The organism is Campylobacter coli LMG 9860 (assembly GCF_000254135.1).
GTDB lineage: Bacteria > Campylobacterota > Campylobacteria > Campylobacterales > Campylobacteraceae > Campylobacter_D > Campylobacter_D coli.
In genome coordinates this window covers 1-45,307 of sequence record NZ_AINS01000027.1, presented here as the reverse complement: position 1 = coordinate 45,307, position 45,307 = coordinate 1, and the positions used below count along the sequence as shown (strand labels likewise).

The 45,307-nt window shown below is 32.6% G+C and carries 39 protein-coding genes and 1 tRNA gene; 13 read left to right on the top strand and 27 right to left on the bottom strand.

Annotated elements, in window-relative coordinates:
- Positions 1-115: 115 nt before the first annotated feature.
- Genes pstB through CCO88_RS03995 form a run of 4 tightly spaced genes read right to left on the bottom strand, consistent with a single transcriptional unit; the run spans position 116 to position 3,857 of the window.
- Complete coding sequence (pstB, locus tag CCO88_RS04010) at positions 116-856, bottom strand: phosphate ABC transporter ATP-binding protein PstB (protein ID WP_002776307.1); 741 nt, start codon at positions 854-856, stop codon at positions 116-118.
- Positions 853-1,941, bottom strand: a complete 1,089-nt coding sequence (gene pstA / locus CCO88_RS04005) for a phosphate ABC transporter permease PstA (protein ID WP_002839501.1) — start codon at positions 1,939-1,941, stop codon at positions 853-855. Before pstA ends, pstB begins: the two co-directional genes overlap by 4 nt.
- A complete protein-coding gene (pstC, locus tag CCO88_RS04000; RefSeq protein WP_002794748.1) occupies positions 1,938-2,852 on the bottom strand; it encodes a phosphate ABC transporter permease subunit PstC in 915 nt (304 codons plus the stop codon). Before pstC ends, pstA begins: the two co-directional genes overlap by 4 nt.
- Positions 2,853-2,861: 9 nt before the next feature.
- Positions 2,862-3,857, bottom strand: coding sequence for a substrate-binding domain-containing protein (locus tag CCO88_RS03995; RefSeq protein WP_002776282.1), 996 nt, complete (start codon positions 3,855-3,857; stop codon positions 2,862-2,864).
- 338 nt (positions 3,858-4,195) lie between these two features.
- On the opposite strand from CCO88_RS03995, the gene CCO88_RS03990 reads away from it, so the two are divergent.
- Genes CCO88_RS03990 through CCO88_RS03975 form a run of 4 tightly spaced genes read left to right on the top strand, consistent with a single transcriptional unit; the run spans position 4,196 to position 8,262 of the window.
- Positions 4,196-4,696, top strand: a complete 501-nt coding sequence (locus tag CCO88_RS03990; protein ID WP_002776281.1) for a ferritin — start codon at positions 4,196-4,198, stop codon at positions 4,694-4,696.
- Positions 4,697-4,745: 49 nt separating this feature from the next.
- Positions 4,746-6,122, top strand: coding sequence for an MBOAT family O-acyltransferase (locus CCO88_RS03985; RefSeq protein WP_002839499.1), 1,377 nt, complete (start codon positions 4,746-4,748; stop codon positions 6,120-6,122).
- Entirely contained in the window at positions 6,123-7,103 is a 981-nt protein-coding gene (locus CCO88_RS03980; protein WP_002780973.1) for an SGNH/GDSL hydrolase family protein, read from the top strand.
- On the top strand, positions 7,093-8,262 hold the full coding sequence (locus CCO88_RS03975; protein ID WP_002839497.1) for a GDSL-type esterase/lipase family protein: 1,170 nt from the start codon (positions 7,093-7,095) through the stop codon (positions 8,260-8,262). Before CCO88_RS03980 ends, CCO88_RS03975 begins: the two co-directional genes overlap by 11 nt.
- A 70-nt stretch (positions 8,263-8,332) precedes the next feature.
- Here the strand turns inward: CCO88_RS03975 and CCO88_RS03970 are convergent, their stop codons facing one another.
- The 5 genes from CCO88_RS03970 to ppk2 all read right to left on the bottom strand — a co-directional run bounded on the left by CCO88_RS03970 (position 8,333) and on the right by ppk2 (position 14,939).
- Positions 8,333-9,697: a TolC family protein gene (locus CCO88_RS03970; RefSeq protein ID WP_002839495.1), complete on the bottom strand. Its 1,365-nt coding sequence runs from the start codon at positions 9,695-9,697 to the stop codon at positions 8,333-8,335.
- Position 9,698: 1 nt separating this feature from the next.
- A complete protein-coding gene (locus CCO88_RS03965) occupies positions 9,699-11,624 on the bottom strand; it encodes an ABC transporter permease (RefSeq protein WP_002839493.1) in 1,926 nt (641 codons plus the stop codon).
- Positions 11,624-12,781 carry an efflux RND transporter periplasmic adaptor subunit gene (locus CCO88_RS03960; protein WP_002780964.1) on the bottom strand — a complete coding sequence of 386 codons (1,158 nt, stop codon included), beginning with the start codon at positions 12,779-12,781 and terminating at the stop codon, positions 11,624-11,626. The genes CCO88_RS03965 and CCO88_RS03960 overlap by 1 nt, the downstream gene beginning before the upstream one ends.
- Positions 12,782-12,862: 81 nt before the next feature.
- Positions 12,863-14,053 (bottom strand): M20 metallopeptidase family protein, encoded by a 1,191-nt coding sequence (locus CCO88_RS03955; RefSeq protein WP_002786056.1) that lies wholly within the window; start codon positions 14,051-14,053, stop codon positions 12,863-12,865.
- Between the two features lie 4 nt (positions 14,054-14,057).
- Positions 14,058-14,939, bottom strand: coding sequence for a polyphosphate kinase 2 (gene ppk2 / locus CCO88_RS03950; protein ID WP_002776266.1), 882 nt, complete (start codon positions 14,937-14,939; stop codon positions 14,058-14,060).
- A gap of 94 nt (positions 14,940-15,033) precedes the next feature.
- On the opposite strand from ppk2, the gene dsbD reads away from it, so the two are divergent.
- The 4 genes from dsbD to CCO88_RS03930 all read left to right on the top strand — a co-directional run bounded on the left by dsbD (position 15,034) and on the right by CCO88_RS03930 (position 20,430).
- Positions 15,034-16,734 carry a protein-disulfide reductase DsbD gene (dsbD, locus tag CCO88_RS03945; protein WP_002839491.1) on the top strand — a complete coding sequence of 567 codons (1,701 nt, stop codon included), beginning with the start codon at positions 15,034-15,036 and terminating at the stop codon, positions 16,732-16,734.
- Entirely contained in the window at positions 16,731-17,399 is a 669-nt protein-coding gene (locus CCO88_RS03940) for an MOSC domain-containing protein (RefSeq protein WP_002800830.1), read from the top strand. Before dsbD ends, CCO88_RS03940 begins: the two co-directional genes overlap by 4 nt.
- A 50-nt stretch (positions 17,400-17,449) precedes the next feature.
- The gene (locus CCO88_RS03935) at positions 17,450-18,793 is read left to right on the top strand and encodes a sodium-dependent transporter (RefSeq protein ID WP_002839489.1); all 1,344 of its coding nucleotides are present in this window, start codon (positions 17,450-17,452) and stop codon (positions 18,791-18,793) included.
- Between the two features lie 281 nt (positions 18,794-19,074).
- Positions 19,075-20,430, top strand: coding sequence for a major outer membrane protein (locus CCO88_RS03930; RefSeq protein WP_002816752.1), 1,356 nt, complete (start codon positions 19,075-19,077; stop codon positions 20,428-20,430).
- Positions 20,431-20,569: 139 nt separating this feature from the next.
- On the opposite strand, the gene dnaJ is transcribed toward CCO88_RS03930, so the two are convergent.
- On the bottom strand, positions 20,570-21,694 hold the full coding sequence (gene dnaJ, locus CCO88_RS03925) for a molecular chaperone DnaJ (protein WP_002803966.1): 1,125 nt from the start codon (positions 21,692-21,694) through the stop codon (positions 20,570-20,572).
- Positions 21,695-21,840: 146 nt separating this feature from the next.
- Between dnaJ and CCO88_RS03920 the strand changes: the two genes are divergently transcribed.
- The 3 genes from CCO88_RS03920 to recR are packed head-to-tail and all read left to right on the top strand — an operon-like array spanning position 21,841 to position 24,324.
- Complete coding sequence (locus CCO88_RS03920; RefSeq protein WP_002776259.1) at positions 21,841-22,512, top strand: response regulator transcription factor; 672 nt, start codon at positions 21,841-21,843, stop codon at positions 22,510-22,512.
- A complete protein-coding gene (locus CCO88_RS03915) occupies positions 22,509-23,759 on the top strand; it encodes an ArsS family sensor histidine kinase (RefSeq protein ID WP_002839486.1) in 1,251 nt (416 codons plus the stop codon). The genes CCO88_RS03920 and CCO88_RS03915 overlap by 4 nt, the downstream gene beginning before the upstream one ends.
- Positions 23,749-24,324, top strand: a complete 576-nt coding sequence (recR, locus tag CCO88_RS03910; RefSeq protein ID WP_002776257.1) for a recombination mediator RecR — start codon at positions 23,749-23,751, stop codon at positions 24,322-24,324. The genes CCO88_RS03915 and recR overlap by 11 nt, the downstream gene beginning before the upstream one ends.
- 1 nt (position 24,325) lies before the next feature.
- On the opposite strand, the gene CCO88_RS03905 is transcribed toward recR, so the two are convergent.
- The 17 genes from CCO88_RS03905 to CCO88_RS03825 form a co-directional block, all read right to left on the bottom strand.
- The gene (locus CCO88_RS03905) at positions 24,326-24,859 is read right to left on the bottom strand and encodes a HyaD/HybD family hydrogenase maturation endopeptidase (RefSeq protein ID WP_002780939.1); all 534 of its coding nucleotides are present in this window, start codon (positions 24,857-24,859) and stop codon (positions 24,326-24,328) included.
- A complete protein-coding gene (cybH, locus tag CCO88_RS03900) occupies positions 24,856-25,548 on the bottom strand; it encodes a Ni/Fe-hydrogenase, b-type cytochrome subunit (RefSeq protein WP_002776254.1) in 693 nt (230 codons plus the stop codon). The genes CCO88_RS03905 and cybH overlap by 4 nt, the downstream gene beginning before the upstream one ends.
- Positions 25,549-25,559: 11 nt before the next feature.
- Positions 25,560-27,275, bottom strand: a complete 1,716-nt coding sequence (locus CCO88_RS03895) for a nickel-dependent hydrogenase large subunit (protein WP_002839483.1) — start codon at positions 27,273-27,275, stop codon at positions 25,560-25,562.
- 5 nt (positions 27,276-27,280) lie between these two features.
- Positions 27,281-28,420, bottom strand: coding sequence for a hydrogenase small subunit (locus tag CCO88_RS03890; RefSeq protein WP_002776249.1), 1,140 nt, complete (start codon positions 28,418-28,420; stop codon positions 27,281-27,283).
- 132 nt (positions 28,421-28,552) lie between these two features.
- Positions 28,553-30,388, bottom strand: coding sequence for a bifunctional tRNA (5-methylaminomethyl-2-thiouridine)(34)-methyltransferase MnmC2/FAD-dependent 5-carboxymethylaminomethyl-2-thiouridine(34) oxidoreductase MnmC1 (gene mnmC / locus CCO88_RS03885; protein ID WP_002780934.1), 1,836 nt, complete (start codon positions 30,386-30,388; stop codon positions 28,553-28,555).
- Entirely contained in the window at positions 30,385-32,355 is a 1,971-nt protein-coding gene (locus CCO88_RS03880) for an N-acetylmuramoyl-L-alanine amidase family protein (protein ID WP_002780925.1), read from the bottom strand. Before CCO88_RS03880 ends, mnmC begins: the two co-directional genes overlap by 4 nt.
- Positions 32,355-33,446 (bottom strand): nitronate monooxygenase, encoded by a 1,092-nt coding sequence (locus tag CCO88_RS03875; RefSeq protein WP_002776244.1) that lies wholly within the window; start codon positions 33,444-33,446, stop codon positions 32,355-32,357. Before CCO88_RS03875 ends, CCO88_RS03880 begins: the two co-directional genes overlap by 1 nt.
- The gene (tyrS, locus tag CCO88_RS03870; protein WP_002780923.1) at positions 33,443-34,648 is read right to left on the bottom strand and encodes a tyrosine--tRNA ligase; all 1,206 of its coding nucleotides are present in this window, start codon (positions 34,646-34,648) and stop codon (positions 33,443-33,445) included. The genes CCO88_RS03875 and tyrS overlap by 4 nt, the downstream gene beginning before the upstream one ends.
- Before the next feature lie 15 nt (positions 34,649-34,663).
- A complete protein-coding gene (locus CCO88_RS03865; RefSeq protein ID WP_004284955.1) occupies positions 34,664-36,859 on the bottom strand; it encodes a RelA/SpoT family protein in 2,196 nt (731 codons plus the stop codon).
- Positions 36,843-37,067 carry a DNA-directed RNA polymerase subunit omega gene (locus tag CCO88_RS03860; RefSeq protein ID WP_002776235.1) on the bottom strand — a complete coding sequence of 75 codons (225 nt, stop codon included), beginning with the start codon at positions 37,065-37,067 and terminating at the stop codon, positions 36,843-36,845. Before CCO88_RS03860 ends, CCO88_RS03865 begins: the two co-directional genes overlap by 17 nt.
- A gap of 13 nt (positions 37,068-37,080) precedes the next feature.
- Positions 37,081-37,797 (bottom strand): UMP kinase, encoded by a 717-nt coding sequence (pyrH, locus tag CCO88_RS03855; RefSeq protein ID WP_002776232.1) that lies wholly within the window; start codon positions 37,795-37,797, stop codon positions 37,081-37,083.
- 51 nt (positions 37,798-37,848) lie between these two features.
- A complete protein-coding gene (locus tag CCO88_RS03850; RefSeq protein WP_002799565.1) occupies positions 37,849-39,051 on the bottom strand; it encodes a murein hydrolase activator EnvC family protein in 1,203 nt (400 codons plus the stop codon).
- Positions 39,048-39,854: an FtsX-like permease family protein gene (locus tag CCO88_RS03845; protein WP_002799567.1), complete on the bottom strand. Its 807-nt coding sequence runs from the start codon at positions 39,852-39,854 to the stop codon at positions 39,048-39,050. Before CCO88_RS03845 ends, CCO88_RS03850 begins: the two co-directional genes overlap by 4 nt.
- Positions 39,841-40,506 (bottom strand): cell division ATP-binding protein FtsE, encoded by a 666-nt coding sequence (locus CCO88_RS03840; RefSeq protein WP_002784315.1) that lies wholly within the window; start codon positions 40,504-40,506, stop codon positions 39,841-39,843. The genes CCO88_RS03845 and CCO88_RS03840 overlap by 14 nt, the downstream gene beginning before the upstream one ends.
- A gap of 48 nt (positions 40,507-40,554) precedes the next feature.
- Positions 40,555-41,751 carry a tRNA (guanosine(46)-N7)-methyltransferase TrmB gene (trmB, locus tag CCO88_RS03835; protein ID WP_002780917.1) on the bottom strand — a complete coding sequence of 399 codons (1,197 nt, stop codon included), beginning with the start codon at positions 41,749-41,751 and terminating at the stop codon, positions 40,555-40,557.
- Positions 41,751-42,983: a fibronectin type III domain-containing protein gene (locus tag CCO88_RS03830; RefSeq protein ID WP_002780915.1), complete on the bottom strand. Its 1,233-nt coding sequence runs from the start codon at positions 42,981-42,983 to the stop codon at positions 41,751-41,753. Before CCO88_RS03830 ends, trmB begins: the two co-directional genes overlap by 1 nt.
- A complete protein-coding gene (locus CCO88_RS03825; RefSeq protein ID WP_002780913.1) occupies positions 42,931-43,896 on the bottom strand; it encodes an RluA family pseudouridine synthase in 966 nt (321 codons plus the stop codon). Before CCO88_RS03825 ends, CCO88_RS03830 begins: the two co-directional genes overlap by 53 nt.
- A 78-nt stretch (positions 43,897-43,974) precedes the next feature.
- Between CCO88_RS03825 and CCO88_RS03820 the strand changes: the two genes are divergently transcribed.
- Both CCO88_RS03820 and CCO88_RS03815 read left to right on the top strand, forming a co-directional pair.
- Positions 43,975-45,075, top strand: a complete 1,101-nt coding sequence (locus CCO88_RS03820) for an FtsW/RodA/SpoVE family cell cycle protein (RefSeq protein ID WP_002780911.1) — start codon at positions 43,975-43,977, stop codon at positions 45,073-45,075.
- 50 nt (positions 45,076-45,125) lie between these two features.
- Positions 45,126-45,202: transfer RNA gene (locus tag CCO88_RS03815), tRNA-Ile, on the top strand.
- Positions 45,203-45,307 lie beyond the last annotated feature (105 nt).

The following is a 45,307-nucleotide window of genomic DNA, read 5'->3' as shown; positions in this document are numbered from 1 at the left end:
TTTAATTCTACATCATCACAAGAATCTATAGAATAAATTTGGTTTATAATCATATTAAACCTTTTTTTTGGAAATTTTTAATTAATTATATCATCAAATTTCCAAAAAATAAATCTTATCCAAAAGCACCGCTTAAGTAAGCCTTGGTTTTTTCTTGTTTTGGATTTTCAAAAAATTCTTTACTTTCACCAAATTCTATAAGCTCGCCTAGATGAAAAAATGCAGTATAATCAGCCACGCGTTTGCCTTGTTGCATGTTGTGCGTTACCATAATCATGGAAAGATTATGACTTAATTCTTTTAAAAGCTCTTCTATAACACCTGAGCTAATAGGATCAAGTGCGGAAGTTGGCTCATCTAAAAGCAAGAGCTTAGGTTTTATTGCTAAAGCCCTTGCGATACAAAGACGTTGTTGTTGTCCACCTGAAAGAGCTAGGGCATTTTGCTTTAATTTATCTTTAACCTCTTCAAAAAGCCCTACTTTTTGTAAACAATCCACCACCAAAGCTTCTTCTTCATCTTTGTTTTTAATCATACCGTGAAGTTTTGGTGCATAAGAGATGTTTTCATAAATGCTTTTTACAAAAACATTAGGTTGTTGAAAAACCATGCCTACATTTTTACGCAAAGCTACTACATCTTGATTTTTAACATCTTTTCCTTCAATTTCCACTAAACCATCGATTTTTGCGATTTTATCATTCATTCTATTAAAACAACGCAAAAAAGTGGATTTACCACATCCTGAAGCACCGATGAGTGCAGTAATTTTGTTTTGCTCTATTTGCATATTGATATCAAATAAAGCTTGTTTTTTTCCATAAAATAAATTTAAATTTGTTGTTTTTGCTATCACTTTAATTTTCCTTGAAAATATTTTCTTAATAATATCGCACTAAGATTTAACACGACTAAAAGTCCTAAAAGCACAATAATACCCGCTGCGGTTCTTTCTAAAAATGCACGCTCTGGCATAGCCGACCATGAGTAAATTTGAGCAGGCAAAACGCTAGTTGGATCAAAAATAGAACTTGCCACATCAGGGATAAAGGCTATCATACCGATAATCATCAAAGGTGCAGTCTCGCCTATAGCCCCTGCTAAAGTCAAAATAGAACCTGTTAAAATCATAGGCATAGCCAAAGGCAACATAATGCCTTTTACCATTTGAACCTTTGTCATACCTAAAGCATAAGCAGCATTTTTCATATTGATATCCACACTTTTTAAAGCTGCCTTAGTTGAAACAATGATAATAGGTAAACTCATGATCGCCAAAGTAAGCCCACCCACTAAAGCACTTGAGCGAGGCATTCCAAAAAGATTGATAAACACTCCAAGTCCTAAAAGTCCAAACAAGATACTTGGAATACTTGCAAGGTTGTTAATACACACTTCTATAAAATGTGTAAGGATATTTTGTGGCGCAAATTCTTCTAAGTAAATTGCCGCTGCAACGCCTATAGGAACACTCACAACCATACAAACAAGCATAACAAGCAAAGTCCCTACAACTGAAGATAAAATTCCTGAATTTTCAGGAGATTTTGAGTCCCCATTTAAAAAGAAATTGCTATTAAATTTAAGCTCTATCTCGCCTTTTTGCATAAGATCATCGACTAAAGTTCTTTGTTTTTCACTAAGGCGATTATATTTTTGCTTCATATATTGATCTACTTCTGAATTTGCCAAAAGCCAAGATTTTTCAGCGATTTGTCCTGTTCTTATTTTTCTTTGTTCTGCGCGAGATAAAAGATCATAAGCAGGAGAATTTCTATTAGCCTCTACAAAAATATAGGTTTGCTTAAAAGCAGGAAATCCAAGATAAGCCACACTTCCTAAAAAGATACAAAGAAAAATTAAATTAATATAAAGCCCCATTTTACAAAGTCTTTTAAAAGACTTTGAGGCTTTTTGTCGTTTTTTGAAAAGCTTTTTCATAAATTTTTCCTTTTGTGAAAGCGGTTGATAAGATAAACGCTAAACATATTGATGATTAAAGTGATGACAAAAAGCACCAAACCTAAAGAAAAGGCGCTTAAAGCTAAAGAACTATCAAAAGCTTGATCTCCACTTAAAGCTTCTACGATTTTTACCGTTACCGTTGTCATATCTTCTAAAAAATTTAAAGTTAAATTTGGACGCAAAGAAGCTGCCATCACCACTATCATAGTTTCGCCTAAGGCTCTTGAAAGTCCTAAAAGACAAGCTGCAACTATACCAGGAATAGCCTCAGGTAAAATCACGGCAAAAACCACTTCTTTTTTTGTCATACCTAAAGCATAAGCGCCATTAATCCTTTTCTCGCTTACTGCTTCAATGCAATCTTGAGATAAAGAAGCCACTATAGGTACTATCATGATCCCCATGATAAAACCTGCACCTAAAGCACTTTGAAAGCTTGCTTGTATGCCAAATAAAGAAAAAAACCACACTATAAAAGGCGCTACAACTATAGCCGCAAAAAATCCAAAAACAACAGTAGGAATCCCTGCAATGATTTCTAAAATAGGTTTTAAGTAATTTTTAGATTTTTTACCGGCAAAAACACCTAAATATATAGCACACATTACCCCCAAAGGTAGAGCTGTTAGCATAGCGATTAAAGAGATATAAAAAGTTCCCCAAAAAAGCGACACTGCACCAAAAACCCCTTGCTTACTCGTGCCATCTGCATTCATAAAAGCTGCATCAGCTGCCCACTGACTTGAGAATAAAAAGGTAACAACGCTTTCTTTTTGAAAGAATTTTAAAGCTTCAATTAAAATTGTAAGCATGATAGCAAAACTTACTATCACGCTTACAAAAGCACATAAAAAAAGTGCGAATTTGATTATTTTTTCTTTTAGCAAAGTTTTTCCTTAAAAAACTTTTCCAGCTTTTACAAGCTCATCATTTAAAATTTTTCTATCTTCTACATGTTTTTGAGAAGCTTTTAATTTATCATCACTTAAAGGAACAAGTCCTATTTTTTCAAGCTCTCCACCACTTTTTGCCAAATCATCACTCATATAAATTTTTGCAAATTCAAAGGCTTCTTTAGGATTTTTCTTTGCATTGATATAGATAAATAAACTTCTTGCAAGATCGTATTTTCCATCAGCAATATTTTTTTCATCTGCTTTTACACCATCAATATCTGCTGCATTGATTTTATCCACATTGCTTACTAAAAATCCATAACCAAAAAGCCCAAAAGCATCTTTATCGATAGTAAGTTTTGAAACGATTAGATTATCATTTTCACCACTTGGAATATAAGCTCCATCTTGGCGTATGGTTTTATACTCGCCTTTGTATTCAGGAATTTTTTTAGAAATATCACTCATTACAAGTTCTTCTACAGTATCTCTTGTGCCTGAGCTTGATGGAGGACCATAAACGCTGATTTTACGATTAGGTAAATTTTTATTGATTTGATTCCAGTTTGTATAAGGATTTGGTATAAGTTTTCCATTTTGTGGAATTTCTTTTGCTAATGCTAAGAAAAGTTCTTTTTTAGTGATATTTAAAGGTGCGTTGGCTTTATTTTGCGCTAAAACTATACCATCATAACCTACCATAATCCCTACTATATCAGTAACTCCCGCTTTTTTGCAAGTTTCAAATTCGCTAAATTTCATCGCTCTTGAAGCATTAGAAATGTCAGTTATGCCCTCGCAAAATACTTTAAATCCACCCCCTGTTCCTAAACTCTCTACAATAGGAGTTTTTGTATTGTGAATCGCTGCATACTCTTCAGCTACAAAAGAAGTAAATGGATACACGGTTGATGAACCTGCGATTTTTAAATCAGCCGCATTTAAAGCACCCGCTAAAGCAAAACTTGCAACACTTAAAGCTAGAATTTTTTTCATTTTTTCTCCTTACTTTTAAAAAAGTAACGGAAGTTTAGAAAAAGTTGGAAACATTTTGGAAACATTTTTTACTTCGCGACGGAAATAAATTCCGTCTTGCGACAAAGGACTTAGTCCTTTTGAAACCTCTAAAGGCACGCCCACCTAAAAATCTTTGCAGATTTTCAGCCTTAAAATAAAATCTATACTCGTAATAAAATATAAAGCTTAATTTCATTTAGAAACATTTTATTTTTATTTTATATATTTTAACTTCAATCCTTTAAAAATTTAGCTTGTTTTAAAAAAATCAATATATCATTTTAAAAACATTCTAAAAATAAAAATAAGGAGATAGAATGCTTTCAAAAAAAGTAGTTGATTTATTAAACGAGCAAATCAACAAAGAAATGTATGCAGCTAATTTATATCTAAGTATGAGTTCTTGGTGCTATGAAAATAGTCTTGATGGAGCTGGGCTCTTTCTTTTTCAACACGCAAGCGAAGAAAGCGAACACGCAAGAAAACTTATAACTTATCTTAATGAAACAGATTCACATGTAGAGCTTAAAGAAGTGAAGCAACCTGAACAAAATTTCAAATCTTTACTTGATGTTTTTGAAAAAACTTACGAGCATGAACAAAGCATTACAAAATCAATCAACGATCTTGTAGAGCACATGCTAGGCAATAAAGATTATTCTACTTTTAATTTTCTTCAATGGTATGTAAGCGAACAGCACGAAGAAGAAGCACTTTTCCGTGGTATAGTAGATAAAATCAAACTCATCAGTGACAATGGAAACGGCTTATATCTAGCTGATCAATATATCAAAAATTTAGCTTTATCTAAAAAATAATATTTTTGCCTTGAAAAAGGCAAAAATATAATTTCATCTTAGGTAGCGTATGACTTATTTTTCTTTAGAATTTAGTATTTTAATGATTGTATTTTTTGCCATATATTGGGCATTTAAAGATAATTATAAAATACAAAATATTTTAATCTTGGCTTTTTCATATCTTATTTATATACTGATTAATCCTTATTTTGCTTTAATTTTATTTATTTACACTTTTTTTATACATTTTTTTGCCTTGCTTATCTTTGTGCGTCGAAAACGATATATTTTTGCTACTTGTATAACTTTTATAATATTAAATTTATGTTTTTTCAAATATTTTCCAAATATCAAAGGAAGTCTTGATCAAGTGCTAAGCTTTTTGGGGCTTGATTTTTTAAATATCGAACTTATCTTGCCTATAGGCATTAGTTTTTACACCTTTGCTTCTATTACTTACCTTGTAGATGTATACAAAAAACATCATTTAGAAAGCTTTTTAAATTTAGCAACCTTTTTATCATTTTTCCCTACCCTACTTGCAGGGCCGATTATGCGTAGTGCGTTTTTTTTCGAACAAGCTTATCAAAAACGCGAATTTAAACATGCAAATTTGATCATCATTTTGCTTATTTTTGGTATAGTAAAAAAAGTTCTTATTGCTAATTACTTAGGAATTTATGCCAAAAATATTTTAGATTTTCCACAATCTTATAATTTTATACAACTTCTAAGTGCAATTTACGCTTATGCGGTGCAAATATATTGCGATTTTAGTGGATATGTAGATCTAGTTTGTGCTTTTGCTTTAATGTTAGGTTTTACCTTGCCACCGAATTTTAATATGCCTTATCTAGCTAAAAATCTTAAAGAATTTTGGGCTAGATGGCACATCAGCCTTTCAACTTTCATAAGAGATTATATCTATATTCCTTTAGGAGGCAACAGAAAAGGAATGCCTCGCACCATAGCCAATATACTCATCGCTTTTATTCTTTCGGGCTTATGGCATGGAAGTACTTTGGCTTTTGGGGTTTGGGGTTTATTACATGGCTTGGGTATTGTATTTATCCATTTACTTGCTTTAAGCAAATTCAGCCTTCAAAAAATTCCAGCTTTAGGAAGATTTTTAACCTTTCAATTTGTATGTTTTACTTGGATTTTCTTTTATTATAATAAAAATTTAGAAGATGCTTTAGAATACTTCAAAGCTTGTTATAATAATTTCTTCCAAATTCCTAGCTATAATGATATTTATATGCTTGTAAGTTTTGGTGTACTTTTTATGATTTATCCTTTATTTATCAATTTTAAAGAATACTGTGTAAAAATTTTAAATCTTACGCCGTTTTTACTCAAGCCGTTTGTAATCACTTTTATTTTGCTTTTAGTGTTTGCTTTTATGCCAAATGGCATTCCTGATTTTATTTATTCGAGTTTTTAAATGAAAATTATTAGATTTTTCTTTATTTTAATTATAGTGTTTATACTTGTTTGCCTTGTGATGAATCAAAGCATTTTTTCTTATATCGAGCAAAAATATCACTTTGCATTTTATCCTAAAAACGATATTTTACAAGAGGCCAATGGTTTTAAAAATAAACTAGAACAAATCCGTGCAATACTAAGTAATGAGCCTCTACCTCAAAATATAGAAGAAAATATCATGGTTCAAGAAGATATGGATGAACTTAATGCAAGTAATGATTTTATCGATAAAAACACCACTATTGAAGATATACAGCAAACAGAAGACGAAAATGTCAGTTTTATTGACAATACCAAATTAGAAGTTCATAAAGGTGATGAATTTTTATTTATAGGCGATTCTTTAATGCAAGGCGTTGCAATTGCACTCAATCGTGATTTAATTGATCTAGGTTTAAAAGCTAATGATCTTAGCAAGCAAAATACAGGACTTTCTTACAAATCTTATTTTGATTGGGCAAAAGCAACCAAAGAAGCTTTTGCAAAAAATCCCAACATTAAATATCTAGTTGTCTTACTAGGGGCAAATGATCCTTGGGATATCAAAAAAGGTGGAATTTATCACCGCTTTGGTTCAGATAGCTGGATTGACATCTACACCTATAGAGTAAATGAAATCATCAATATAGCTAAACAACATCATGCAAAAATTCTTTGGTTTGAAATTCCTCCTGTTAAAAAAAATGAACTCAATGAAAAAATACAAATTCTAAACAAAATTTATAGCGAAGAAATTCTCAAAAATAAACAAATTTTTATCAATACAAAACTATTTTTTAGCGTTAATGATGAATTTTCAACCTATATTAAAAATGAAAACAACAAAAGTATAAAAATGAGAACAGACGATGGAATTCATTTTACCTCAAACGGAGCAAAAGAGATGTCAAAACTCTTGCTTCAACATATAACAATCAAGGAAGAAAATGCAAATTAAGCAATTTAAAGCTATATTATTAATTCTTATATTTTCAATCAATTTATACGCAAATAACACAAACCATACCATAGATGAAATTCTAAGCCAAACCAAAAACAAAAGTGCTTTAAGCAATTATGCTTCCAAAAAAGACTTAAAGCTTTTGGAGCAAAAACTTAAAGAGCATAAAAACATAGGTATTAGAATTTATGGAGATTCTCACACGGCAGCAGATTTTTTTCCGCGTGTTATTAGAGGATATTTGATAAAATCAAATTCCATAGGCTTTGCCTACCCTTTGCAACCCAAATATCAACAAAATTTAAATCTTGATTATTCTTATAAAGATTATGAAATTTTAAATTCAAGAAATACAGACACCGCAGGTATTGATTTTCCTTTAGGTGGGATAATAGCTAAGGCTAAAGAAAAGGGTGCAAAAATCACCCTTGATACTAATTTAGACAAGAAAAATTTTAAAGTAGGTTTTGTCTTTAAAGCTCCAAATAACACCAATGCCTTTAGCATTAAAGACGCTCAAAACAAAAGCTATGAGCTAAGATCAGTAGCCAATAAATGGTCATATAAAGAATACGAACTTGTTTTTCCTTTGCAAATTTCTGCCTTACAAAAAAACGCTCAATTAGGAGGATATTTTATCACCAGCAAAGAGGATAATGCTTATTTAGATACCATAGCGATCAATGGGGCAAAAAGCGATCTTTGGATGTCGTGGAATAAAAAAGTAAGCGAGCAAGAATTAAAACTCCTATCTAATGATTTAATCTTACTTGCTTATGGTTCTAATGACGCACTTTTTAAAGGTTTTGAAAAAAACAAATTTAAAAAGAATTTAAAAAATTGGATTCACACACTCAAAACTTACAATAAAAACGCCCTTATCATGCTTGTTTCTCCTCCTACTGTGGTAAAAAAACAAGGTAAAAAATACACCCTAGCTCCTGATTTTTTTGCTATAAGGCAAGCACTTTATGAGGTAGCCAAAGAAGAAAAAACCCTTCTTTTTGATATGCACCAATTCATGCAAGATAGCGGTGGAAAAAATAAATGGATAGAGCAAAAACTCTCTTTGCAAGATGTACATTTAACCATTAAAGGCTATGAATTAATGGCTAAAAAATTGCTTGATGATTTAAAAAAATATGTGCATTATTGATTTTTAATTTTATCAATATAATTAAAAAAGCCTTATCTACTTGATATTTTAGCAGATAAAGCGATACAAATTAAGGCATTTCCAAATTTCTTTCATCATAGCTTAAAGCTGTGATTTGATAATAAGAATTAATGGTTTTAAGAAGATTAAACCTAGCTCCTAAAAGATCTTGTTTAGCAGAATTTAAAGCATTAGAAGCATCTAAATAGTCTTTTAATTCACTTTTACCTAAATTGTATTTTTCCCAATAAGCTTGAGTGATCAACTCTTGTTTCAAACGAGTATCTTTTAAAATTTGAACTAGCATGGTGTTACTTTGATAGTCTTTATAATTTAAAGCAAATTCATTCATAGCACTTTGCAAACTTTGCTCATAAGCAACAAGCATACTCTCGTAATTAAACTGTGAAATTTTGATATTTTGCTTTACTCTACCATAGTCTAGGAAAGGCAAAGAAATTTTTATATTGCCACTCAAAACTTCAAATTTAAAGCTATCATCAAATTGCTCATCACTGCCATTTAAAGCTCCATTTAGAGAAATGCTCGGCAAGATTGATTTTTGTACCGAAGTATAGTCTTTAAAAGCGGATTTAAGGGTATTGAGTTTAGAGCGCACATCAGGACGATACACAAGAGCTTCTAAAGGAATATTAAAATTAGGATTTAAATTCTTAAAATCAGAAAGAGTTAAAGCTTTAAAATAATCAATATACGCAAAGCCCTCTTGCTTTCCTATCAAATCTTGTAAATTTTTTATAAGTAAATTGCGATTTTGCTCATTGCGTAATAAATCTTGCCTTGCCTTTAATAAATTTTGCTCTATATTAAGCAAATCAAGTTCTTCGATTTTTCCAAGCTCAAATTTATAAGCATAAAGCTCTCTCATTTGTTCTAAATTAGCTAGATACTCTTTAAGTAAATTATCCACATCATTAAAATAAGCAAGTTCAAAAATACCATTTAAAGCCGTATTAATCATACTGATTTTCAAATTTTCAAGATCATAAGCACTAGCCTTTGCACTAAAATCACTCGCACTTGAGCTATCTCTTATCTTTCCATAGATATCAAGCTCATAGCTTAAATTTAAACCGTTGCTAAATTTCTTACTTTGGGCTCCAGAATTTAAATTCTTTTCTCCACTAAGCCCCAAATTTGCACTTAAAGTCGGATAAAAATCATAATCTATCAAATCAGCCCTTGCTAAAGCTGTCAGCAAAGTGCTTCTAGCTATATTTATATCGCTATTATTTAACAAAACAAAATTTAAAAATTCATTCAATTTAGCATTATCATAAGCCTTATACCAATCATAAGTGATATTTAAGTCTTTAAAGCTCTCTTCGCTCATTGTAGGCTCTTTAGGCAAGCTAAGTTTTACACCACAGGCGCTTAAAAAAAATACCAGTAAAATACTCAATAAATTTTTCATTTTATTCCTTTGATAAGGCGCTAATAGGATTTAAATTGGCTGCATTTCTTGCAGGGAAAAATCCAAAAATAACCCCAATTAAAACAGAACTTAATAAACCCAAAAGCACAGAATACGCATTTAAAATCATAGGAAAATCAGTGCTTAGAGTATTAAAACCAAAAATCACAAAAACAGAAAGCAAAACTCCCAAAATCGCACCCATAGAACATATCATCACTGCTTCGATTAAAAACTGCATCATGATATCTTCTCTTCTAGCACCTATTGCCATACGAATTCCTATTTCTCTTGTTCTTTCACTCACCGAAACAAGCATGATATTCATCACGCCTATACCCCCAACAATCAAAGCAATCACCGCCACCGAAGCCGTAAGTATGGTAGTCGTGCGTTTATTTGCTGTGATAGCTTGCTTAAAGGTATCAGAATTAAAAGTGAAAAAATCTCTTTGCCCGCGTTTGATTTCTAGAATTCTAATGATAGCATTTTCAGCCAAAGTAGAACTCACATCATCCTTTACTTTTACTATAATTTCACGCAAATTTCTATCGCCTGTAAGCTTATTCATCAGCGTAGTATAAGGCATATAAAGGCGCACTACATTATCTTCTATAGGTTTTTCTGTATCTTTTTGTAAAACTCCTATAATTTTAAAGGGTTGAGAATTAAAAATCACTACACGCCCTAAAACATCTTCACTCTTTTGGCGAGGGAAAAGATTTTTCTTAGCATTAAAATCAAGCACCGCTACATTAGCATTAGTTTCTATATCTTCATTATTTAAAATTCTACCCACTTGAAGTTTTAAACCCTCTATAGCAAAGTTATTTACCCCCACTCCTTCAGCTCTAGCACTTAAAGAAATGTTTGTATAGGTTGCAATTCCTGAAGTACTTGAATGTGCATCAACAGCATCTAAATATTCTAAAGTTCTAAGCGTCTGTAAATCACTAAAATTTAATCTTGTTCTGCCTGAACGCAAATCTCCAAATCCTCTACCTGGATAAATTTCAATAGTATTTGTTCCAAGCCCTGCAATAGATTCTAAAACCTTAGCTTGAGAACCAAGCCCTAAAGCAACAACGCAAACCACAGAAGCAACGCCTATTATAATACCAAGCATAGTTAAAATAGAACGGAGTTTGTGTGCAAGTATGGAAGAATAAGCTATTTTTAAACATTCAAAGGCTTGATTTTTAAGCAAGGTAAGAGTTTTTTTCTCTTTTGGCATCGCTTTTAAGATGATTTTTGGATTGAAATTTCCATCCTTAGTATCGCTTAAAATTTCACCGTCTTTAATCTCTATAATCCTTTTAGCCTGGGCTGCAATTTTTGGATCGTGAGTTACAAGAATAATAGTATGCCCTTGTGCATTTAATTTTTGCAAAATCTCAAGAACCATAATTCCACTTTTACTATCTAAAGCTCCTGTTGGCTCATCAGCAAGTATCAATTCTCCGCCATTCATCAAAGCTCTTGCTATACAAACGCGTTGTTGCTGTCCGCCACTTAACTCATTTGGTTTGGAATTCAACTTATGAACTAGTTCGAGATTTTCTAAAAGTTCTTTAGCTTTTTGACTTCTTTCGTGTATGCTTTTACCTGCATAAACAGCCGGCAATGAAACGTTTCTATCAGCACTGAGTAAACTCAAAAGATTATATCTTTGAAAGACAAAACCTATTTTTTCACGCCTTAGTCTTGCTTTTTCGTCGCTATTTAGCTTAGTAACTTCATAGTTTTCAAAAATGTAGCTTCCACTACTTGGCATATCCAAGGTCCCTATAATATTTAACAAAGAAGTTTTACCGCTACCACTTTGTCCGATGATAGCGACAAATTCACCCTTTTCTATACTTAAACTTACATTTTTTAAAATGGCATTCTCGCCTATATTTTTACAAATATTTTTTAAAAACAGCATTAAAATCTCAATTTCATCTCTGGTACAAGTCCATCAGCACTTGAACTTATTATCAACTCTTCATTTTCATCAACACCTTCTAAAATTTGAGTATTGATAGAATCTTTAATACCAAATTTTACATATTTTTTTACCGCTTTTTGATTTTGCAAAATTTCAACATAATACCCTTTTGCATCATTTTTGATTGCATAAGTAGGCACAGCAATAACATCTTTAACACTTGCAATAACAATTTCATTTTGTATACTCATGCCAATACGTAAAAAATTATCCTTATTTTGTACATAAAACTTGGCATAATAATAAATAGCATTAGAACTCGAACTTGAAGAACTAGAATAACTAGAACTTGAATCACTTACTTCAGTATCGGCTGGATCGATACTCGCTATACTTGCACGATAGGTTTTTTGCGGATCGTTAAGTAAGGAAAATTCCAACTCTGTGCCTATTTTTATCTTATTCACATCTGCTTCTGCTATTTCCATTTTTATTTCCATTTCATCTAAATTTGCAATGCGAACTATTGTCGGTGTGTTTTGATTAGCATTTACAGTTTGTCCTTCATCAACAGCTACGTTAATTACAACCCCATCAATGGGTGCTGTTATAGTAGTATAATCTAAATCTTTCTTAGCATTTTTAAGAGTAATTTCAAGCTGAATAACTTGAGCATTAAGTTCTGCAACACTTGCTTTCAAAGAATAATAATTATTTTTTTGTATTTCTAAATTTTCAAGTGAACTTGCCTTAGCTGCATAAAGCTTTTGTTCTCTTTGGTATTGTTTGCTTGCGATTTCAAGGGCGACTTTTTTACTTTCTAAATTAGCCTTGGCACTTTCAAGCTGCGCTTTTGTGATATCTAAATCATTTTGCTGTTTATCTTTATCAATTTGCGCGATCAAATCACCCTGTTTTACATGCGAACCCACATCCACATAAAGCTTAATGATTTGCCCACTTACTTGAGCACCCACATCAACTTGATCTTTAGCATAAACCTTCCCCACTGCTTCTATGGTTTGAGAAATATCTATTTTTTTAACCTTTTGGGTAAGATAGGTGATTTTTTCATTATCATTAAAAAATATGAAATAAGCGCCCACTCCAAAAAGTGCTAAAATCACCACAATCAAAACGACCCTATTTTTCATTCTAAACCTTAAATTAAAAAATAAATCTCGCAATTATATCTATGCAAAGTGAATTTTTTGTGAATTTTTAAATTCATATTTTTAAGAATTTAAAAATTCTAAAGCCATCATACTATCGCCTTGCATTAAGACTTTTAAATTTTCATCTTCCCAGCAAAAAGTAGAACTATGGTGCAGGGTAGGATTTTTCAAATCCTTTGAAATACCTACAAAAACATAAGCACCCATTCTTTCACGCGTTAAAAAAGCAAAATCCTCAGCTCCCATATCAGGCTTAGCTACGCTAATGATATTTTGCTCGCCCAATACCTTGCCAAAAGCTTTTCTAGCTATTTTTGCAGCATTTTCATCATTGATTAAAGGAGGATATTCTCTTTTATAATCAAGCTTAAAATCACCCCCAAATTCTAAAGCAACGGCTTTGGCTGTATTTTCTATAGAACTTTGTAAAAGTTTTTGATTTTCATCACTTAAAAAACGCACCGTTCCTTGCAAGATAGCATTTTGTGGGATCACATTAAAGGTTGTCCCTGCATGAAATTTCCCTATGGTGATAACCCCTGCATCCACAGGTCTTAAGCGCCTTGAAATGATACATTGTACATCACTGACAAATTTGCTTGCCATTACTATAGGATCGATAGTCGTATGAGGGTGCGCTCCGTGTCCGCCTTTCCCTATAAATTCAAGATCAAAAACATCAACCCCCGCCATCATCTCACCGCTTACAATTTGAGCAGTATTTTCAAGCAAAGGTCCCCACAAATGACATCCAAAAACCGCATCCACATGAGGATTTTCAAGTATGCCTGCTTCTATCATAGGCTTAGCACCCCCACTTCCTTCTTCAGCAGGTTGAAACATAAATTTAATCGTTCCGCTAAATTCATCTCTTAATTCATTTAAGATCAAAACCGCTCCTAAAAGCCCTGCTGTATGTCCATCGTGACCACATGCATGCATTTTTCCATTGATTTTTGAAGCATAACTAAGATTTGTTTCCTCTTGCACAGGCAAAGCATCCATATCCGCTCTTAAAAGCACGCATTGAGCTTTTTTAGTGCTTGGTTTTTTTCCTTCTATACTTGCTAAAATTCCTGTTTTAGCTATATTTTTTTCATACTTAATGCCATATTCATCTAAAATTTCACATACCAATCTTGCTGTATTTTCCTCTTCAAATTCAAGTTCAGGGTGCATGTGAATTTGATGTCTTAAATTGACAATTTTTTCATAGTATTTATCACTTAAATTTTTAACGCGTTCTAACATAGTTTTAGTCCAAATCCTTTATTTTTTCATCTGCTTTTTTATTGTCTATTTTTTCCAAATTTGCTTCCATTTTACGAATTTCTTCTTCGCCACTTCTTACTAAATCTTGATCAATCTTTGAAAAATCTCCAATTTTTTTATCCGCATAATCCACTTTTGACAATATAAAACGCAATAAATTAAGCCTTGCTTTTTTCTTATCATCTGAAGAAATGATAGTCCATGGACAGGTTGGGGTATTGGATGCTAAAAGCATGGAATACTTTGCTAAGGTGTATTTATCCCATAATTCTTGAGATTTTTGATCCACAGGAGAAAGTTTGTATTGTTTTAAAGGATCAATGCGGCGTTTTTCAAAGCGTTTTTTTTGCTCCTCTTTAGAAACAGAAAAATAAAATTTAAAAAACATCAAATTGCTATTTGATATCATATTTTCAAACAAAGGCACCTCTCTTAAAAAGTCTTTATGTTGCTGTGGAGTACAAAAACCCATTACAGGCTCTACTCCTGCGCGGTTATACCAAGATCTATCAAAGATCACAATCTCACCCGCAGAAGGCAAATGCGTTACATAGCGTTGAAAATACCACTGCGTTTTTTCAACATCGCTAGGTTTTTCAAGAGCTACCACACGACATCCCCTAGGATTTAAATACTCTATCAAACGCTTTATCGCACCGCCCTTGCCTGCTGCATCGCGTCCTTCTATAAGTATAAGCACTTTTAAACCCTTTGCTTTTACATAATTTTGAAATTTCAAAAGCTCGATTTGTAGATTTTTTAAATCTTTTTCATATTCTATAGTGCTTTTTTTCTTTTTAACAGAAACATAAATTTCATCCTTTTTTGTTTCCTCTTGAATCTTTGCTGGAACTTTTTCTTGCATGAGCAACCTTTATAAAATATTTAAAGCAAATTTACCATAACAAACTATAATTCACATTAAAATCACAAATTTTACATTTAAGCCTAGGATGACAATGCGTTTTATTTTTACACTTTTATTCACTTGTTATTTTTTATTTGCCTCTGTTTTATCTTTAAATGAAGCCTTTGAAGTAAAATCGAGTTCTTATGATAGCGCTGTATCAATCGATATCAAATTAGGAAAAGATATTTATCTTTATTCTAATCAACTTAAACTCTATCTCAATCAAAACGATATCAGCTCTTTAATCAATCTCCCACCTAGCACCCAAAGACTCAATGAAAAAGTGTATTATCAAGATTTAAATCTAGCCTTGCCTAACCTACTACTTGAGCGTTTTGTACAAAATCAAAACAATCAAATCAAACTCCAATTCCAAGGCTGCTCCGAACAAGGCTTATGCTACAATCCTCAAACTTGGTATTTTGATCTAAAACACAAAGATAATAAATTTGAAATTTCAGCCCCTTATAAAGAAAAGCAAAAAACCTTGAGTGCAAAATCCGAAGAAAGTATGATTGCAAATTTCTTAGCCACAGATAATCTTTTTTGGATCTTACTAAGCTTTTTAGGCTATGGACTTTTACTTTCACTTACTCCTTGCATTTTGCCGATGATTCCTATATTATCTTCACTCATCGTAGCTAAAAGCGAAACAAAATTTTCTAAAAAGCACAGCTTCTTTTTATCTTTTATTTATGTATTTTTTATGTCTTTAGCCTATGCTATTGCCGGAGTTATAGCGAGTTTTTTAGGAGCAAGCGTTCAAGGACTTTTGCAAAAACCTAGTGTTTTGATCTTTTTTGCGCTAATTTTTGTATTGCTTGCTTTGGCAATGTTTGAAAGCTTTCGCTTTGAACTGCCTTTAAAATTTCAAAATTTTCTCCACAAAAAAAGTGAAAAAGGCAAAGGAGTGCTAGGTATAGCCATCATGGGCTTTTTATCGGCTCTTATCGTAGGTCCTTGTGTAGCTGCTCCTTTAACCGGTGCTTTGATCTACATAGCCAACACAGGCGATGCACTTTTAGGAGCTAGTGCCCTTTTTATCATGAGCTTTGGCATGGGAATTCCTTTGCTTTTCATTGGTTTAGGTCTTGGCTTTTTAAAGGCGGGAGCTTGGATGCAAAAAGTAAAAATTTTCTTTGGCTTTGTTATGCTAGCTATGGCTATTTGGATACTTTCTCGTATCATTGAAACAAGATATATTTTGATCGCTTTTGGAATTTTGGGTGTATTTTTTAGTGTATTTATGGGAATTTTTGAACAAGCTTTTAATGCAGTAGCTAAGATTAAAAAAAGCTTATTGATTTTGGTTTTGGCTTATTCTTTAAGTATATTTTTAGGCGGAATCTTTGGCGCAAAAAATTTCTTAAATCCTTTGAATTTAAATTCAAATATGCCCTTAAATTCTTCAAAATTAAATTATAATTTTATAAACGATCTTGACACTCTTCAAAAAGAGATTAAAACTAGCACCCGCCCTATCATGTTTAACTTTACAGCATCTTGGTGTGAAAATTGCAAACTCTTAGATGAGCTTACTTTTAGCGACGAAAGAATTCAAGAAAAACTCAAAAATTTTCATTTAATCAAAATTGATCTGACTCAAAACAGCGACAAAGACTTAGAAATTATGAAAGAATTTGGTGTTTTTGGCCCACCGGTTTTGATATTTTTTGAAAAAGGCAAAGAAAATCTTAGAATCACTGGTTTTATCAGTGCACATGATTTGTTACAAAAGTTAGAAAAATGAAACTCAAAAGCTTACAGATAGGACATATCAAAGATTATAAAGGCTTTAGAAGTGCTTTTATAAAAGATCTTTATTTAGAAGAAGTAGATATCAATTCTTTAGGTATTCTTAACGATAACATAGCCGATACAAAACATCACGGCGGAAAAAATAAAGCCTTATTTGCAAATTCTTATCATAACTACGCCCTTTGGGAAAATTTTCTTGGAAAAAAACTTGCATGCGGTATGATGGGAGAAAATTTAACCCTTGAAAATTTACACGAACAAAATGTTTGTATAGGCGATATACACCGATTTGAAAATGCTATTTTGCAAGTAAGCGAACCGCGCAAACCTTGTGTTAAAATTTCAAAAGTCCATCAAAATCCAAATTTCACACAAGAAATTTTTAAAACAGGATTAAGCGGGTGGTATTATCGTGTTTTAGAGGGTAAAAAAATCCATGCTCATTCTAAAATCGAGCTTATAGAAAAAAATCCTATAAATTTAAGCGTCCTAGAACTCAATCATTTATTTTATAACCCCCATCAAGCACTCAAACAAAATCCAAGCTTGCTTGAAAAATTAAGCAAACTCGATACACTGATTTCACAAAATTGGCACGAAACTATACAAAAACGCTTAAAAAATACCTATGATTTAGACTATATGCAAAATTTATAATTTTTTAAAGTATTCTTAGGCTACAATTTAATTTTTTTGAAAGGATAAGCATGCAAAGACAAACATGGAGTAGCACTCTTACTTATATTTTAACCGTCGCAGGAGCAACCATAGGTTTTGGTGCGACTTGGCGTTTTCCCTATCTTGTAGGAGAAAATGGGGGTGGTGCTTATGTTTTAGTATTTTGCGTAGCAATGATACTCATTGGCATTCCTGTTATCTTAGCTGAAAATGTTATCGGTAGAAAATCCATGACAAACAGCGTCGACGCTTTTAAGGGCAAATGGAAATTTGTAGGCTATATGGGGCTTTTGGGTAGTTTTGGTATCATGGCTTATTATATGGTTTTAGGTGGTTGGGTTTTTGTTTATATTTTTGAGTTGATCATAGGAAATTTCGATCTTTCTCACACTGTAACCAAAGATTTTACCGAGCATTTTTTTAATGAAAAAATTTCTTTCAATCCTTTAGGTATAGGAATTTTCACCACGCTTTTTGTTCTTATTAATTATGTCATCTTAAGGCGTGGCATTATAGATGGTATAGAAAAATCGGTTAAATTTTTAATGCCTTTGCTTTTCATTTGTCTTATACTTGTTGTAGGACGCAATTTAAGCCTTGAAGGTGCTATAAATGGTGTAAAATTTTATCTTACACCTGATTTTAACAAAATTCTATCCCCAAAACTACTCATCGATGTTCTAGGACAAGTCTTTTTTGCTCTTTCTCTGGGTTTTGGCGTGATGATCACCCTTTCATCTCATCTTAGCAAAAATGAAAACATGGCAAAAACCGCCATTTATACAGGAGTTTTAAACACTCTTATTGCTGTGCTAGCAGGCTTTATGATTTTTCCTGCACTTTTTGCAGCAGGACTTGAGCCCGATAAAGGACCTTCTTTAGTGTTTCAAACCCTGCCTATAGCATTTTCTCATATCCACTTTGGGACTATCATTTGCATTTTATTTTTTATACTTTTACTCATCGCTGCATTAACGACAAGTTTACCTATATATCAAGTTATCATCAGTGTTTTAGAAGAAAAATTCAAACTTTCTAAAAAAACAGCTATTAATTTAACCCTAGGTTCGATTTTCATACTAGGAAACATTCCTTGTATACTCACTTATGGACCTTGGAGAGATATTACTCTTGTTAAAGGAAAAAATATTTTCGATAGTTTTGATTTTATCAGCGGAAATATCTTATTTGTTTTAACAGCCTTTTTTTGCTGTATCTATGTAGGTTGGATTCTTGGCAAAGAGCAAAGCATAAAAGAGCTTAGCAATGAAGGCAAATTAAAAAGCGTGGGATTTAAAATTTGGTTTTATTATATTAAGTTCATCATACCTTTGATTATTTTTGCGATTTTCATTTATGGAATTACGAATTAATTTTTTATAAAGATAAACATAAAAGAATGAAATTTTTATCTTTTATGTTTGATTACTTCTCATTTACTTTTAAGACTTATACTTCCAAATGAACCGAAAACATTCATAAGAAAAACTCCTTAATATAGGCCTAGTAAATACCAAGCTAGGTCTATTTTTATTATATTTTCCACTCTAAAAATTTAGAATTTTTATTATTTTAAGTGCTTTTTAAGAAAAAACTATAGATTTATGTGTTACAATTACAGCGTTTTATTTAATTTTAAACAAGGAGAATTCTCATGAAACTAGTTAAACTTAGTTTAGTAGCAGCTCTTGCTGCAGGTGCTTTCTCAGTAGCTAACGCTACTCCACTTGAAGAAGCGATCAAAGATATCGATGTATCTGGAGTTTTAAGATACAGATATGATACAGGTAGATTTGGTGACCGTGGTTATGGCTTCCAAGATCAAAGATCATCTATCAACGATAGACAAAATCACAACTATAGAGCACAAGTTAATTTAAGTACTGCTATAGCTGACAACTTCAAAGCATTTGTTCAATTTAATTATAGTGCTAAAGATGGTGGATACGGTGCAGATTCTGTAAGTAACACTTCAAACACATTTAGTGTTCGTCAGTTATATTTAACCTATACAAATGAAGATGTAGCCACAAGCGTAATCCTAGGTAAACAACAACTTAACACTATTTGGACTGATAATGGTATCGATGGTTTAGTAGGAACAGGTGTTAAAGTAGTAAATAACAGCATCGATGGTTTAACTCTAGCTGCTTTTGCTGTAGATAGCTTCAACACAGACACAGAAGGTGATATTCTAGCAAGTTCTAAACTTTTTAATTCTGCAACAACAAATCCTGCTGGAGCTCCTCAAGATGGAACTTTATTAAATGTTAATCCATATGCTGGAAATCTTTATGGTGCTGCAGCTATCGGTTCTTATGAAGTACTAGGCGGTCAATTAAACCCACAACTATGGTTATCTTACCTTAACGATACAGGATTTTTCTATGCTTTAGATGTAGCTTATAGCACAACTATTTTTGATGGAATAAACTGGACTCTAAAAGGAACATATTTAGGAAATAGCCTTGATAGCAAAATGAAAAGTAAAGATACTATAATTGCAACTGAATATGTTGGCGGAGTAGGAACTGATGTTACAGGAGAAGAAGCTATGGCCAATGGCAATCTTTTTGCTCTTAAAGGTGCTATAGAAGTAAACGGATGGGATGCTAGCCTTGGTGGTATCTACTATGGTAAAAAAGATAAACTAACTTTCAATACTTTAGAAGATGTAGGTAACCTAGACTTAGCTGGTGCAGAAATTTTCTATACTGATGGTTCAAACCTAAATGGAGATATCGGTAGAAATATCTTCGGATATGTAACAGCAGGTTATACTTTCAACGAGACAGTTCGTGTGGGTGCTGATTTAGTATACGGTGGAACTAAAACTATGGATAATAGTGGTGGAGAAAAACTTGAAGCAGTTGCAAGAGTAAGCTATAAATACTCTCCAAAACTTAACTTCTCAGCATTCTATTCTTATGTAAATGTTAGCAATGACAATCAAGGTCAAGAAGACGGTCGCAAAAACACTGTAAGACTTCAAGCTCTTTACAAATTCTAAGAAGCTCTAAAGTCTAAGTTCAAGGTGGAGTTTTACTCCACCTTTTTTTATGCCTTATTTTTAAAACTTAAATTTATATAAAATATCTTTCTAACTTAAATTCAAAGAAATTTTCCCAAGCTAAAAAGCTTGAAGAAAATTAAGATTTAAACCAATGGGTTATTTTTTCAAACAATCCTTTTTGTTCATGATGCATACCATCTTTTATCCCAAAACTTTCGCTGAGTTTTTCTAAAAGTTCTTTTTGCTCATCATTGAGTGAATTTGGAAATTTGATAGCAATTTGCACGATTTGATTGCCTATGCGAGAGCTATGCACATCTTTTACACCCTCTCTTTCAAGCACAAATCTTTGCCCATCCTTTGCACCCTTTGGCAAATTTAAAGTCGCTTCCCCTCGTATAGTAGGCACCTTTATACTTTGTCCTAATATAGCTTGGGTAAAAAATACCGGAAATTCTATATAAATATCCTCATCATCTCTTATAAAAGTATCATCCTCTTCAACGATAACCTTTACATACAAATCCCCCCTATCGCCACTTTTGCTAAGATTGCCTTTAGCTGCGACTCTTAAATTCATCCCATTGTCTATACCTTCAGGGATATTTACTTCTACACTATCCTTAAGCTCTTCATAACCCTTACCCTTACAATCTTTACATTTCTCACTTGCGCTTTCTCCGCTCCCCTTACAATCAGGACAAGTTTGCGCAAAAGTGATAAAGCCTTGAGAAATTCCTACTTGTCCCCTACCCTTACATTTTGGACAAGTTTGAAGTTTTCCATCCTTAGCTCCTGTTCCGCTACAAGTTTTACATGAAGATTTGTAAGTAAAATCTATATTTTTTTTACAGCCAAATACCGCTTCTTTAAAACTAAGTTTTAAATTTACTACAAGTTCAGCTTGAAATTTTTCATCACTTGATTTTTTGCGGCGTTGCGATGCTCCACTAAAACCGCCACCAAAAATACTAGAAAAAATATCACCCAAATCCTCAAAGCCACCAAAACCTGCTCCCCCTGATCCAAAGCCACCGCCTTTTAAAGCATCTTTGCCATATCTATCATAAATAGCGCGTTTTTCTTCATTGCTTAAAACTTCATAAGCTTCATTTACAAGCTTGAATTTATCTTCGGCTTCTTTATCTCCTTGATTTCTATCGGGGTGGTATTTTAAAGCCATTTTTCTATAAGCTTTTTTAATGGTATCTTTATCAGCACTTTGAGTAATTTCTAAAATTTCATAGTAGCTTAACTCCATATTTTTCCTTTAAATAATAAAATATTTATAAAATTTGTAAAAATAAAAAATATAATTTTAGCAAAAATAAACTCAATAATTTATCAAAATTTAAATAAAATTATGTAAATATATAAATCTTACCATAAATAATAAAGGATAACAAAATGATTAATGTGTTGATGATAGAAGATGATCCTGATTTTGCCCAATTATTGTCAGAATATTTAACTCAGTTTAATATCAAAATCACAAATTTTGAAAATCCTAAAGAAGCTTTAAATGTAGGTATACAAGGCTATGATTGTTTAATTTTAGATTTAACCTTACCTGGAATTGATGGCCTTGAAGTTTGTAGAGAAATCAGACAAAAATACAATATTCCTATCATCATTTCATCTGCTAGAGGAGATTTAAGCGATAAGGTTGTAGGGCTCCAAATTGGCGCGGATGATTATTTACCAAAACCTTACGATCCAAAAGAAATGCACGCAAGAATCATGAGTCTTATTCGTCGCACAAAAAGAGCTGAAAATACCAACAATGAAAATATCAATTCAGCTTTTAAAATCGATGAAAGAAAACACGAAATCACTTATCAAAACAAAGTCTTAACTCTAACCCCTGCGGAATATGAAATTTTAGAATATCTCATCCAGCAACACGGCTATAGTGTATCTAGAGAACAGCTTGTAAGTCGCTGTAAAAATCTTAAAGATAAAGATTCTAAAAGCCTTGATGTTATCATCGGTCGCTTAAGAACTAAGATAAATGATAGCTCTAAAGCTCCAAAACATATATTTTCAGTTAGAGGTATAGGATATAAACTTATAGGATGACTAGAAATTATTCTATTTATACCAAACTTGTTATTTTATTTGTTGTAACTTTCTTTTTGGTTTGCGTTTTATTTATCGTGCTTTTAAAAATAGAAAGCAATACCTACAGCGAAGAAGAAGGTTTTAAACAAGAAAGTTTTATAAAAAATATCATCAATTCTTATGGCAATGCTTCTGGAGTGGATATAGGAGCTCATCTTAACAATAGCGGCTTTGTTGCTATACAAAATGATTATTTTGTAAAAATCGCAAGACTAGAAGGACAAAGCCTTTTTCGCGCAGGAAATGGAGAAAATGCCTGCACTCTCACCTCTTTAAAATATCAAAACAAACTCTATCTTGATGTCCAATGCAAAGACTTTAGCGCTTTATTTGAAGAAGATACTAACAATAGAGTTTATAATCTTTTGTTGATAGGCTTTTTCTTTTTTTCTTTTTTGGTTGTTTTTATGTATTTTTCAGTATTAAAATCCCTTGAACCACTTAAAAAATTAAGAAAACAGGTCGCAGAAGTGGCTAATGGCGGAAAAGCTGATTTTGAGAATTATCAAGAAGATGAAGTAGGTAAAATAGCCCTTGAATTTCAAAAAGCTTTTAAGAAAAATCAAAAACTCATACAATCAAGACAACTTTTTCTACGCACCATCATGCATGAGCTTAAAACGCCTATTGGAAAAGGTAGGATTATATCTGAAATGCTGCAAGAAGAAAAGCAGAAAGAAAGATTGATCGATATTTTTTTAAGAATGGATTCGTTGATTAATGAATTTGCCAAAATTGAAAATCTTTTTTCAAAAAACTACAATCTTCAGTTTAAACCTGTGCATTTTAGCACCATACTCAATGAAGCTAAAGATTATTTGATGCGTGATGATTTTAATAGAGTCGTCAAGCTCAATTTAAAACACGATGCCTTGATTAATGTAGATATGGAAATTTTTCCTTTGATTTTAAAAAATCTCATTGATAATGCTTTAAAATATTCTAGCAATGGAACTTGTGAGCTTTATTGCTGTAAAGAATGTTTTGTGATAAAAAATCCTGGCAATCCATTAAGAGAACCTATAGAGCATTATTTTGAGGCTTTTACACGCGAACCATATCAGAAAGTCAAAGGTATGGGCTTAGGACTTTATATCGTTTTTGAAGTATGCAAACTACATAATTTTGATATTATTTATTTTTACGAAGAAGGTAAGCATTGTTTTAAAATTTTTTTCGGAGTAAAAACAAACAATGACGCATAAGGGTATAGAAAAATTTAACGAACTTGTAGAAAGTTTTGCAAAATTACCCACTATCGGTAAAAAAACTGCTATTCGCCTTGCTTATCATATTTGCACAGGAAATCAACTCGAAGGTATGAAGCTCGCACACAATATAGAAAATGCTATACGCTTTATAAAACCCTGTCAACAATGCGGGTCTTTAAGCGAAAACGAACTTTGTGAAATTTGCACCGATGATGAAAGGGATAAAAATTGCTTATGTATAGTGCAAAGCCCTAAAGATGTTTTGGTTATAGAAGAGAGTAAAAGTTATGGGGGCTTGTATTTTGTTTTAGATGAATTAAACGATGAAAAGCTTGCTCAATTAAGACAAATGATACTAAAATTACAAAGCAAAGAACTCATTTTTGCTTTCACTCATAATTTAAATTCCGATGCAATGATTTTTTATATAGAAGATAGGCTTAAAGATTTAAATTTACAATTTAGCAAAATCGCACAAGGTATTCCAAGTGGAGTAAATTTAGAAAATGTTGACTTTATATCTCTAAACAAAGCCATCAATTTTCGCACCAAAGTTTAAATCAGTTTTTGTAAGAAATGTCAGCTAATTCCTGCAAAGAATGATTTGCTATTTTTTCATAACTAAAACCCTCTTTAGTTAAATACTCAAGCAAAGTTTTTTCCATAATTTCACCCGCGCTAACAATCTCTTGCGATAGAGTAAAACTCATAGGCTTGATACGCTTTGGAACACAAGCTAAAATTTGTGTATGAGGCAAATCTCCCATTAGCTCCATATATTGTAAGGTTTGAAGCATTTCTACTTCGTGCGCACTACCACTCCAATTGATCTTTTTAGGCATTGCATCATAAGGAAAGAAAAATACATCGCCGATTTTTGAATCATCTGCATCTATACAATCAAGCACTATCATCTTATCATACTCTGCGATAATATAGCTAAGTTGCAAGGCCAAGGTGCCTCCATCGACAAAATCTAAGCTGTGATTTGAATGAGTGAATTTATAATTTTTTTCTAAAAGTTTGCAAAGATGAACGCCTATGCCTTCATCTGCAAACATAATATTTCCTATACCAAGGACAAGAAATTTCAATTTTTCTCTTCTTTAACAAATTTATAACCGCTAACTATAGCATCAATCGCACCATCTTTACCTTTGATCGCATTGAAAAATGCCATGTAGATATGAACGGGTACGAAGATTAAAATAACCCACATTAAAATTCTATGATAAGTTCTAACATCAGCCAAGCCTCCAAGTGCGGCTTCTAAAGGTCTTAACACTTCATACAACAATCCCCCCAAACCCTCATGGTAAGTATGAGTATAAAGAATCAATCCTGTTAAAATAATCCCCACCATAACAATATAGAAAAATATATAGGTTACAAACTGCAAAGGATTATAAACACCTTTTAGATGTGGATGCTTACCTAAAAATAGATAAAATTTAATCTGCTCTATCCATAATTTTGGATTAAGTGCATCTACTATGCTGATACGCTCCTTACGACTTATCCTATCAAAAAAGAAAAGATAAACTTTAAAAATCACACAAGCAATCAAAACAAAACCGACGGCTTGATGCACCATTCTGTATTTTGCTTGCATGAAATTAACTGGCTCACCATTGCTTATAGGATTTTGAAAAACATAAGAAAGATAATATCCTGTTATAACCAAAACCACTATAGCAAAAGCTCTTACCCAATGTGTTAAACGCAAACCTATGCTAAATTCATATTCAGCCTTTCTTTGCAATTTTTCTTCTTTATTTTGCATAAAAGCCCCTTTTATAAACTCGCGTTTACTTTATATTCGCTTAGATTATTTCCCTTAGTATCCATTACATGCACCGCACAAGCAATACAAGGATCATAAGAGTGAATTTTTCTAATGATTTCAAGTGGTTGTTTTACATCAGCGATTTTAAGTCCTATCAAACATTGCTCATAACTTCCACCTACGCCATTTGCGTCTTTTGGACTTGCATTCCAAGTAGAAGGAACAACTGCTTGCCAATTTTCTATCACTCCATTTTTAATCCTGCACCAATGACTTAGCGTTCCGCGTGGCACATGCCCCATATAGCGTCCTTTGTACTCTTTAGAATTATCGATCACATAAGGCGTACAAGTGCTCTCATCTACTTTTAAATTTTCTACTAAATTACGGAAGGCTTTTAAAGCATTATTAGCCACAATTTTTGCTTCCAAACAACGCGCAGCAGTTCTTCCAAGAGTGCTAAATACAGCATTTAAAGGAAGTCCTGTTTCTTTTAAAAACTCATCTACCACAGGAACAACATTTTGATTACCCTTAGCATAATTTACAACGATATTAGCCAAAGGTCCTACTTGCATAGGATTTCCTTCATAGCGTGGAGCCTTAATCCAGCTATATTTACCCTTAGTATCAAATACCTTAGAATGCACTGTATTTCCATGATGATCTACACTTTCACCCTCTACAAGCCCTGTATAATTTGGATTTGTTTTACCCTCATAAGGATGCAAAGGCTCATTATCTGCATACCAAGAATGGGTCGCTTCTTCAGTGATCTTATCTTCTTCTACTTCATATACCTTGCTTAAATCGCCATTTTTGATGATTCCGCTTTCAAATAGCCACTCATCTCTACCAAGCTGGAATTCTTGGAAAGTGTAAAGATTGTTTACCCCAATATCATTTAGTACACTAGGTTCATCTGCATAAGCTTTTCCCGCCATAACAAGATCAGGATAATACGCACGATTAACAAAGTCTTGCACTTCTTTGAATTTTTCCATATATTCACCCATTCTAGCAGGGCTTAGCAAATCCATAACGCAAGTTACACCACCAACGGTTAAGCTTTGTGGATGTGGATTTTTAGCACCAAAAATAGCCATACATTGAGCTATGATTCTTTGAATTCTTAAACACTCTAAATAATGCGATAAAACGATCAAATTTTGCTCTGGAGTTAAGCGATAAGTAGGATGACCATAATAAGCATTTGCAAAAGGTCCTAAATTTCCTTTATCTACAAAAGTTTTAAGTCTTTGTTGCACTTCAAGAAGTTTATCTGCACCTGTTGCATAAGGATTTGAAGTGTATTTAAAAGCCTCATCACTTGCTTTTTTAACATCAGCACTTAAAGCACTTACAACATCTGCCCAATCAAGCCCATGGAGTTGATAAAAATGTACGATATGATCGTGTAAGAAAAGCGCTGCATTCATTAAAGTTCTTGTTAAAAGCGCATTTAAAGGCGGAGTAATACCTAAAGCATTTTCAACAGCAACTATACCTGCTTTATAATGTGAAAAAGTACAAACTCCGCAAATTCTTTGCGTCATAAAACCCGCATCTCTTGGATCGCGTCCTTTAACAATGGTTTCAATACCACGCCATAAAGTAGAACCTGCATAAGCTTCTTTAACCACATTGTTATCATCAACAACAACTTCAACCCTTAAGTGTCCTTCTATTCTTGTAATTGGATCTACTATTATCTTTTGACTCATGTATTTTATTCCTCATTCTTTTTCATGGATGCGATCACCGCATGCGCTGCGATAGCAACGCCTGTAAGCGTTAGAACACCTATGCCTATTTTATCTGATACATTATCAGCTCCTAATCCAAAAACAGTATCAAATTTACGACTTGCCATAGGCTCTTCAAAAGGTCCCATAGTATCCCAAAAATTTGGCTCAGAACAACCTATACAGCCATGTCCTGCTTGGATAGGCCAAGAAGTGTGTTGGTTAAATCTTTCTCTAGAGCAGTTATTAAAAGTATAAGGACCTTTACAACCTACTTTATAAAGACAATAACCATTTTTTGCACCCTCATCGCCAAAGTTTTGTACAAATTCACCCGCATCAAAATGTCCGCGTCTTTCACAAAGATCATGAATTCTTAAACCATAAGCCCATTTTGGTCTATTATAAACATCAAGCGCAGGCAACTCACCAAAAAGAAGATAATGTAAAACATTTCCTACTATGTTTTTTTCACTTGGCGGACAACCTGGCACGTTGATAACGGTTTTGCTTGTTACCTTGCTTAGAGGTTGAGCATTGCTTGGATTTGGTCTTGCAGCTTGAATTCCGCCAAAGCTCGAACAGGTTCCTATCGCAAAAATCGCCAAAGCATTTTCACTCGCTACTTTAGAAAGCTCATATCCACTCTTTCCATGTGGCCCTATGGTTAAAAAATTCTCTGTATCTCCCATAGGGATACCACCTTCAACCATTAAAATATACTTGTTTTTATATTTTTCAATGGCACTTTCTAAATTTTCTTCAGCCTGCCAACCCGCTGCAGCCATAACGGTTTCATGGTATTCTAAAGAAATATAATCAAATATTAAGCTATCAATAGTTGGAGTATCACTTCTTAATAAACTCTCGCTACAGCCCGTACATTCAGCCATATGAAGCCAAATCACAGGAAGTCTATCTGCAAGTTCTGCAGCTTTTGCCACCATAGGGGTAAAACTCGCTGGCAATGCTAAAAATGCTGTCATCGCCCCTGCCCATTTCATAAAATCTCTTCTAGTAAAGCCAGATCTTTCCAAAGCTTTTGGTATAGAATTTTCAGGATTTAAAGAAGGAAGTTTCTCAAGTGCGCTTAAACGGGACTCTATTTGATTATAATCAATCATTGAAATTCCTTAATTAATGTAATTTATTCCACTTAATAATAAAACAAAGCAAATTAAAAATGTATTAAAATTTAAATTTCAATAGAAAAATATAAACAAAACTTAAAGATATATTAATAAAAGCTAAAAAATTTATATCCCTTTCTTTAGCTTGCGGATCAAAAATCTTGCAGGATGTATACAAGGAATAAAATTTTTAAACACCCCCAAAGGCTCCTCGTTAATCAAAGCACAAAGATATCTTGCAGCCAAAACAGAAGTGCTAAAAGCTCTTGAGCCATGAGCAAGATTAAGATATAAATTAGGGATATTTTGAGGCAGAACTTGCGCCTTGTTTTTTGTCCATAATAAAGCTTTATATTCTTGCTTATAAAAAGCTTCATCATAAGCTGCTCCCACAATAGCAAACCTATCGCTAGAATAAGATCTAAAACCTACTCTAGAGCCTTTGATGATGATTTCCTCATCGCCTTTTAAAAACTCTTGTATGTTTTGCAAATTTTCTTCATCATCGGCTTTTTGTGGATTTGGATTTGAATTCAGCCTATCATAACTTGCGCCAATAACTTGCAAATCCCCATCACTAGGACAAATATAAGCTTTTGAAGAAAGGGCAAATGCATTATCCAAAAAAGGTTTTAGATGAGTAACCTGTCCTCTAACCTTACTTAAAAGCATTCCATCATAAACTAAAAAATCCTTAGTATCAGCACCCATAGCATAGATTAAAATATCAAAATCTTGCATTGCTTTTTGGTTTTTAAAATGCAAAATAAATTTGTCTTCTTGGTATTGAAAAAAATCATATTCGTGATTAAAATACATTTTTGCTTGACTTTTTTCAAAAAGAGATTTTAAAATTTCTTTAGGCTTGATGTGTCCGCCATCTTCTAAAAAAGCTTCATTCTTATCAATCTTAAATAAAATATTATCTTTTTGGCTTATAAAACGCTCTTGCATCAAAGGAGTATGAGCAAATTCTATCACTCCTTTTAGATTTAAATCTAAAATTTGCTTATAAAAACGACTCGCCTCGATAAAAGCAAGTTGAGAAAATTCACCCAAAGCAACATCAGGCTTTAAAATCAAAGAGCTTAAAATTCCACTTTCATTGCCACTTGCGCCACATCCTAAACTATCGTTTTTTTCAAAAACACTGACTTCAAAATCACGCAAAGAAAGCTCATAAGCTAAAGTTGCACCACATATGCCCGAACCTATGATGGCTACTTTTTTATTTTTATATAAACTTGGAATTCTTTGAAAATAAGCTTCTTTATCTAGGGTTGGATATTCTTTGCGTAAAAAAGCTTTGATCATCTCTCGCTTTCTAAAACCTTTGGTTTTTTGGATTTCAAAGCCATATTTTATAAGATTTTTTTGCAAAGCACTCGAAGCAGAAAAGGTGCAAATTTGGGTATTAGTCTTTGAAAGTCGAGCAACTTGAGCTATGAAATTTTCATCAAACATGGCTGAATTTTTACTCGGAGAAAAACCATCTAAAAACCAAACATCAGCATTAAAATCAAGCTCTCTAAGAATAGCAATATCATCAAAGATTAAATCCAAAAAACAATCTTTAAAATAAAAACGATAATACCCTTTTTTAGCCTTAGGATAAAACTTTAAAAAAGCTTCTAAAATTTCTTTAAATTCTTCATAAAATCCAAGCTTTTGATAAATTTCTCTAAGCTTGTCTTTTTCAATATAAAAACCCTCAATGCTGGTGTAAAATAATTTTTTAGGACGCTTCTTTGCTTGAAGAAATCTTTTAAGGGTTAAAAAGAAATTAAGCCCTATACCAAAGCCACTTTCAGCAATGATAAATGTATCATTTTCTTCAAATTCAAAAGCCTCACTATAAACAAATTTGCTCTCATTTAAACCATCTTTTGAGTTAAAATAAAAATCATCAAAATCCAAAGAAAATGGGGTATTGTCTTTAAAGATTAAATTAGCTTTTTTCATCTATTGTTATAAAAATAATTCTCCACACCATCAGCTATACCCTTAACCAAAGTGTCTTGAAAACTTTTATTTGCGATTCTTTTTCCCTCACTTGGATGAGTGATATATCCAATTTCTATCAAAATAGCAGGCATTTGAGCTCCAACAAGAACCCAAAAAGGAGCTTCTCTTACTCCACCATCGACAATTTTATACTTCTTACGAGTTTGGGTTAAGATATTTTTTTGCACATCTATAGCAAGTTTGTTTGAAGCCACGATCTTTTCTCTGTTTAAAAAATTCAAAATACTTTGCTTTGAAAAATAATTAATCTCTTCAAAATCACCCTGATTTTCTTTTTCAGCAGCTTTTTTACTTCTTTCACTTCTAGCAGGACTTAAGAAAAAAGTCTCCACACCCTCACTGCTTTTTGCTTTTGATGCATTAGGCGCTGCATTTGCATGGATAGATAAAAACAAATCCGCTCTTTTATCATTGGCATATTTTGTTCTATCTCTAAGATTGATAAATTTATCTGAACTTCTTGTATAAAGTACTTTATAACCGCGTTTTTTAAGCTCATTTCCAAGCTTTAAGGTCGTGCTTAAAACTATATCTTTTTCTTTTAAACTCCCTTTTTTATCGCTTAAAGCACCGCTATCCTTACCCCCATGTCCTGCATCTAAGACTATGAGTTTATCGGATTTGAAATTAGAATTTAAAACATTTTTACTAGCAGTTTTTGAAGTGCTTTTGCTTGAAGTAGAAGTGCTTTTGCTTGTACTGCCACTAAAACCTAAAGTCAAACTTTTATCATCTAAATCTTTAAAAAGCTTAAATTCTTTAGTTGAGCTGAGTACAATACGAACTGTTTTTGGATTATACTGAGTAACTGTAACAGCATTTTGCCCAAAAGTAAAATTCTTGCGACTACCTTCTAAAATTCCTTGAAAGCTCACTACTTGTCTAAAGAATTTTTGATCTTTTGTGCTAAAACTTGTAATATCTTTTTCATCAAGCTCATCGCTTAAATTTAAAACAACAGAATTAGAACTTTTATCTACATCTAAAACATATAAAGGTTCATCATTTTCTTGTTCTTTTTTGGTATTTGTTTTAGCTTCTTGAGTTTTAACTGGTTTGGACTCTTGTTTTGCGACTACTTTTTCACTTTCTTGTTTTGCTGCTGTTTTTGACTCTTGCTTACTCGGAGTACTTTTTTGTATAGCTTGTGATTTTTTAGAAATACTTATTTTTTCATCTTCAAAATCAAAGTTTAGAGGAATTTTTTCCTTAGCATAAGCAACGATACGAATCATCTTAGGATTGTATTGTGAAATTACTATGCGATAATCATCAAATTTATATTCTTTTCTTCCGCCTTCTAAAATACCCTCAAAATCACTGATATAACGATAATTTCCTTTTTCATCCAAGGCAAAACTTTTTATATCTTTTTGCTCTAAATTGGTATTTAAATCAAGTACCACTCCTTGACTTGTCTTACTTGATTTTAAAACATAAACCTTATCTACTTTTTTTGTCTGTTGGGGTTTATTGTTTTGTGTTTTTGTGCTTTCTTGTTTGGTTTGTGGGGGTTTTGAAGTACTTTTAGGAGGTTCAAAGCTTGAAACCTCGACATTTTTAGAATCAGGCTGAACTTTTTGCTTATCCTTAATCACAGCTTTTCTTAAAGCATTGATGCTAGCCTTACTCACTCCGCTTTCTTCTAATTCGTTCGCATAAGATTTATCATCCAAATTTAAAGCATTAGAACTTATAATCAATCTTTTTAAAATTTCAATTTTAGTTTTTTCATCTTCATTGATCACACTTTGTATATAAAGACTTTTTAGCTGATGATGGAACTTAACTTGAGCATCATTTTTTGACGCGATAAAATTCTTATCAAAATTAGCAAGCTCATTTTCATATGCCCCAAAACAAATACTAAAAAGTGCGATACAAAAAACTAAAATTCTAAACATTATTCACCATTGACGAGTTTATCCATAAGCTCTTTAACACTGATTAATTTTTCTAAACGATAGCCATTGGCTCCTGTAAAGAATAATCCTGTTTCTTTTTTTCCCGACCATGCATCAAAAAGCCTATCTGCTATACAATAACCCACCTTTGTCGCCTCTTTACCTCGGCCACATGGCGCTACACAATTGCTGATACAATTGATCTTTGGTCCCATTCTTTTATCGACTAAATCAAGTAAATTAGTCCTTACTCCTCTTGCAGGATATCCCACTGGAGATTTGATAAGTTCTATATCTTCTTTTTTACATGCAAGCAATACATTTTTAAACTCATCACTTGCATCGCATTCAAAAGTACCTATAAAACGAGTTCCCATTTGAACCCCGCTAGCACCTAAAGAAATGGCATTTTCTATATCTTTTTTATCCCAAATTCCACCCGCTGCAATCACTGGAAAAGAACCCCAATTTTTAGCCTCTTCAACCACAGGTGCGATTAAATTCTCAAGTTGATAATTAGGATCTAAACATTGCTCATAGGTAAAACCTTGATGTCCGCCGCTCTTAGGTCCTTCAAGCACAACAGCATCAGGCAGACGGTTGTATCTACTTTGCCATCTTTTACAGATGATTTTTAAAGCCTTAGGTGAAGAGATTATAGGAACTAAAGCAACATCAGGAAAATCTGCTGTAAATTCAGGTAAATTGGTAGGAAGTCCAGCACCTGAAACTATAATATTAAAACCCACTTCACAAGCATCACGAGCAATTCTTGCATAATCATTACTTGCGCATAAAATATTACAACCCAAAGGCGCATCACCGCAAACTTTTCTTGCATTATTTATCAAAGTTTGTAAGCCTTCTCGTGAATAAAAATTTTCACTACCATAAGGCTTAGCATTCAATTCTTTGCTAATATGGGTGCGATTTTCATAATATCCTGTTCCAACAGATGAGATGATACCAAGACCGCCATTTAATGACACTGCTGAAGCCAATTTATCCCAGCTTATACCAAGCCCCATTCCACCTTGAAAAATGGGATATTTTATAGTGTGTTTTCCTATTTGAAGGGATTTTAAACTCATATATTCACCTTTAATTTTGCAAATTTTCTCTTACCTACTTGTAAAATATACTCCCCTGTGCCAAGTTGCATTTGCTCATCGCTTACTTTTTGTGAATTTACACTCACCGCATTTGCATTAATGCTTCTTCTTGCTGCAGAGGTAGAATTTTCCAAACCGCATTCTACTAAAGCTTTAGCAAGCCAAATTTCACCCTCTATCTCAAATTCTTTTATATCGCTTGGCAAAGCATTTCCGCTATGTACGCTGTCAAATTCGGCTTTTGCAGCCTTAGCGCTTTCTTCATTGTGAAAACGCGTAGTAATCTCTAGCGCCAAATTTTCCTTAACAAGCTTAGGATGTAAATTGCCACTAGAAATTTCTTTTTTCATATTTTCAATTTCTTCTAAACTTTTAGTACTTAAAAGCTCGTAATAACGCCACATTAACTCATCACTAATGCTTAGAATTTTAGCATACATATCATTAGCTTTTTCTGTAACGCCGATATAATTCCCTAAGCTTTTACTCATTTTATTTACACCATCTAAGCCTTCTAAAAGAGGCATCATCATCACAGCTTGTTCTTTTCCGATATTGTAAATTCTTTGCAGGGTTCTTCCCATTAAGAGATTGAATTTTTGATCTGTTCCGCCCATTTCTATATCGCATTTTAAAGCAACACTATCATATCCTTGAAGCAAAGGATATAAAAACTCACATATAGAAATAGGGCTTTGCTCTTTAAAACGCTTCGTAAAATCATCACGCTCTAGCATTCTTGCTACACTAAAGGTCGAAGTAAGCTCTACTATCCCAGTAGCTCCTAGTTCGTTAAGCCATTGAGAATTGAATTTTAATTGTGTCTTTTGCGGATCTAAAATCTTAAATACCTGCTCCTCATAAGTCTTAGCATTTTGTAATACTTGTTCCTTATCAAGTTTTTTACGCGTAATGCTTTTTCCACTAGGATCGCCAATTTGTCCTGTAAAATCACCGATTAAAAATTGAACTATAGCTCCGTGTTTTTGCAAATATGCCATTTTGGTTAAAACCACACTATGACCTAAATGCAAATCAGGTGCTGTAGGATCAAATCCTGCTTTTACGAAAAAATTTTCTCCCTTTTCGTAATAATTTTTAATCAAATTTTCAATTCTTTCCTCATCGATGATTTCTGCGCACCCTCGTTTGATTTCTGCAAGTATATTTTTTATATCCATTTTCTACCTTTTAGTTTAAGCTTCTTTATAAGCGTCATTTAATGAAGTAAAATCTAAAATTTTACAATAAGATTTTAACCTGTCTCGGACATTATCAGGATTTATATTGTCAGGAATTTCTATCGTGATCTCAAAATAATCCACCACTGTATTAATATCACTTGACAAACTAATCGTTAATAAATTAATCTGCATTTTAGCCAAAACTGCCAAAAACTCTGCTAAAATTCCTTTTTTATTTTCTAAAGAAAAGATTAATTTGTATGATTTAGGGATATTAGAATCCCATTTAATCAAAACCATGTCTTTATTATTGTCTATCATCTTATCTGCCCTATCGCAGAGTTTATGATGAACTATAGCATTTCCATTTTCAATAAATGCAAGTACAGCATCGCCTCTTTTTGGATGACAGCAGTAATCAAAATCCACATTAGCAATTTTATGATTAGAATACAATAAAAAATTCCCAATCTTTTGTTCTTTGATTTCGTATTTGTCAAACCAATAAGATTTTTTAGCGTATTTTTTAAGCCCATTGACTATATCTTTCAAATAAGCACTATCACTGGCTACTTGTCGTATGCGTCTGCCTAAATTCTCTCTTTCAATCCAATTTTCTATCTTGTTTTTATCTACACTAAAAATAAAACTTAACATATTAATCGCGCTTAAAAGATTGATTTCTCTCATTTTTTGCTTACAAAATTCTCTTATGCTCGCTTTTGCTTTTCCTGTTTTTACACTATCAACCCAAGAACAACGATAAAACCTATCATTGGAAGTTACAACCCTTACTATATCTCCATTTTTAAGCTCGGTTAAAAGAGGGACTTTTACACGGTTAACATAAGCACTTTTTGCATGAAGTCCTACTTTAGTATGCACCTCATAAGCAAAATCAAGCACAGTAGCTCCTCTTGGCAAAGTAAAAATTTCACCCTTTGGAGAATAAACAGCCACATCTTCTACATAAAGACTATCTTTTGCATACTCATAAAGCTCGATAGCATTATAATCTTCTGCGTTTTCAAGATTGTTCGTACTTTGCATCGAAATATCAGTAAGCCAATCAAGTCGCGGGGCTACAACACTCCCATCTTCTTTGTATTTCCAATGTGCAGCTATACCAAATTCAGCGATTTTATGCATATCAAAAGTACGAATTTGTGCTTCGATAATATTTTTTGTATCAAAAAGAGTGGTATGTATAGTTTGATAGCCATTTTGTTTTGGTAAAGCTATGTAATCTTTAAAACGCGAAACCAAGGGATTAAAATTTGTATGCAAAACCCCTAAAGCCAAATAACAATCGCTCACATTTTCAACCAAAATTCGTACACCAAGCAAATCAAGTACCTCTTCTATACCCACACCTTTTCTTTGCATTTTAAGATAGATAGAATAACTGTGTTTGATGCGTTTTTGAATTTGAAAACTTCCTTGCCTAAAGCCATTGCTAAGAAATAAAAGCTCGATTTTAGAAATAAATTCATTAAGTCCTAGTTGCATTTGCTGGTCGTTTGAATTAATATAATTATCGATAAGCTTATACTCATCAGGCATCAAATACTTAAAGCTTAAATCTTCTAAATAATTCTTAATACTAGAAATTCCAAGTCTATGTGCTATGGGTGCATAAACGACCAAAGTTTCTTCGCTAATACGCTTTTGCTTATCTTCTCTTAAAGCATCTAAGGTTAGCATATTGTGAAGTCTATCGCAAAGTTTTACCACCAAAACCCCGACATCTTCAATACTTGCTAAAAGCATATTTCTAAATGTAAGAGCGGATTTGGTTAAACTTTTTTTTGATTTTGAAGGAATGAGATTATCTTCTCTGATTTCTACAATCTTTGTAAGACCTAAAACAAGCTTTAAAACTTCGGATCCAAACTGATCCCTAAGTTCTTCTTCGGTACATTGCGTATCTTCGATCACATCATGTAAAAGCGCAGCCAAAATTGTGGCTTTGTTTTCACTTAAAAAAGCAACCAAGCTTGCAACCAAGATGGGATGAACTGCATAAGGTTCTCCGCTTTTTCTAACCTGACCTTCGTGGGACTTTATGCAATAATCCACAGCTTTTTCTACAATAGCATCCTCTTGACAAATGCTAAAAAGAAGTTCTTTTGCTCTTGTTAAATCTCTACAATTTTTAATATCTTCAATGAGTTTTTCGAGCAATAATTCCTCATCGACTGGTTTCAACTAGACCCTCTAAAGTGATTTTATTTTCTGCTATCTCATATAAAGCAATATCTGCAAATTTTAATTTACTTTTATCAATATCCACTAAAGGTGCTGCACCATCGGCTAATTGTTCTGCTCTTTTTGCAACAACCAAAGAAAGACGGTAGCGATCATCTCCCATTCTTTCTAGAGCTTTAGCTGCTATTTCTTCGATTCTGTTTTCCATTAGTTCTCCTTGATTAATTTTTAACTATAGAACAAAGACTGTTATCGCCTTGTATAATTTTAAGCAAATTTCCTTCTTCAAACATATTACATACAACTATAGGCAAAGAATTATCCTTAGCTAGAGCGATTGCAGTATCATCCATAACTTTAATATTATCTTGCATTGCCTCATCATAGCTTAGGGTTTGTAAAAATACTGCATCATCGAATTTATTAGGATCTTTATCATAAACTCCGTTTACTTTTGTTGCTTTAATAACCATTTGTGCATCAATCTCAACCGCTCTTAAGATAGCTGTTGTATCGGTTGTAAAATAAGGATTTCCCGTTCCTGCGGCAAAGATTACAACCCTACCTTTTTCTAAATGTCTTTGAGCTCTTCTCATAATATAAGTTTCACAAAAAGCTTCCATTTGAATCGCACTTTGTACTCTCACATCAAGTCCGCAACTTTCTAAAGCCTCTTGAATAGCAATAGCATTAATAACAGTCGCAAGCATTCCCATGTGATCGCCGCTTGTGCGTTTGATAAGACCGCCTTTGGCTGCTGAAACACCGCGAATGATATTTCCACCCCCTATCACTATGCCTACTTCTATATTGTTTTTAACCAGTTCTTTAATCTCATTTGCTATGAATTTTAAAATAGAATTTTCAATACCAAAACCATTTTCTCCGGCTAAAGCTTCTCCTGAAAATTTTACTAAAACTCTTTTTCTCTCTTGCATTTTTTCTCCTTAATCAACTTGAAATTATATTGAAAATTGCATTAAAATTAGCTAATTTAAACTAATAAGTTCTAAAGGATTGATATGAAAATTCTTTTGTGTTACTTCAAAAGTTAAATCATTTTTTATCCTACCCACTACCGCACCTTTTTTTACATTTTTACCGACTTTGATATTAGGTGCTATCTTATCTAAGTGTGCATAAATAGTATGAATTCCATTATCATGTTCGACTATCACAACTCTTGCTAGCATACTTGTATCTTTGGCAAAAACTATCTTTCCATCTAAAACACTTTTCACTACAGCATCGGCTTTATTGCTTCTTAAAACAACATTTTCATTGAAAATTTTAATATTATAAACAGGATCGATATAATTTCCAAATTTTTGTTTTACGGTAAACGATTCTAAAGGGGCTATAGTTTTTTTACCTGTATAACGCTTAGTAGAGCTTCCTTGGTAGCTAGATCCAATTTGGCGAATTTTTTGAGTATTATTGACAATTTTGCTATCGCTGGCAGTTTTTTGACTTTGTTTTTTATCCTCTTGCTTGCTTTCTATAATTTTTAATTGATTTAAGGTTTTTCTTAATTCATCTTGCTGATCTTGCAAATTCTCAAGTTTTTTAGCATAAATTGCCCGATCGGTTTTTTGTTTTTTAATCTCACTGACTTGCTTTTGTCTTAAATTTTGAAGTTTTGCTAATTGGGTATTGTAATCTTTTAAATCTTCATTAATTTTTTTAATTTGTTCTTGCTTATCATCGATTAATTTACTTATATCTTCATAATCCTTAGAAAGTTTAAAAATTTCATCTTGCAAAATTTTATCCAAGCCACCCAAAACCTCAAAAGCCATAAAACTTTCCTTGCTTTCAACATAACCTTGCGGTATAGACAAATCATAGGCAAAATCCTTAGCCATCAAGGCTATAAGTTTGCCTTCCATATTGGCTTTATTTTTCAAAAGATCTGTGTTTTGACTTGTGAGTAAATTTAAGTCTTTATTTTGTGCCTTGGCTCGAGCTTCAAGCTTGAGAGTTTGAGAATTAAGAGTTTCAATTTGAGCACTTAACTCTTTCAAGCTCTTTTCTCCACTTAATATATCATTGGCTAAATCTTCAAGCTTTTTATTTACCTGCTCTTGAATGCGTTTATTTTCTTCTAAATTCTTAGTTTTTTCACTAATGGCATTAGCATGCATTTCATTGGACAATAAAAAAAAACAAAGAAAAATTAGAATTTTTCTCATTTTTTCACCCTAAACATCACCGAATTTACACAGAATAAACATATAAACAAAGTCACTAAATAAATCACGCCCAAATGCACGATAAAATTAATAGGAGGCAAGATAATATCAACCGCTTTTAGGCTATCTTGGACTATAGAAAGATTATAAATTTGTGTAAAAAATACAAATAAAATAATAAAAGCAATAAAACAATCCAAAACCACAATCTTATATAGCATAAAAGATCTAAACCAAAAAGGCGCACCAAACAAATACATAATCTCTACGCGTTCAGTGTGTTCAAAAAGCCAAATTCTCATTTGTTTTAAAAACAAAACAAAAGAAAGCAAGATAATGATAAATAAAAACAACCAAAATACAAATTTCATCAAAACAAGCAAAGAATAAACCTTATCATGCGTTTTAGCAAAAGTCTCGACCTTGCTAATACTTGGTATGCTTAAAAGCTGGTTTTTAATGGTATTAAGCTCATTTTGTGTAGGCAAATAATCAAGCTTGATGCTATAAAATTTAGGTAAAGAATCTCGTAAAACTTTTAAATTTTTATCAGAAATATCGTTTTTTAAACGATCTATCAAATCTTTAGGATCTAATGGCTCCAAACTAGAAAAGGAAGAAAGTTTGGTTTTGATAACATTCTTATCAAGCTCAGCAGAGCTTGCAACGATGATATTATAGTCCTTATTGACAAGCTCTTCATAATGTCTTAAAGTAGCATTTGTAAGTAAAATAAACTCAAAAGCAAACATCATAAAAAGCAAAGGCAAAATCAAAGATAAGTGGGTTTTAAAAAATTTCATTCATATTTCCATTTTCTATATTAAAACGACGATAATTCAGTCTTAAATTGCTCGGAATTCTATGCGTAACCACTACAACACAAGTACCTAAAAGCTCTCTAGCTGATTTTAAAAGTGTCCAAATGATATCTGAAGAATACTCATCTAAATTTCCTGTAGGTTCATCGCAAAGCAAAAGCTTAGGGTTATGTGCTAAAGCTCTAGCCATAGCTACTCTTTGTTGCTCTCCTCCGCTTAGTTGATTGGGCAATTTATCCGCTTTAAATGTCAAATTTACATGCTTTAAAAGCTTACTTGCTTGATCATGACAAACTTTTTTACTATAACCTTTAATCATAAGAGGAAGCATCACATTTTTTTCTACGCTGTATTCTTGTATAAGTCTATAATCTTGAAAAATAATACCAATTTGCTGACGCAATTTTAAAAGCTCTGAATTTCCAATCTTTCGCATGGAAGATCCACATACTTCAAGCTGCCCTGAAAGGAGTTCTAAGTCCCCGTAAAAAGATTTTAAAAGAGTGCTTTTTCCGCTTCCACTTTTACCTGTAATAAAAACAAAATCATCATCTTTAAAAGTGAAACTGGCTTCTTTAATAACCAATTCATCATAACCTAAAGAAAGTTTATGCGCTTGAATTAAATTTGACATCCCATCCTCTTTGAATTTCAAAATTCGTAAATTATGCTTTATTTTTGCTTAATTTTCAAGAAAATGTTTCATATTAAAGTGAAATTTAACACTTTTCTTAAGCTCTTTTATAGCTTTTAAATTTTCTTGTATCTTAAAAGGCTCTTTAAAAACAAAACTAATCGCCTCTCCTATATGTAAATAACAATGCTCAGGCTTATTAAAGGCACCAAAAGCTATTTTTAATAATAAACTTTCCCCTTGCTTATAAATATTTTCAAAATGCAAAAAGAAATCCTCTTTTTTTAAAGTAAAATTTTCAAAATTTTTCTCTAAAAGCATCAGATCATTTTTACTTAAATGTATATCTGAAAAATCAAATTCTTCTGATAAAACATTCTTTTCTTCTTTATCTAAATTCCACACCCAAAGATCATAAATATCTTTTTCTTGTCTTTTCCATCTATCTTCGTATTTGCTAGAAATTTCTAAATTTTCATTTTTTCTAATGCTAAATTGCGGTGATGAGAATTCTAAAAATTCCTTAAAAGTAAAGTCAAAATACTCATAACTATCCGTTCTAAGCTCAAAAACCCCTTGGGTTGTAAGCACTCTTGCACATTCTTTGCAAAATGCTTTAGAAACAACACGGCGATGAGGCTTTTTATCCCAAGGAACTGGGAAATGTAGGAAAATTTTTTCTATAGAATCAGACCGAAGAACACTCAACAAAAGTCTAGCATCACTTTGAACTAATAAGATATTATCAATACCTTGAGCGCGTGCAAGCTTGGCTACCTGCGTGATGGCTGGATTATAAATTTCTATCCCAAGGATTAAAATTTGAGGGTTGTTTTTAGCTTGGTAAAGCAAATGTCTTCCTGAACCAAAACCAATTTCGATGTAAATTTTTCCCTCAAGCCTTTCTAAAACTTCTTCAAAATCATTAGCAATCAAAGGAGTTTTTTCGGCTAAAGCATTATTTTTTATACCAAAAGCCTCGCTGATAACATCCTCGCAAAAATATTGCTTAAAAATATATAAAGCCTTATGTAAATAGGCTATTTTAGAAGGTTTGGTATGCTTATCTACCTTAACTACAAATTCATTTTCTCCTTTTTTAATCTGTAGAAAAAAGCTTTCTTCCTCGACCCTTGTGTAGATTAAATTCACATTATCATTATGTGCCATCCACACAAATTCTATCCCATCTTTTTCAAAGGGTAGAATGATTTCTTTAAGTTTTCTAGTTTTAAAATTTGGCACTATTGCTTCGCCTTAACTTTCTTTGAAGGCTCTGAACGAAGACCAACAGAATCAATCGCTATCACTTCATAGCTATATTCTACACCCGGTAAAGCTTTAATATCTTTTAATCTTTTTTCTTTTACACCCTTAAAAATAGCATTTTGATCACCGCCATAGCGTCTAACTTCGTATTCAACCGCTCTTGAGTCATTATCCACCCATTCTAAATCAATACCATCACTCGTACTTTGAGCCAAAATAATACTAGGAGAAGATGGAATTCCTAAAGTTTTACCCTCTACCCCATCTTTAGGCATAGGACTTTCAAGCTCGTCTATATCTACCATGGTTACTTTATAGTATTTACTCTTTGCAGCACCTTCAACTATATCTTCATAAGAATTTTGCTCGGTTTTAGCCAAAAGAGTGTAAGGAAGAAAACTTGAACTTGTAGAATAAACTTTATAATACGAAAAATCTTTGTATTTAGGAGCGTCCCATGTCAAAACTACTTTATTGGCTCCATCTAAGCTCGCATTTAAATGCTCAACTTGAGGAGGTAAGGCCTTGCTTGTAGAATTTAAAATAGAACTTGGCTGGCTTTGCACCCCATCAAATCCAACAGCAATAATTCTATAATTAAAACTCTCCTCCGGTTTTAAATCCTCATCTATAAATTCAGCATTCAAGCGATTTTTCACCTCGGCAATTTTTTTAAATTCTTGTCCATCTGCCTTAGCTCTTTCTATGATATAAGAAGCAACTCTTGGATCTGGATGTGGACGCCAAATCAATTTAATTCGGCTTGGTAGATTGGTGATAGCTTGTGCAAAAGGAATAGCCTCTAATCTTGGCATAGTTTTTACTTCAATCACCTTTCCATCTTCTGAAATATGACCTTGATCATTAAAACTTCTCATCATATAGTAATATTTTGTATTTGGCTCAAGCTTAGTATCTACATAATGGGTTTGAAATTTATTTTTAATCGTTCCTACAAGTTTAAATTCAGGATTTGCATCATTTGAGCGATATAAATAAAATCCTTTGATATTATCATCATATAAAGGATCCCATTCAAACGCTATATTGCTAATATCACTAAGACTTTTAAGATTGTTAATCTTTGGCAAGCTTTCATTGACTAAAAGTTCTTTATTTGAACCTATATTAGAAAGTTGCGAAACACTGCAAGCACTAAATAAAAGAGTCAAAGCACCCAAGCAAAGACTCAAGTGAAATTTTTTCATTAAGCTCTCCTAAAATAAATTTTTTTTCTAAAATTTGTTTAAAATCGTCCATTAATGGAGCTTGGATAAATATTTTTTCTCCATTTCTAGGATGAATGAAATACAAAAAATACGCATGCAGCATAATCCTACACTCGTATTTCCCCCTATAGCCATATAATTCATCTCCTAAAATATGACGATTTATGCTAGCTAAATGTGCTCTAATTTGATGCGTTCTACCCGTAAAAAGCTTAGCCCCAATAAGACTCACTTCCTCGCTTTTTGCCAAGTTAACAAAAGCACTTTTAGCCTCCTTAGAACCCTTAACAAAGCTATTTGTAACTATTTTTTTAATGGCATTAGCACTGGATCGAATCAAAGCTTTATCTATGATAATTTTATCCTCTTTTAGTGGCAAATCAATTAACGCAAGATAAATTCTTCCCATAGTTTTATCACTAAGCTGCTCACTAAGCTTTTGATGAGTAAAATTATTTTTTGCTATCAATATAGCTCCGCTTGTTTCCTTATCAAGCCTATGAACAAGCCCTGCGCGCACTTCTCCGCCTAAGGTAGAAAGGGTGTATTGTTTTTCTATAAGCCAATCCACCAAAGTCGCACTCTTAACACTTTTTGCTCCATGAACAACCAAATTTGAAGGTTTATTTAAAACCAACAAATCCTCATCTTCGTATAAAATTTCTATATCAAAATCTATATCAAATTTAGGCTTAGCTTCCTCTACAAGTGGCAAATTTAAAACAAGTTTATCTCCGACTTTTAACTTGAATGAATTTTTATTTTGAATTTTATCATTAACCCAAACGCAGTTTTTTTCTATCATCGAGGCTATTTGATTGCGACTTTGCTGAAGATTTTTAGCTAAAAAAATATCGAGCCTTGAAGGTTCATCAACCAAAAAAGTTTGCATTTTTTCCTTATAAAATTTTATATAATTTAGAGTTTTATTTTATAATTATATTTTAATACTACAAATTGAAGGCAAATTTTGTTTATACCTGATAGAAGAATTTTAACACATTTTGATTATATGCAACCTATTTTGTTTGTACCTATTATTTTAATTTCGTTTTTTTTAATCTTTGAAGCCAATGCTTTTTTAGCCGAAAAACAATTTGTCTATGCCTGTGTAGGAATTGCCGCATTTAGCGTATTCTTTTTATTGCCTATTCGCAAACTGATGTGGCTTATACCCATAGCTTATTGGGTCAATATCTTTTTGCTTTTAAGTACAGATATTTTTGGTGTTGAAAAGTTGGGTGCTAAAAGATGGCTTGAAATTCCTTTTACTCATTTTACCATCCAGCCCTCTGAAATTTTTAAACCTAGTTTTATTTTAATGCTTGCTTATCTCATCTATCAAGATCCACCGCCTAAAAATGGCTATAAACTAAAACAATTTCTAAAGCTTAGTTTTTTTATCATTTTGCCTTTTTTATTGATCGCTCAAGAGCCTGATTTAGGAAGTGCCATGGTGCTTTTAATCGTAGGTTTTGGCGTGCTTTTTATCATGGGTGTGCATTATAAAATTTGGCTTAGTATCATCATCGCCATCGGTATAAGCTCTCCCATCATTTATACGCATTTGTTAAAGCCCTACCAAAAACAAAGAATTCATGATTTTATCTCCGAAAAACCAAGCTATCAAGTCGCACAATCCATGATAGCCATAGGCAATGGCGGCCTTATAGGAAAATCTCAAGATGAAGCTACACAAACGCATTTTAACTTTTTGCCTATCTCTACAAGTGATTTTATCTTTGCATATCTTATAGAAAGATTTGGCTTTTTGGGGGGATTTGTATTGATTTTACTTTATACTCTACTCATCTTTCATTTACTAAGCTTAAATCAAAAGCTTAAGGATGATTATTTTGCTAGAGTTGCTATAAACTGCGTAGCATTGTTTATTTTTATTTATGCTGCGGTAAATATTTCGATGACTATAGGGTTTGCGCCTGTTGTTGGTATCCCTTTGCCTTTTTTTAGCTATGGTGGAAGTTCTTTTACGATTTTTATGATTTTCTTTGGAATTTTACAGCATTTGATTACCTTTAGATACTTTTGGGTAGACAATAAAAATAAATAAAATAATTTTAAGCAAAAATAAGATATAATTTTATCTTTAAAAATTAAGGCGGATTTATAGCTCAGTTGGTTAGAGCAACCGGCTCATAACCGGTTGGTCGCAGGTTCGAGTCCTGCTAAATCCACCATTACTTCTTTTCTGAAATTATCCCAAGCAATCTTAAGTAATCTAAAATTATCAATTAAGATATGATAAAATCATACTTGAAATAATCTTAAATTGTCTTAAATAA

Coding starts and splice junctions, on each gene's coding strand:
- pstA (WP_002839501.1), bottom strand. CDS start 1,941: ATGAAAAAGCTTTTCAAAAAACGACAAAAAGCCTCAAAGTCTTTTAAA.
- CCO88_RS03995 (WP_002776282.1), bottom strand. CDS start 3,857: ATGAAAAAAATTCTAGCTTTAAGTGTTGCAAGTTTTGCTTTAGCGGGT.
- CCO88_RS03990 (WP_002776281.1), top strand. CDS start 4,196: ATGCTTTCAAAAAAAGTAGTTGATTTATTAAACGAGCAAATCAACAAA.
- CCO88_RS03985 (WP_002839499.1), top strand. CDS start 4,746: ATGACTTATTTTTCTTTAGAATTTAGTATTTTAATGATTGTATTTTTT.
- CCO88_RS03980 (WP_002780973.1), top strand. CDS start 6,123: ATGAAAATTATTAGATTTTTCTTTATTTTAATTATAGTGTTTATACTT.
- CCO88_RS03975 (WP_002839497.1), top strand. CDS start 7,093: ATGCAAATTAAGCAATTTAAAGCTATATTATTAATTCTTATATTTTCA.
- CCO88_RS03970 (WP_002839495.1), bottom strand. CDS start 9,697: ATGAAAAATTTATTGAGTATTTTACTGGTATTTTTTTTAAGCGCCTGT.
- CCO88_RS03965 (WP_002839493.1), bottom strand. CDS start 11,624: ATGCTGTTTTTAAAAAATATTTGTAAAAATATAGGCGAGAATGCCATT.
- CCO88_RS03960 (WP_002780964.1), bottom strand. CDS start 12,781: ATGAAAAATAGGGTCGTTTTGATTGTGGTGATTTTAGCACTTTTTGGA.
- CCO88_RS03955 (WP_002786056.1), bottom strand. CDS start 14,053: ATGTTAGAACGCGTTAAAAATTTAAGTGATAAATACTATGAAAAAATT.
- ppk2 (WP_002776266.1), bottom strand. CDS start 14,939: ATGCAAGAAAAAGTTCCAGCAAAGATTCAAGAGGAAACAAAAAAGGAT.
- dsbD (WP_002839491.1), top strand. CDS start 15,034: ATGCGTTTTATTTTTACACTTTTATTCACTTGTTATTTTTTATTTGCC.
- CCO88_RS03940 (WP_002800830.1), top strand. CDS start 16,731: ATGAAACTCAAAAGCTTACAGATAGGACATATCAAAGATTATAAAGGC.
- CCO88_RS03935 (WP_002839489.1), top strand. CDS start 17,450: ATGCAAAGACAAACATGGAGTAGCACTCTTACTTATATTTTAACCGTC.
- CCO88_RS03930 (WP_002816752.1), top strand. CDS start 19,075: ATGAAACTAGTTAAACTTAGTTTAGTAGCAGCTCTTGCTGCAGGTGCT.
- dnaJ (WP_002803966.1), bottom strand. CDS start 21,694: ATGGAGTTAAGCTACTATGAAATTTTAGAAATTACTCAAAGTGCTGAT.
- CCO88_RS03920 (WP_002776259.1), top strand. CDS start 21,841: ATGATTAATGTGTTGATGATAGAAGATGATCCTGATTTTGCCCAATTA.
- CCO88_RS03915 (WP_002839486.1), top strand. CDS start 22,509: ATGACTAGAAATTATTCTATTTATACCAAACTTGTTATTTTATTTGTT.
- recR (WP_002776257.1), top strand. CDS start 23,749: ATGACGCATAAGGGTATAGAAAAATTTAACGAACTTGTAGAAAGTTTT.
- cybH (WP_002776254.1), bottom strand. CDS start 25,548: ATGCAAAATAAAGAAGAAAAATTGCAAAGAAAGGCTGAATATGAATTT.
- CCO88_RS03895 (WP_002839483.1), bottom strand. CDS start 27,275: ATGAGTCAAAAGATAATAGTAGATCCAATTACAAGAATAGAAGGACAC.
- CCO88_RS03890 (WP_002776249.1), bottom strand. CDS start 28,420: ATGATTGATTATAATCAAATAGAGTCCCGTTTAAGCGCACTTGAGAAA.
- mnmC (WP_002780934.1), bottom strand. CDS start 30,388: ATGAAAAAAGCTAATTTAATCTTTAAAGACAATACCCCATTTTCTTTG.
- CCO88_RS03880 (WP_002780925.1), bottom strand. CDS start 32,355: ATGTTTAGAATTTTAGTTTTTTGTATCGCACTTTTTAGTATTTGTTTT.
- CCO88_RS03875 (WP_002776244.1), bottom strand. CDS start 33,446: ATGAGTTTAAAATCCCTTCAAATAGGAAAACACACTATAAAATATCCC.
- tyrS (WP_002780923.1), bottom strand. CDS start 34,648: ATGGATATAAAAAATATACTTGCAGAAATCAAACGAGGGTGCGCAGAA.
- CCO88_RS03860 (WP_002776235.1), bottom strand. CDS start 37,067: ATGGAAAACAGAATCGAAGAAATAGCAGCTAAAGCTCTAGAAAGAATG.
- pyrH (WP_002776232.1), bottom strand. CDS start 37,797: ATGCAAGAGAGAAAAAGAGTTTTAGTAAAATTTTCAGGAGAAGCTTTA.
- CCO88_RS03850 (WP_002799565.1), bottom strand. CDS start 39,051: ATGAGAAAAATTCTAATTTTTCTTTGTTTTTTTTTATTGTCCAATGAA.
- CCO88_RS03845 (WP_002799567.1), bottom strand. CDS start 39,854: ATGAAATTTTTTAAAACCCACTTATCTTTGATTTTGCCTTTGCTTTTT.
- CCO88_RS03840 (WP_002784315.1), bottom strand. CDS start 40,506: ATGTCAAATTTAATTCAAGCGCATAAACTTTCTTTAGGTTATGATGAA.
- CCO88_RS03830 (WP_002780915.1), bottom strand. CDS start 42,983: ATGAAAAAATTTCACTTGAGTCTTTGCTTGGGTGCTTTGACTCTTTTA.
- CCO88_RS03825 (WP_002780913.1), bottom strand. CDS start 43,896: ATGCAAACTTTTTTGGTTGATGAACCTTCAAGGCTCGATATTTTTTTA.